The sequence below is a fragment of the Micromonospora rosaria genome (assembly GCF_001567585.1).
GTDB lineage: Bacteria > Actinomycetota > Actinomycetes > Mycobacteriales > Micromonosporaceae > Micromonospora > Micromonospora rosaria.
Genome location: NZ_LRQV01000043.1, coordinates 1 through 48,760 on the forward strand (window position 1 = coordinate 1; position 48,760 = coordinate 48,760).

General features: G+C 75.0%; 41 protein-coding genes and 2 pseudogenes. 30 read left to right on the plus strand and 13 right to left on the minus strand.

Going from position 1 to position 48,760, the window contains the following annotated elements:
- The 14 genes from infB to dapB all read left to right on the plus strand — a co-directional run.
- The coding region (gene infB, locus AWW66_RS13965) for a translation initiation factor IF-2 (RefSeq protein WP_067365362.1) at positions 1–2,049 on the plus strand (2,049 nt) is incomplete at its 5' end.
- A gap of 85 nt (positions 2,050–2,134) precedes the next feature.
- A complete protein-coding gene (locus tag AWW66_RS13970) occupies positions 2,135–3,205 on the plus strand; it encodes a TRM11 family SAM-dependent methyltransferase (protein WP_067365365.1) in 1,071 nt (356 codons plus the stop codon).
- Positions 3,206–3,238: 33 nt separating this feature from the next.
- A complete protein-coding gene (locus AWW66_RS13975; protein WP_067365459.1) occupies positions 3,239–3,532 on the plus strand; it encodes a DUF503 domain-containing protein in 294 nt (97 codons plus the stop codon).
- Between the two features lie 176 nt (positions 3,533–3,708).
- On the plus strand, positions 3,709–4,209 hold the full coding sequence (gene rbfA / locus AWW66_RS13980) for a 30S ribosome-binding factor RbfA (protein ID WP_067365368.1): 501 nt from the start codon (positions 3,709–3,711) through the stop codon (positions 4,207–4,209).
- Between the two features lie 17 nt (positions 4,210–4,226).
- On the plus strand, positions 4,227–5,303 hold the full coding sequence (locus AWW66_RS13985; protein WP_067365462.1) for a DHH family phosphoesterase: 1,077 nt from the start codon (positions 4,227–4,229) through the stop codon (positions 5,301–5,303).
- Between the two features lie 23 nt (positions 5,304–5,326).
- Positions 5,327–5,734: a hypothetical protein gene (locus AWW66_RS13990; RefSeq protein ID WP_067365371.1), complete on the plus strand. Its 408-nt coding sequence runs from the start codon at positions 5,327–5,329 to the stop codon at positions 5,732–5,734.
- Positions 5,734–5,943 carry a DUF6186 family protein gene (locus tag AWW66_RS13995; protein WP_211271944.1) on the plus strand — a complete coding sequence of 70 codons (210 nt, stop codon included), beginning with the start codon at positions 5,734–5,736 and terminating at the stop codon, positions 5,941–5,943. Before AWW66_RS13990 ends, AWW66_RS13995 begins: the two co-directional genes overlap by 1 nt.
- A gap of 496 nt (positions 5,944–6,439) precedes the next feature.
- On the plus strand, positions 6,440–7,756 hold the full coding sequence (locus tag AWW66_RS14000) for an MATE family efflux transporter (protein ID WP_067365376.1): 1,317 nt from the start codon (positions 6,440–6,442) through the stop codon (positions 7,754–7,756).
- Positions 7,757–7,808: 52 nt separating this feature from the next.
- The gene (gene truB, locus AWW66_RS14005) at positions 7,809–8,693 is read left to right on the plus strand and encodes a tRNA pseudouridine(55) synthase TruB (protein WP_067365379.1); all 885 of its coding nucleotides are present in this window, start codon (positions 7,809–7,811) and stop codon (positions 8,691–8,693) included.
- Between the two features lie 110 nt (positions 8,694–8,803).
- Positions 8,804–9,730 (plus strand): bifunctional riboflavin kinase/FAD synthetase, encoded by a 927-nt coding sequence (locus AWW66_RS14010; protein ID WP_067365382.1) that lies wholly within the window; start codon positions 8,804–8,806, stop codon positions 9,728–9,730.
- A 202-nt stretch (positions 9,731–9,932) separates the two neighbouring features.
- Entirely contained in the window at positions 9,933–10,202 is a 270-nt protein-coding gene (gene rpsO, locus AWW66_RS14015) for a 30S ribosomal protein S15 (RefSeq protein ID WP_067365384.1), read from the plus strand.
- Positions 10,203–10,436: 234 nt separating this feature from the next.
- On the plus strand, positions 10,437–12,794 hold the full coding sequence (locus AWW66_RS14020; RefSeq protein WP_067365386.1) for a polyribonucleotide nucleotidyltransferase: 2,358 nt from the start codon (positions 10,437–10,439) through the stop codon (positions 12,792–12,794).
- 95 nt (positions 12,795–12,889) lie between these two features.
- A complete protein-coding gene (locus AWW66_RS14025; RefSeq protein WP_067365388.1) occupies positions 12,890–14,248 on the plus strand; it encodes a M16 family metallopeptidase in 1,359 nt (452 codons plus the stop codon).
- Positions 14,249–14,340: 92 nt separating this feature from the next.
- Positions 14,341–15,111: a 4-hydroxy-tetrahydrodipicolinate reductase gene (dapB, locus tag AWW66_RS14030; RefSeq protein WP_067365389.1), complete on the plus strand. Its 771-nt coding sequence runs from the start codon at positions 14,341–14,343 to the stop codon at positions 15,109–15,111.
- Here the strand turns inward: dapB and AWW66_RS14035 are convergent.
- Together AWW66_RS14035 and AWW66_RS14040 are read right to left on the minus strand one after the other, a co-directional pair.
- The gene (locus AWW66_RS14035; RefSeq protein WP_067365464.1) at positions 15,080–16,090 is read right to left on the minus strand and encodes a sigma-70 family RNA polymerase sigma factor; all 1,011 of its coding nucleotides are present in this window, start codon (positions 16,088–16,090) and stop codon (positions 15,080–15,082) included. The genes dapB and AWW66_RS14035 overlap by 32 nt on opposite strands.
- 93 nt (positions 16,091–16,183) lie before the next feature.
- Complete coding sequence (locus AWW66_RS14040; RefSeq protein WP_067365392.1) at positions 16,184–16,762, minus strand: GNAT family N-acetyltransferase; 579 nt, start codon at positions 16,760–16,762, stop codon at positions 16,184–16,186.
- 29 nt (positions 16,763–16,791) lie between these two features.
- Between AWW66_RS14040 and AWW66_RS14045 the strand changes: the two genes are divergently transcribed.
- Complete coding sequence (locus AWW66_RS14045) at positions 16,792–18,162, plus strand: glycosyltransferase family 87 protein (protein WP_083978480.1); 1,371 nt, start codon at positions 16,792–16,794, stop codon at positions 18,160–18,162.
- On the opposite strand, the gene AWW66_RS14050 is transcribed toward AWW66_RS14045, so the two are convergent.
- Positions 18,061–18,612, minus strand: coding sequence for a GNAT family N-acetyltransferase (locus AWW66_RS14050; RefSeq protein WP_067365395.1), 552 nt, complete (start codon positions 18,610–18,612; stop codon positions 18,061–18,063). The genes AWW66_RS14045 and AWW66_RS14050 overlap by 102 nt on opposite strands.
- 79 nt (positions 18,613–18,691) lie before the next feature.
- Between AWW66_RS14050 and AWW66_RS14055 the strand changes: the two genes are divergently transcribed.
- From AWW66_RS14055 to AWW66_RS14080, 6 genes are all read left to right on the plus strand, one after another.
- Positions 18,692–19,921 (plus strand): winged helix-turn-helix domain-containing protein, encoded by a 1,230-nt coding sequence (locus AWW66_RS14055; protein WP_067365398.1) that lies wholly within the window; start codon positions 18,692–18,694, stop codon positions 19,919–19,921.
- On the plus strand, positions 19,918–20,541 hold the full coding sequence (locus AWW66_RS14060) for a DUF2752 domain-containing protein (protein ID WP_067365401.1): 624 nt from the start codon (positions 19,918–19,920) through the stop codon (positions 20,539–20,541). Before AWW66_RS14055 ends, AWW66_RS14060 begins: the two co-directional genes overlap by 4 nt.
- A gap of 447 nt (positions 20,542–20,988) precedes the next feature.
- Entirely contained in the window at positions 20,989–21,726 is a 738-nt protein-coding gene (gene thyX, locus AWW66_RS14065; RefSeq protein ID WP_067365470.1) for an FAD-dependent thymidylate synthase, read from the plus strand.
- A gap of 54 nt (positions 21,727–21,780) precedes the next feature.
- Positions 21,781–22,707: a 4-hydroxy-tetrahydrodipicolinate synthase gene (gene dapA, locus AWW66_RS14070; protein WP_067365403.1), complete on the plus strand. Its 927-nt coding sequence runs from the start codon at positions 21,781–21,783 to the stop codon at positions 22,705–22,707.
- A gap of 52 nt (positions 22,708–22,759) precedes the next feature.
- On the plus strand, positions 22,760–24,448 hold the full coding sequence (locus tag AWW66_RS14075) for a ribonuclease J (RefSeq protein WP_067365406.1): 1,689 nt from the start codon (positions 22,760–22,762) through the stop codon (positions 24,446–24,448).
- 155 nt (positions 24,449–24,603) lie between these two features.
- Positions 24,604–25,815 (plus strand): S1 family peptidase, encoded by a 1,212-nt coding sequence (locus AWW66_RS14080; RefSeq protein ID WP_067365409.1) that lies wholly within the window; start codon positions 24,604–24,606, stop codon positions 25,813–25,815.
- A 62-nt stretch (positions 25,816–25,877) separates the two neighbouring features.
- Here AWW66_RS14080 and AWW66_RS14085 read toward each other — a convergent pair whose 3' ends face one another.
- Both AWW66_RS14085 and AWW66_RS14090 read right to left on the minus strand, forming a co-directional pair.
- Positions 25,878–27,506, minus strand: coding sequence for a type III secretion system chaperone family protein (locus AWW66_RS14085; RefSeq protein ID WP_067365412.1), 1,629 nt, complete (start codon positions 27,504–27,506; stop codon positions 25,878–25,880).
- Positions 27,503–27,973: a type III secretion system chaperone family protein gene (locus tag AWW66_RS14090; protein WP_067365415.1), complete on the minus strand. Its 471-nt coding sequence runs from the start codon at positions 27,971–27,973 to the stop codon at positions 27,503–27,505. The genes AWW66_RS14085 and AWW66_RS14090 overlap by 4 nt, the downstream gene beginning before the upstream one ends.
- A gap of 119 nt (positions 27,974–28,092) precedes the next feature.
- Here AWW66_RS14090 and AWW66_RS14095 point away from each other — a divergent pair, with 119 nt between their 5' ends.
- Positions 28,093–30,579 (plus strand): FtsK/SpoIIIE family DNA translocase, encoded by a 2,487-nt coding sequence (locus tag AWW66_RS14095; protein WP_067365418.1) that lies wholly within the window; start codon positions 28,093–28,095, stop codon positions 30,577–30,579.
- A gap of 115 nt (positions 30,580–30,694) precedes the next feature.
- Here the strand turns inward: AWW66_RS14095 and AWW66_RS14100 are convergent, their stop codons facing one another.
- Positions 30,695–30,940, minus strand: a complete 246-nt coding sequence (locus tag AWW66_RS14100; protein WP_067365420.1) for a hypothetical protein — start codon at positions 30,938–30,940, stop codon at positions 30,695–30,697.
- A 127-nt stretch (positions 30,941–31,067) separates the two neighbouring features.
- Complete coding sequence (locus AWW66_RS14105) at positions 31,068–31,382, minus strand: DMT family transporter (RefSeq protein WP_067365423.1); 315 nt, start codon at positions 31,380–31,382, stop codon at positions 31,068–31,070.
- Between the two features lie 311 nt (positions 31,383–31,693).
- Between AWW66_RS14105 and AWW66_RS14110 the strand changes: the two genes are divergently transcribed.
- The 7 genes from AWW66_RS14110 to pspM all read left to right on the plus strand — a co-directional run bounded on the left by AWW66_RS14110 (position 31,694) and on the right by pspM (position 37,931).
- Positions 31,694–32,617, plus strand: a complete 924-nt coding sequence (locus AWW66_RS14110) for an ornithine cyclodeaminase family protein (protein ID WP_067365427.1) — start codon at positions 31,694–31,696, stop codon at positions 32,615–32,617.
- A 66-nt stretch (positions 32,618–32,683) separates the two neighbouring features.
- On the plus strand, positions 32,684–34,237 hold the full coding sequence (rimO, locus tag AWW66_RS14115) for a 30S ribosomal protein S12 methylthiotransferase RimO (RefSeq protein WP_067365430.1): 1,554 nt from the start codon (positions 32,684–32,686) through the stop codon (positions 34,235–34,237).
- 68 nt (positions 34,238–34,305) lie between these two features.
- Complete coding sequence (gene pgsA / locus AWW66_RS14120; protein WP_067365473.1) at positions 34,306–34,896, plus strand: CDP-diacylglycerol--glycerol-3-phosphate 3-phosphatidyltransferase; 591 nt, start codon at positions 34,306–34,308, stop codon at positions 34,894–34,896.
- A gap of 29 nt (positions 34,897–34,925) precedes the next feature.
- Positions 34,926–35,444 (plus strand): CinA family protein, encoded by a 519-nt coding sequence (locus AWW66_RS14125; RefSeq protein WP_067365433.1) that lies wholly within the window; start codon positions 34,926–34,928, stop codon positions 35,442–35,444.
- Between the two features lie 167 nt (positions 35,445–35,611).
- Entirely contained in the window at positions 35,612–36,070 is a 459-nt protein-coding gene (locus tag AWW66_RS14130) for a helix-turn-helix domain-containing protein (RefSeq protein ID WP_067365436.1), read from the plus strand.
- A 191-nt stretch (positions 36,071–36,261) separates the two neighbouring features.
- Positions 36,262–37,122 (plus strand): PspA/IM30 family protein, encoded by an 861-nt coding sequence (locus AWW66_RS14135; protein ID WP_067365438.1) that lies wholly within the window; start codon positions 36,262–36,264, stop codon positions 37,120–37,122.
- Positions 37,123–37,142: 20 nt separating this feature from the next.
- Positions 37,143–37,931 (plus strand): phage shock envelope stress response protein PspM, encoded by a 789-nt coding sequence (gene pspM / locus AWW66_RS14140; RefSeq protein WP_067365441.1) that lies wholly within the window; start codon positions 37,143–37,145, stop codon positions 37,929–37,931.
- 121 nt (positions 37,932–38,052) lie between these two features.
- On the opposite strand, the gene AWW66_RS14145 is transcribed toward pspM, so the two are convergent.
- From AWW66_RS14145 to AWW66_RS14160, 4 genes are all read right to left on the minus strand, one after another.
- Positions 38,053–41,817, minus strand: coding sequence for a hypothetical protein (locus AWW66_RS14145; protein WP_067365442.1), 3,765 nt, complete (start codon positions 41,815–41,817; stop codon positions 38,053–38,055).
- Between the two features lie 301 nt (positions 41,818–42,118).
- Positions 42,119–42,910 (minus strand): DNA-formamidopyrimidine glycosylase family protein, encoded by a 792-nt coding sequence (locus AWW66_RS14150; protein ID WP_067365445.1) that lies wholly within the window; start codon positions 42,908–42,910, stop codon positions 42,119–42,121.
- Between the two features lie 27 nt (positions 42,911–42,937).
- Positions 42,938–43,180: a CPCC family cysteine-rich protein gene (locus tag AWW66_RS14155; RefSeq protein ID WP_067365448.1), complete on the minus strand. Its 243-nt coding sequence runs from the start codon at positions 43,178–43,180 to the stop codon at positions 42,938–42,940.
- A 106-nt stretch (positions 43,181–43,286) separates the two neighbouring features.
- Positions 43,287–44,078 carry an SAM hydrolase/SAM-dependent halogenase family protein gene (locus AWW66_RS14160; RefSeq protein WP_067365452.1) on the minus strand — a complete coding sequence of 264 codons (792 nt, stop codon included), beginning with the start codon at positions 44,076–44,078 and terminating at the stop codon, positions 43,287–43,289.
- Positions 44,079–44,212: 134 nt separating this feature from the next.
- On the opposite strand from AWW66_RS14160, the gene AWW66_RS14165 reads away from it, so the two are divergent.
- A complete protein-coding gene (locus AWW66_RS14165; RefSeq protein ID WP_067365455.1) occupies positions 44,213–44,857 on the plus strand; it encodes a hypothetical protein in 645 nt (214 codons plus the stop codon).
- Between the two features lie 141 nt (positions 44,858–44,998).
- Here AWW66_RS14165 and AWW66_RS36435 read toward each other — a convergent pair.
- Both AWW66_RS36435 and AWW66_RS14170 read right to left on the minus strand, forming a co-directional pair.
- Positions 44,999–45,886: pseudogene (locus AWW66_RS36435) on the minus strand (Lhr family helicase); the annotation flags it as partial.
- A gap of 135 nt (positions 45,887–46,021) precedes the next feature.
- Positions 46,022–48,760 (minus strand): annotated as a pseudogene (locus AWW66_RS14170) (Lhr family ATP-dependent helicase); the annotation flags it as partial.

Below are 48,760 nucleotides of genomic sequence, written 5' to 3' on the forward strand. Positions count from 1 at the left end.
GGCGGTTACCGTGGCGGCCCCGGTGGTGGCGGCGGTGCCGGCGCGGGCGGCGGGTTCCGGCCCGGTGCCCCGGCCGGTGGCGGCGGTCGTCCCGGTGGCGGCGGTCGCGGCCGTGGCGGCGGCACCGCGGGTGCCTTCGGGCGTCCGGGTGGTCGGCCGACCCGGGGTCGCAAGTCCAAGAAGCAGCGCAGACAGGAGTTCGACAACCTGTCGGCCCCGACCATGAGCTCGGGTGCCCCCCGGGGTCAGGGTCAGGTCGTCCGGCTCTCCCGTGGCGCCTCGCTGTCGGACTTCGCCGACAAGATCAACGCCAACCCGGGTTCGCTGGTCCAGGAGATGTTCAACCTGGGCGAGATGGTCACCGCGACCCAGTCCTGCTCCGACGACACCCTGCTGCTGCTGGGTGAGCACCTCGGTTTCGACGTGCAGATCGTCAGCCCGGAGGACGAGGACCGCGAGCTGCTCGCGCAGTTCAACATCGACCTCGACGCCGAGGTGGCCGAGGACCGCCTGGTCGACCGTCCGCCGGTCGTGACCGTCATGGGTCACGTCGACCACGGTAAGACCAAGCTGCTCGACGCCATCCGCAAGGCGAACGTGGTGGCCGGCGAGGCCGGTGGGATCACCCAGCACATCGGCGCGTACCAGGTCCACGTCCCGCACGAGGGCGAGGACCGGGCGATCACCTTCATCGACACCCCGGGTCACGAGGCGTTCACCGCCATGCGTGCCCGTGGTGCCCAGGTCACGGACATCGTGATCCTGGTGGTGGCCGCCGACGACGGCGTGATGCCGCAGACCATCGAGGCGCTCAACCACGCCAAGGCGGCCGAGGTGCCGATCGTGGTCGCGGTCAACAAGGTCGACAAGCCGGAGGCGAACCCCGACAAGGTCCGCCAGCAGCTCACCGAGTACGGGCTGGTCGCCGAGGAGTACGGCGGCGACACCATGTTCGTCAACGTGGCCGCGAAGCCGGGCATCGGCATCGAGGACCTCCTCGAGGCCGTCATCCTGACCGCCGACGCGTCGCTGGAGCTGACCGCTCCGATCGACGGGCCGGCACAGGGTGTGGCGATCGAGGCGCACCTCGACAAGGGCCGGGGTGCCGTCGCCACGGTGCTGGTGCAGAAGGGCACCCTGCGGGCGGGCGACTCGATCGTCGCCGGCGGGGCGCACGGCCGGGTCCGGGCGATGCTCGACGAGAACGGCCAGCAGGTCTCCGAGGCCGGTCCGGCCCGTCCGGTCCTGGTGCTCGGTCTGACCACCGTGCCGGGGGCGGGCGACACCTTCCTGGCCGCCGAGGACGACCGCACCGTTCGGCAGATCGCCGAGCAGCGGCAGGCACGGCGGCGGGCGGCGTCCTTCGCCAACTCCCGTGGCCGGGCCACGCTGGAGACGCTCATGGAGCAGCTCAAGGAGGGCGAGAAGACCTCGCTCAACCTGGTGCTCAAGGGCGACGTCTCCGGTTCGGTCGAGGCCCTCGAGGACGCGCTGTTCAACCTGGACATCCCCGAGGAGGTCCAGCTCCGGATCATCCACCGGGGCGTCGGCGCGATCACCGAGAGCGACGTCATGCTGGCGAGCGCCTCGTCCGAGGCGGTCACGATCATCGGCTTCAACGTGCGGGCCGCCAACAAGGTCCGCGAGATCGCCGACCGCGAGGGCGTGGAGATCCGGTACTACACCGTCATCTACCAGGCCATCGAGGAGATCGAGGCGGCGCTCAAGGGCCTGCTCAAGCCGGAGTACGAGGAGGTCGAGCTGGGCAGCGCGGAAATCCGCGACGTGTTCCGCTCGTCCAAGGTCGGCAACATCTCCGGTTGCATCGTCCGGTCCGGGATCATCCGCCGCAACGCCAAGGCGCGGTTGCTGCGGGACGGGGCGGTCGTGGCGGACAACCTCACGATCAGCTCCCTCAAGCGGTTCAAGGACGACGCGACGGAGGTCCGCGAGGGCTTCGAGTGTGGTCTGACCCTGGGTGGTTACAACAACGTCCAGGTCGGCGACGTCATCGAGACCTTCGAGATGCGGGAGAAGCCGCGCGCCTGAGCGCACGGTGAGCACGACCGGTGACGGCCGGGGCCCGGACGGGTCCCGGCCGTCACCGTCCGCGCCGCCTGGGACAATCTCCGGCGTGCCCAGGTACGCGCTGCTCCTCGCCCCCTCCACCAACCGTGTCTACGCCGACGCCGCCGGCCGGCTGGCCCGCGCCGAGCTGGAGATCTTCGCCGGCTCGGGGGTGCTCGACGCCGCCCCGACGCGGGTCGGCACGGACCGTATCGCCGGGGTGGAGTACCTGACCTTCGACGTGCCCGACCCGGGCCTGGGGGAGCGGGACCTGGCCTACCTGGCCAACCTGTCGGCGGCGTACGCGCTCTTCGAGCGGGTGGGAGAGGAGCGGGTGGCCGACGAGCTGCTGCGCCCGGTGTTCCTGCGGCCCCTGGCCCGGTACGACTCCGACCTGATCACCATTCCGAAGTACCCGGGCAAGACCAACGAGCAGTTCACCCGGCTGCTGCTCAACGCCACCCTGCTCGCCTCCGCCTCGGGTCCGGCGATGCTGGACCGCCGGCTGGTGGTGCTCGACCCCCTCTGCGGCCGGGGCACCACCCTCAACCAGGCCCTGATGTACGGCTACGACGGGATCGGGGTGGAGCACGACGGCAAGGACGTCGACTCCTACGCCGCCTTCCTGCGGGCCTGGCTCAAGCGCAAGCGGCTCAAGCACAGCACCGACATGACCTCGCTGCGCCGGGACCGCAAGCTGGTGGCCCGCCGCTTCGAGGCGGTGCTGGCCCCCTCCCGCGAGGCCCACCAGGCCGGGGACACCCAGAAGGTGACCCTGCTGCACACCGACACCCTCCGGGCCCGGGAGGCCCTGCGTCCCCGCTGCGCCGACCTCGTCGTGACCGACGCGCCGTACGGGGTGGCCCACGGCAGCCGCAGCGGGCAGGGGTTGTCCCGCAGCCCGCTGGACCTGCTCACCGCCGCCGTACCGGTCTGGCGGGAGCTGCTGCGGCCCGGTGGGGCCCTGGGGCTGTCCTGGAACACCCACGTGACCCCGCGCCGGGCCGCCGAGGCGGTGCTGACCGGGGCGGGGCTGCGGGTGGTGGACGGGCCGGGGTACCTCGGCCTGTCGCACCGGGTGGACCAGGCGATCGAGCGGGACGTGCTGGTGGCGGTCGCCCCGACCGAAACCGGGTGACCGCAGGGGGTATCCGGCGTACCGTTGCTCGCCGTGTATACCGGAACTGCCTGTTTCGACCTGTTGCTGCCCGGGGACTCCCGGTCCCTGAAGGCCAAGCGGTCCTACGTCCGGCCGATCGTCGCCGCGCTGCGGAAGTTCGAGGTCTCCGCCGCCGAGGTGGGGTCGCTGGAGCTGCACGGCCGGACCCAGATCGGGGTGGCCGTGGTCTCCGCCGAGGCGGCCCACGTGCGGGAGGTGCTCGATTCGTGCGAGCGGCTGGTGGCCGCCCGGCCGGAGGTCGAGCTGCTCTCGGTCCGCCGTCGCCTGCACGGGGCGGAGGAGTGACCCGACGGTCGGGCGGACCCCGGCGGCGGCCGATGTCACCGGGCGGTCGGGCACCGGCGGCGGCGCGCGGGCGGCGCGGTGACGCGGGTAGTGTTCGGGATGTCGGCGGTCGGGCCCGGCGGCGCGGGGCGCCGTCGTCTCCGACCGGTAGCAGGTAGGTCCTGGAGGTGGGGGAGATGACGGATCCGGCCCGGGTACGTCGGCACGCGGAGCGGGTGCGTGAACTGGTCGCGTCGGTGGTGCGCAGCCAGATCAAGGACCCCCGGCTCGGCATGATCACCATCACCGACGCCCGGATCACCGCCGACCTGCGGGACGCGACGGTCTTCTACACGGTGCTCGGTGACGCGGCGGCCCAGTCCGGCACCGCCGCCGCGCTGGAGAGCGCGAAGGGCATGCTGCGCAGCACCGTCGGCAAGGCGCTCGGGCTGCGCCACTCGCCGACCCTCACGTTCGTCCTCGACGACGTGCAGGACCAGGTCAAGCACATCGACGACCTGCTGGCCCAGGCACGCACCGCCGACGCCGAGGTGCAGCGGCTGGCCGCCGGGAAGACGTACGCGGGCGAGGCCCAGCCGTACCGGCTGGACGAGGACGACGAGGACGACGTCGACGGGGCCGACGAGCCCACCGGGTCCGCCGCCGAGGTGCCGCCGCCGGGCGGGGACCGGCGGTGACCGGACCCGCCGGCACGGTGCTGAGCGGTACGGGGTCCGACGCGGGTCCCACCGGGGCCGACTGGGCCGCCGCCGTCGACGCGGTGCGCCAGGTGCCCGCCGACGGCCGGGTGCTGCTGATCTGCCACGTCAACCCGGACGGGGACGCGCTGGGCAGCATGCTCGGGTTCGGGCTGGGGCTGCGCCGCCTCGGCGTACGCCGGTTGCAGGCGACCTTCCCCGGCCCGCCGGAGGTGCCGGAGCCCTTCCACGGCCTGCCCGGCCTGGACCTGCTGGTGCCGGCGACCGAGGCGTACCCCGATCCGGACCTGGTGGTCTGCTTCGACGCGGCGAGCGCGTCGCGCCTCGGCGACCTGGTCGACCGGCTGGACACGGCCGGGACCGCGCTGGTCCTCGACCACCACGCCTCGAACACCCGCTTCGGCGGCATCCACCTGGTGGATCCGGCGGCTGCGGCGACCTCGGTGGTGGTCGAGGGGTTGCTGGACCGGCTCGGGGTGCCGCTGGACGCCGGGATCGCCGAGTGCCTGTACGTCGCGCTGACCACGGACACCGGCTCGTTCCGCTTCGAGGCGACCACCCCGGCGGTGCACGAGATGGCGGCGCGGCTGCTGGCCACCGGCATCCGGCCGGGGGACATCTCCCGGCGGGTCTTCGACCACCGGCCGTTCGGCGCGGTCCGGCTCTTCGGCGAGGTGCTCGGCCGGGCGCGGCTGGAGCCGCCGGCGGCGGGCGGCCGGGGCCTGGTCTGGACCTACGCCACCCTGGACGACCTGGCCCGGCACGGGCAGCGGCCGTACGTGCTGGAGGCGTTGATCGACTCGGTGCGGTGCACCGCCGAGGCGGACGTGAGCTGCGTGGTCAAGCAGGTCGCCGCCGAGGAGTGGGCGGTCTCCCTGCGCAGCAAGGGCGCGGTGGACGTCAGCCGGGTCGCGGTCGCGCTCGGCGGCGGCGGGCACCGGTTCGCGGCGGGCTTCACCGGCCGGGGTACGGCCGACGAGGTGGTGGAGCGGATCCGGGGGCAGCTCGACGACGCCGTGATCGGCGGTGGAGATCAGCAAGAGCAGCGACGGGTGTCGGTCTTCCCGCGTTGAGTGACGGCAGGGAGAATTGGCCGATGGAGCAGCCGCACGATCTCGCCGTCGACGCGTCCCGGGTCTGGGACCGTCCGATCGTCACCGTGCCGGTGCTGATCTGCCTCTCGCTGGTGGGCGGTCAACTGCCCTCGTTCTCCACGGCGGCCAACCTCTACACGCTGGGTACCGGGAGCGCGCTGATCTGGCTCGGGCTCGGCAACCGGGCGGCCCGCCGGCCGGCCCCCCGCCGGTTGCCCTCCGGGGTGCTCTGGTGGCTGCTGCCGGTCGCCCTCTTCGCGGTGCTGGAGGCGGCGACCTTCCTGATGGCCGCCAAGGACGAGTTCCCGACCTTCTCCCGGCTCGCCGATCCGCTGCTGGAGGAGGAGTTGCTCCGGTCGGCGGCCTGGATGCTCTGGCTGGCCACCTTCTGGGGGCTGGTGCGGCGATGATGCGGACGATCGCGATCACCGGCTTCCTGCTCTCCCTGGTGCTCTTCGCGGTGGTCGAGTGGGCGGCCCGGCGGGAGGGCTCCCGGATTCCCTCCATCGGTGACGTCTGTGCCTACCTGATGCGGTACGAGGTGGGGCCGGTGCCGGTGGGGCGGATCGGGCTGCTCGGCTTCTGGTGGTGGGTCGGCTGGCACTTCCTGGCCCGTTGATCGTCAAGTCCTCCGCCCAGAGTGTGGGATCGCCGGGCAGCATGTGGACCTGAACGTTAACTTGGGAAACGGCCTGCGGCGCGCCGTGCGCAGGTCGTGGGCGGTGGCGTCGCATCAGGCGTCGCCTCCCTCCAGGGTCGCAACCGACCCGGGCGCACGCTGCCAGGCGCTGCTCCGGTGATCCCGGACCGCTGCCCGGCGCTCAGCTGAATCGCCCGCCGGCCGCCGGTGCGGTGGCCACACCCTGGAAGGGGACGTTCCATGCCGACCAAGCCCAAGCCCGACACCGCGACCACGGTCACCGACGAGGCCCGCGAGCAGGCCCGCCGCGCCCTGCAGACCTCGATGGACACCCGCCAGTAGTCTCACCCGCGTCACGTCGGTGCCCCGGGCGCCCACGGCGCCGGGGCACCCGCTCGTCGCCCCTGCCCGACCGGTGTGAGTAAGCGCCTGTAAGGGTTGTGGTGCTTACTGGGGGCGTGCCAGGATCTGGCCGATGAGCGAGTCCAGGGTTGTCGCCGCGTCGCCCCGCCGGATCGCCGCACTGGCCTTACCCGCCCTGGTCGTGCTCGCCGCCGAGCCGCTCTACGTCCTGGTCGACACGGCGGTGGTCGGGCACCTCGGCCGGGTGCCGCTGGCCGCCGTCGCCATCGGCGGCACGGTGATGACGCTGATCGCCTGGCTCGGCACGGTGGTGGCGTACGGCACCACCGGGCGGGCGGCCCGCCGCTTCGGGGCGGGGGACCGGGCGGCGGCGGTCGCCGAGGGCGTCCAGGCGTCCTGGCTGGCGCTCGGGGTGGGGTTGCTGGTGGCGCTCGCCATGCAGGTCGTCGGTGACCCGTTGGCGCGGAGCCTGGCCGGCGGCCCCGGTGAGGTGGCCGAGGCGGCCGGGCGGTGGCTGCGGATCGCGTCGCTGGGCGCCCCCGGCCTGCTGCTCGCCGCCGCCGGCAACGGCTGGTTGCGCGGCATCCAGGACACCCGCCGCCCGCTGCTGTTCGTGCTCGGGCCGAACCTGCTCTCCGCCGTGCTCTGCCCGCTGCTGGTCTACCCGCTCGGGCTGGGCCTGATCGGTTCGGCGGTGGCGAACGTGGTGGCGCAGACCATCGGCGGCGGCCTCTTCGCCGCCGCCCTGGTCGCCGAGCGGGTGCCGCTGCGCCCCCGGCCCCGGCTGATCCACCGGCAACTCGTGCTCAGCCGTGACCTGCTCATCCGGGGCGTGGCCTTCCAGGCCAGCTTCCTCTCCGCGACCGCGGTGGCGTCCCGGTTCGGGGCCGCCACGGTCGGCGCCCACCAGATCACCCTGCAACTGTGGTTCTTCACCGCGCTGCTGCTCGACGCGCTGGCCATCGCCGCCCAGGCCCTGGTCGGCGCGGCGCTGGGGGCGGGTGACGCCCCGGCGGCACGGGCCCTGGCCCGCCGCTTCGCGCTGCTCGGCCTCGGCTGCGGGGTGCTCTTCGCGCTGCTGGTCGTCGCCGGCTCCGGGGTGGTCCCGTCCTGGTTCAGCACCGACGCGCAGGTGCACGCGCAGGCCCGGCTGGCCTGGCCGTGGTTCGCCGTGATGCTGCCGCTGGCCGGGGTGGTGTTCGCCCTCGACGGGGTGCTGATCGGTGCCGGGGACGTCCGGTACCTGCGCAACCTGACCGTGGTGGCGGCGGTGGGCGGCTTCCTGCCGGCGATCTGGACGGCGTACGTCTGGGATCTCGGGCTGGGTGGGATCTGGGCCGGGTTGACCCTGTTCGTGGTGCTCCGGCTCGGCGGGCTGCTGCTGCGGCTGCGTTCCGGCGCCTGGGCGGTGGTGGGGGTGGTCCGCTGAGCCCCACCACCGGGTGGGGCGGGCCCGGGGGCTTCTGGCAGGCTTGGTGGTCGTGAGTACCGACGGTCTGATCGTGGTGGACAAGCCCGGCGGCATGACGTCGCACGACGTGGTGGCGCGCATCCGGCGACTGGCCCGGACCCGCCGGGTGGGGCACGGCGGGACGCTGGACCCGATGGCCACCGGTGTCCTGGTGATCGGGGTCGGCCGGGCCACCCGGCTGCTGACGTACGTGATCGGGGCGGGCAAGAGCTACACCGCCACGGTCCGGCTCGGCCAGAGCACCGTCACCGACGACGCCGAGGGCGAGGTGACCGCCAGCACGCCGGCCGACGCGGTGACCGACGAGGCGGTCCGCGCCGCGCTGGCCGACCTGACCGGCGAGATCGACCAGGTACCGAGCGCGGTCAGCGCCATCAAGATCAACGGCCAGCGGTCGTACCACCGCGTCCGGCAGGGCGAGAGCGTCGACCTGCCCGCCCGGCGGGTCACCGTGTCCCGGCTCGACCTGCTCGCCGTGCGTCGGGAGACACCGGGGGTGGTGGACGTCGACGTGGCGGTGACCTGCTCCTCCGGCACGTACGTGCGCGCGCTGGCCCGTGACGCCGGGCGGGCGCTGGCCGTCGGCGGCCACCTGACCGCGCTGCGCCGTACCGCGGTCGGCGGGTTCGCCCTCGACGAGGCCGCCACCCTCGACGAGCTGGAGCAGCGCGCCCCCGAGGTGGTCAACCTCCCGCTCCCGGCGGCGGCCGACCGGTTCTTCACGCGCCGGGACGCCACCGCCGACGAGGCGCGGATCCTCTCCCACGGCGGGCCGCTCGCCCCGGCCGGCATCGCCGGGCCGTACGCCGTCTTCGATCCGGCCGGTGGGGTGGTCGCTATCGTCAGCGAGCGGGACGGGCGGGCCCGCGCGGAGATCGTGCTCGCGCCGGCCTGACACCGGCCCGGGAGACCGGCGGGGGCGCCGGCTCGGGACGTGGGGCGGCGGGACGCGGTAGGAGCGGTAGGCGAGGCCGCCGGAGCGCCGGCGCGGAGAGGGACGGGATCATGCAGCGGTGGCGGGGGTACGACGCGACGCCGGGCGGCTGGGGGCGGTCGGTGGTGACCATCGGCGTCTTCGACGGTGTGCACCGGGGGCACCAGGCGACCATCGGGCACGCGGTGGCCCGCGCCCGGGAACTCGGCGTGCAGTCGGTGGTGGTGACGTTCGACCCGCACCCGGCCGAGGTGGTGCGCCCCGGGTCGCACCCGGCCGTGCTGACCGAGCCGGCCCGCAAGGCGGAACTGATCGAGGCCCTCGGCGTCGACGCGCTCTGCGTGGTGCCGTTCACCCCGGAGTTCTCCCGGCTCTCCGCCGAGGCGTTCGTGCACGACATCCTGGTCGCGAACCTGCACGCCACCCTGGTCGTGGTGGGTGCCAACTTCCGCTTCGGGCACCGCGCCGCCGGTGACGTGGCGCTGCTGGAACGTCTCGGCCGGACCTTCGGCTTCGGGGTGGAGGGCGGCCCGCTGGTCGCCGAGGGGGGCACGGTCTTCTCGTCCACGTACATCCGGTCCTGCATCGACGCCGGGGACATGGCCGCCGCCGCGGCGGCGCTGGGCCGCCCGCACCGGCTGGAGGGGGTGGTGGTCCGGGGCGACCAGCGCGGCCGGGAGCTGGGCTTCCCCACCGCCAACCTGCTCTGTCACGGGTACGCGGCGGTGCCGGCGGACGGGGTGTACGCCGCCCGGCTGGTCCGGCGCGGGCATCCCGACCTGGCCGCGGCCGTGTCGGTCGGCACCAACCCGACCTTCTCCGGCCGGGAGCGTCGGGTGGAGGCGTACGCGCTCGACTTCTCCGGTGACCTCTACGGCGAGCGGGTGGCCCTGGACTTCGTCGCCCGGCTGCGCGGTCAGGTGCGGTACGACGCGGTCGAGCCGCTGCTGGCGCAGATGGGCGAGGACGTGACGCAGGTCCGCGAGCTTCTCCTCTGACATCCCGGCGGACCTTCACCGGGCGGTTCGACGGTGAGCTGGTACTCTGGCGGGGACGTCGGCTGACCGACGATGGGCCTCGCGTGCCTGCACGACGCCGCGGGTGCGAGGTTCAGTCCGTCCGGTGTTCCCGCTCAACCGGGGCGACGGACTTCACGTGGCGAACCCGACTCACGTGACGAACCCAGAGAACAGGGAGAAAATGGCGCTCGACCAGGAGAGCAAGGCCAAGATCCGGGCGGAGTACGCGACCGCCGAGGGTGACACCGGTTCGCCCGAGGTGCAGGTGGCTGTCCTCACCAAGCGGATCGCCGAGCTGACCGAGCACCTGAAGGTGCACAAGCACGACCACCACAGCCGCCGTGGGCTGCTGCTGCTGGTGGGCCGGCGTCGCCGGCTGCTCAACTACGTCCAGAAGAAGGACATCAACCGCTACCGGTCGCTCATCGAGCGACTCGGCCTGCGCCGGTGACGTGACGGGGGAGCGGCCGACCGGCCGCTCCCCCGTGCGGCGTCACCACCGAAGAACCGGGCCACGCGACCAACCCGAGAAGGGGAGCCGCTCAGCGCACCGGTCTCCGGTAGTGGCCTCCGGGCGGCCCGGCTCGACAGCCGGCCCGTCCGGGCGCTTCGATCGAAGACCGGCCGTCTGAACCAGCTCCTCACGCGTCGCGGGGCCCCCGATGCGAAGGAGTAAGTCCAGAACATGACCGAGACCAACCTCGGCACCGAACACCGCACCGCCGTGATCGACAACGGGTCCTTCGGCACCCGTGAGGTCACCTTCTCCACCGGTCGGCTGGCCCGCCAGGCCGCCGGCTCCGTCATCGCCCAGCTCGGCGAGACGGTCGTGCTCTCCGCCACCACCGCCGGCAAGCAGCCGAAGGAGCAGTTCGACTTCTTCCCGCTGACCGTGGACGTGGAGGAGCGGATGTACGCCGCGGGCCGGATCCCCGGCTCGTTCTTCCGCCGCGAGGGCCGGCCCAGCGAGGACGCGATCCTCACCTGCCGGCTGATCGACCGGCCGCTGCGCCCGTCGTTCGTCAAGGGCCTGCGCAACGAGGTCCAGGTCGTCGAGACCGTCCTCGCGCTCGACCCGCAGCACCCGTACGACGTGGTGGCGATCAACGCCGCCTCGATGTCGACCAAGCTCTCCGGCCTGCCGTTCTCCGGCCCGATCGGGGCGACCCGGATGGCGCACGTGGACGGCCAGTGGGTCGCCTTCCCGACCCACGAGGAGCTGGCCCGGGCCACCTTCGACATGGTGGTCGCCGGTCGTGCCCTGCCGGACGGCGACGTCGCGATCATGATGGTCGAGGCCGAGGCCACCGAGCACACCGTGGCGCTGGTCGCCGGCGGCGCGCCCGCCCCGACCGAGGAGGTCGTGGCCAGCGGCCTGGAGGCCGCCAAGCCGGCCATCCGCGAGCTGTGCCGCGCGCAGAGCGAGCTGGCCGAGGTGGCCGCCAAGCCGGTCGCCGAGTTCCCGGTCTTCCTGGAGTACTCCGACGACGCCTACGACGCGGTGGCCGAGCTGGTCCGCGCCGAGGTCGCCGAGGCGCTGAAGATCGCCGGCAAGGCCGACCGTGAGGAGGCCCTGGACCGGGTCAAGGCCCGCGTCGGCGAGGAGCTGGCCCCGCGTTTCGAGGGCCGGGAGAAGGAGCTGTCGGCGGCGTTCCGGTCGCTGACCAAGTCCGAGGTCCGTAACCGGGTACTGCGCGAGCAGGTCCGCATCGACGGCCGGGGCCCGCGGGACATCCGCCCGCTGACCGCCGAGGTCGGCGTGCTGCCCCGGGTGCACGGCTCGGCGCTGTTCGAGCGCGGCGAGACCCAGATCCTGGGCGTCACCACGCTGAACATGCTGCGCATGGAGCAGTCGCTGGACACCCTCTCCCCGGAGAAGTCCAAGCGCTACATGCACAACTACAACTTCCCGCCGTACTCCACCGGTGAGACCGGTCGGGTCGGCTCGCCGAAGCGGCGGGAGATCGGCCACGGCGCGCTCGCCGAGCGGGCGCTGATCCCGGTGCTGCCGTCGCGGGAGGAGTTCCCGTACGCGATCCGGCAGGTCTCCGAGGCGCTCGGCTCGAACGGCTCCACCTCGATGGGGTCGGTCTGCGCCTCCACCCTGGGTCTGCTCTCGGCGGGTGTGCCGCTGAAGGCCCCGGTCGCCGGCATCGCCATGGGCCTGATCTCCGACGAGGTCGAGGGCAAGACCGAGTACGTGACGCTGACCGACATCCTCGGCGCCGAGGACGCCTTCGGCGACATGGACTTCAAGGTCGCCGGCACCCGGGACTTCGTCACCGCGCTCCAGCTCGACACCAAGCTCGACGGCATCCCGTCGGACGTGCTGGCCGCCGCGCTCCAGCAGGCGCACGAGGCCCGGCAGACCATCCTCGACGTGATGCAGGCGGCGATCGAGGCCCCGGCCACCATGTCGGACTACGCGCCGCGGGTCACCACGGTGAAGATCCCGGTCGACAAGATCGGCATGGTGATCGGCCCGAAGGGCCAGACCATCAACGCCATCCAGGACGAGACCGGCGCCGAGATCTCCATCGAGGACGACGGCACGATCTACGTCGGCGCGACCAACGGCCCGTCGGCGCAGGCGGCGGTGGAGCGGATCAACGCGATCGCCAACCCGACGCTGCCGAAGCTCGGGGACAAGTTCCTCGGCACGGTGGTCAAGACGGCCGCGTTCGGCGCGTTCGTCTCGCTGCTGCCGGGCCGCGACGGCCTGCTGCACATCTCCAAGGTGGGCGACGGCAAGCGGGTCGAGAAGGTCGAGGACTTCCTCAACGTCGGCGACAAGGTCGAGGTGGAGATCGCCGACATCGACCAGCGCGGCAAGATCTACCTGGACAAGGTCCGCCCGGAGGGCGCCGAGGCGCCGGCCGCCGGTGAGGCCCCCGGTGGCGAGCGTCCGGCCAGCCGGGACCGGGGCGACCGGGCCCCGCGCGACCGGGGTGACCGCGACCGGGGCGGGCGTGGCCCGGAGCGGGGCGAGGGTGGCGAGGGCGGCGGCGAGTCGCGCCCGCGTCGCCGGACCCGGCACAGCTAGTACCACCGACCGGCCGGGTGGGCGCCACAGGCGTCCACCCGGCCGGTTTCGTGACATCGCACCCCCACCCCTCGTCGACCCGAGAGCAGGTTTCCGTGAGTCGGGCCCCGCGTTCGTCCTCTCCTGCGGATCGCCGGGAGGTGACCCCCCGGGCGGCCACCCGGACGCTCAGCGAGGACCCGTTGGGCGGTACGGTCCGCCGTACCGTGCTGCCCAGCGGGCTGCGGGTGCTCACCGAGGCGATCCCGACCACGCGCAGCGTGTCGTTCGGCGTCTGGGTGGCGGTCGGCTCCCGCGACGAGACCGGCACGCAGTCGGGTGCCGCGCACTTCCTGGAGCACCTGCTCTTCAAGGGCACCCACAAGCGGACCGCCCTGGACATCTCGGCGCAGATCGAGGCGGTGGGGGGCGAGACGAACGCCTTCACCACCAAGGAGTACACCTGCTACTACGCCCGGGTGCTGGATGAGGACCTGCCACTGGCCATCGACGTCATGTGCGACCTGGTCGCCGACTCGGTGCTGGCCGCCGCCGACGTGGAGACCGAGCGCGGCGTCATCCTCGAAGAGATCGCCATGCACGACGACGAGCCGGGTGACGAGGTGCACGACCTCTTCGTCCGGGCGGTCTACGGCGACCACCCGCTCGGCCGGCTGATTTCCGGCACCGAGGAGACGGTCACCCCGATGACCCGCCGGCAGATCCACCACTTCTACCGTCGCCGGTACACCCCGCCGCAGATCGTCGTCGCCGCCGCCGGCAACCTGGACCACGCCGCCGTGCTCCGGCTGGTCCGCCAGGCGCTGCGGGGCACCCCGCTGGACACCGAGCGCGCCGCGCCCGCACCGCCCCGGCCGCGCACCCCCGGGGTACGCACCCGGCCGGCCGCCACCGTGGTCGAGCCGAAGGAGACCGAGCAGGCGCACGTCATCCTGGGCTGCCCCGGCATCGACCGCCTCGACGAGCGCCGGTTCGCCCTCGGGGTGCTCAACAACGTGCTCGGCGGCGGGATGTCCAGCCGGCTGTTCCAGGAGATCCGGGAACGGCGCGGCCTGGCCTACTCGGTCTACTCGTACGCCAGCCAGTACGCCGACAGCGGCCTCTTCGCCGTCTACGCCGGCTGCGCCCCCGGCAAGCTCGACGAGGTGCTCACGTTGACCCGGGCGGAGCTGGGCCGGGTCGCCGCCGACGGGCTCACCGAGGCCGAGGTGGCCCGGGGCAAGGGCATGAGCAAGGGCTCGTTCGTGCTCGGGCTGGAGGACACCGGCTCCCGGATGAGCCGGCTGGCCAAGGGGGAACTGCTCTACGGCACCCTGATGCCGGTCGACGAGCTGCTGGCCCGGGTCGACGCGGTGACCGTGGACGAGGTGAACGCCCTCGCCGCCGAACTGCTCGCCCGGCCGATGTCGCTGGCCGTGGTCGGCCCGTTCGGCGCGGACGACTTCACCGGCTGACCCGGCTGACTCCTCGTGGCCCGGTGACCCGGCGCGTGGGACCGGGCGGTCCTGACGGTGCCCGACGCCCGGGTTGGGATAGGTTGTGGCCCGTGACTGACGAGCAGGTGAAGGGCCCGGACGCGATCCGGGTCGGTGTGCTGGGTGCCCGGGGCCGGATGGGTGTCGAGGTGTGCAAAGCGGTCGACGCGGCCGACGACCTCGATCTCGTGGTCGAGGTCGACCAGGGGGACGACTTCGCCGCCGTCGCCGACTCCGGTGCCCGGGTGGTCGTCGACTTCACCACCCCGGACGTCGTCATGGACAACCTGCGCTGGTGCGTCGACCGGGGGATCAGCGTCGTCGTCGGCACCAGCGGCTTCACCGCGCAGCGGCTGGAGCAGGTCCGGGGCTGGCTGGCCGACCGCCCCGGCGTGGGCGTGGTGATCGCCCCCAACTTCGGCCTCGGCGCGGTGCTGATGATGCAGTTCGCCGCGAAGGCCGCCCGGTACTTCGAGTCCGTCGAGATCATCGAGCAGCACCACCCGCGCAAGCTCGACGCCCCCAGCGGCACCGCCACCCACACCGCCCGGCTGATCGGTCAGGCCCGCGCCGAGGCCGGGCTCGCCCCGCCGCCGGACGCCACCACCGACGAGCTGCCCGGCGCCCGGGGCGCCCAGGTCGACGGGGTACGGGTGCACGCGGTCCGCTCCCTCGGGCTGGTCGCCCACCAGGAGGTGCTCTTCGGCACCCTCGGCGAGACGCTGACCATCCGGCACGACTCGTACGACCGGGTCTCGTTCATGCCGGGGGTGCTGCTGGCCGTCCGCGCGGTCGTCGACCGTCCCGGCCTCACCGTCGGCCTGGACGCCCTGCTCGACTGAGCCGGCCCGGGGCCGCGCGGGAGAGGCGGGCCGGCAGGCCGAACCGGCCGGGCAGCCGGGGATCGAGGAAGTAGTGGATCCCGGCGACCGTCCCGCCGGCGAGCGCCAGCACCTGGACGGAGAACGGCCTCCACCCGCCGGCCGGGTCGGGACGGTACTGCGCGAAGGCCGGGGCGCCGTTGGCCGCCACCGGGACCAGCCGGGACCCGGCGCAGCCGGCCCCCGGCCCACGCATCCAGGCGGCGATGTCGGCCCGCCCGCGCAGCCACATCCGGTACGGCGGTATGGTGTGCACCGCGTCCTCCCGCAGCAGCGCCACCAGCGCGTCGATGTCGTACCGCTCGAAGCTGCGGACGTACCGGTCGAGCAGGTCGTGGTGGGCGGGGTCCAGGTCGGCCGGGGGCGCCATCGGGCCGCCGGCGCCGACCCCGGTGCGGCGGGTGGTGGCGCGGGCCCGTTGCAGGGCGCTGGTCACCGCCGGCACGGAGGTGCCCAGCAGGTCGGCGACCTCCTCGGCGGTCCAGCGCAGCACGTCGCGGAGGATGAGCACGGCCCGCTGCCGGGGCGGCAGGAGCTGCAGGGCGGTGAGGAACGCCAGCCGGACCGACTCCCGTGCCACGGCCGCCTCGGCGGGGTCGGCCGCGTCGGCGAGCACCGACCCGTCCGGGGCCGGCGACACCCACCGCCCGGGCACCGGCTCGCCCATCGCCGCCGCGACCGGCGCCGAGGGGTCGCCGACGTCCATCGGCAGGGCCCGCCGCCCGTTGCCGCGCAGCAGGTCCACGCAGACGTTGTGGGCGATCCGGTACAGCCAGGTCCGAGGGCTGGACCGGCCGTCGAAGGAGTCGCCGTGCCGCCAGGCCCGCAGCAGGGTCTCCTGCACCGCGTCCTCGGCGTCGAAGACCGAGCCGAGCATGCGGTAGCAGTACCCGGTCAGCTCCCGCCGGTGCCCGGCCAGCCCCGCCGCCCAGGGCTCCACCTCGCCCACCCCCCGGTGTCGTCTCCGTCCGTCCGGGCCACCGTAGGCCAGGGGGGTGACAGAACGACGGGCCCCGCGCCGGGCGGGGCCGCCTCACGCCGGCTCGGCCGCCGGGGGCACCGTCACGTGCAGCCGGACCTGGGGCACGAGCATGTCGTCGACGTCCAGCGCGCGGGCCGCCCCGTCCAGCTCCCAGCCCGCGCTGGTGAGGAACTTCCGGGTCGGCTCGTCGCCGTCGAAGGCCCAGGCCACCGCGCGGTCGAGGCCGTCGGCCCGCCACCCGTCGACCATCGCCGCGAGCAGCCGGCTGCCGTGCCCCCGCCGCCCCCAGCGGGGCTCGACCAGCAGGTCGGTCACGGCCGCGACGCCGTCGCCGAGCCCCTCGGCCGGCTCGTTCGGGGCCAGCGCCTCGGCGTCGGCCGGGCCGGAGGCGGCAAACCCCACCAGATAGGATTGCTCGGCCTGTTCGACGGCGACCAGCACCCGGTGCGCGTCGGAGGGCGGCTGGAGCACCGCCGCGCTCCACCGCCGGGCGAGATACTCCTCGTCCAGGTTGTCCAGCACGTGCCGGGGCAGGATCCGGCGGTACGCGACCCGCCAGGTCGCGAGCTGGATGCGTGCGATCTCACCGGCGTCGTCACCACGCGCCGGGCGGACGTACCCGAGAGCCATGGCACGTGAGCCTACGCAGGGCGAGGAGGGTGACGGTGGCGCAGGGTCCCGGTCAGGCGCGGGCGGGGCGGTCCGGCCGGACGGTCGGGCAGGTGCTCGCGGTGCTGCTCCTGGCCGTCGTGGTGGCCTGGTTCCTCTCCGTGGCCGCCGTCCGGCACGGCTTCTTCGACCTCAACGTGTACTACGGGGCGCTCACCTTCTGGGTGCACGACGGCGGCGAGATCTACGACTTCCTCAAGCCCGGCACCCAGTACGGCTTCACCTACCCGCCGTTCGCCGCGCTGGTCATGCTCCCGATGGCGTACCTGTCGTGGCACGCGGCGATCGTGGTCAGCGTCACCGCCAGCGTGGCGGTCAGCGCGGTGGTGATCTGGTGGCTGCTCGACCCGGTCGCCCGCCGCAGCGGCTGGACCCGCTGGTTCACCCTCGCCGTGGCGCTCTGCCTGGCGGCGGCCTTCGAGCCGATGCGGGAGACGGTCAACTTCGGCCAGGTCAACATGCTGCTGCTCTTCCTGGTCGCGGTGGACCTGCTGCGCCTGCTGCCGGCCGGCAGCCGCTGGGCGGGGGTGGGCATCGGCCTAGCCACCGCGATCAAGCTGACCCCCGGGATCTTCCTCGTCCACCTGCTGGTCACCCGGCAGCGGCGGGCCGCGTTGACCGCGACCGGCACCGCCGCCGGCACCACGCTGCTCGCCGCCGCGCTCTTCCCGAACGCCTCCCGGGAGTTCTGGACCAGCGCGCTGTGGAACACCGGCCGGGTGGGGGAGCTGGCGTTCGTCTCCAACCAGTCGCTGCGCGGGGTGGTGGCCCGGCTCTCCCCGGACCACCCGAGCACCCTGGCCTGGGTGGCCCTGGTGCTGGTCACCCTGGCGGTCTGGGCGTGGCGCATCCGGGCCGCCGCGGCGGCCGGCGACCACGCCACCGGGTTCGCCCTGACCGGCGTGGTGATGTGCCTGGTCAGCCCGGTGACCTGGGTGCACCACCTGGTCTGGCTGCTGCCCGGGTTGATCCTGCTGGTCGACAACGGCATGGCCGCGCCCGCCCGCAGCCCCCGGCGCCGCCTGCTGCTGGTCGCCGCCGCCCTCGGGTACCTCCTGCTGATCAGCCGGATCGTCTGGGCCTGGGAGGGGGACTCCGGCGGCCTGGACGGCTTCCTGGGCAGTAACACCTACGTCTGGATCAGCCTGGCCCTGCTGGTGTTCCTGCCGATCCGGCGTGGCGGCGTCCCGGCCGGTGACGCCCCGACCGGCCCGCCGCCGTCCGCCGGGTCGGCCGGCCCGCCCCCGGCCGGGCCCGGGTCAGCCGCCGACCGCTCCGGCGTAACGCAGCTCGACCAGCCCGACCGGGGTACGCCCACCGGCCAGCGGCACCGGGTAGGTGGCGCGCTCCCCGTCGGGTGACAACCCGGCCCGCGCGCAGAACCGGCGGGCCCGCTGGTTGGCCGCCAGCACCCAGAGCCGGTACTCGGTCCAGCCCCGGTCGGCCAGCCCGGCCCGCGCCGCCGCGAGCAGCGTGCCGGCCGTACCGTCGCCCCAGCGGGCCGGCTCGACGAAGAGCGAGACCACCTCGCCGTACGCCGGGTCCAGGTCGTCCCGGTCCTGGTTGTTGCGGTACGGGCCGAACGAGGTGAAGCCGACCACCCGGCCACCCGCCTCGGCGAGGAGTGTGGTGAACGGGTGCTCCGGCGCGGCGGTGCCGAGGTCCCGCCGCCGCTGGGCCCAGGCGGCGACGTTGAGCCGGGCCAGCACCTCCTCGGGCATGATCCCGGCGTACCCGGACCGCCAGCCGTGCACGTGCACCCGGGCGACCGCCTCGGCGTCGTCGGGCCCCTCACGGCGGATCGTCACCATGGCACCGTTGTATGCCCCGGTACGCCCCGAGTCCAGGTTCCCCGTGTCGTGTCGTACCCGTGTCTTAGGGTTCCTGGCGATGGCCGTACCGGAAACGCTCTCCCTCGCCCAGGCCCGCCGGGTGGCGCTCGCCGCCCAGGGCTTCGCCGACCCGGCGCCCACCGCCGTGCCCACCCGCCGGCACCTGCGCCGGGTGCTCGACCGGGTCGGGCTGATCCAGATGGACTCGGTCAACGTCCTGCAACGGGCGCACTACCTGCCGCTGTACAGCCGCCTCGGGGCCTACCCGACCGTGCTGCTGGACGCCGCCGCCTACCGCCGCCCCCGGGAGCTGTTCGAGTACTGGGGGCACGAGGCCTCCCTGGTGCCGGTGGCGCTGCACCCGGCGCTGCGCTGGCGGATGGCGCGGGCACATGACGAGGCCTGGGGCGGGATGCGGCGCATCGCCCAGGAGCAGCCCGGACTGGTCGCCTGGGTCCGCGACGAGGTGGCCGCGCGGGGCCCGCTCACCGCCGCCGAGATCGAGCACGACGCGCCCCGGGAGACCGGCAACTGGGGCTGGAACTGGTCGGCGGTCAAGCGCGCCCTGGAGTACCTGTTCTGGGCCGGGGAGGTCACCGCCGCCGAGCGCACCACCTCCTTCGCCCGCCGGTACGACCTGCCCGAGCGGGTGCTGCCGGCGACGGTGCTGGCCGCGCCCACCCCGACCGACGCGGACGCCCACCGGGCCCTGGTCGCGATCGCCGCCCGCAGCCTCGGCGTGGCCGCCGAGCCGGAGCTGCGTGACTACTTCCGGCTGCCGCTGGCCGGTGCCCGGCGGGCGGTCGCCGAGCTGGTCGAGGCGGGCGAGTTGACGCCGGTGCGGGTGCCCGGCTGGCGGCACCAGGCGTATCTGCACACCCAGGCCCGGCTGCCCCGCTGGGTGCGGGGGAACACCCTGGTCAGCCCCTTCGACCCGCTGATCTGGGAGCGGGGGCGCACGGAACGCCTCTTCGGCCTCACCTACCGGATCGAGATCTACGTCCCGGCGGCGCAGCGGGTGCACGGCTACTACGTCCTGCCGTTCCTCCAGGGTGAGCGGTTCACCGCCCGGGTCGACCTCAAGGCCGACCGTAAGGCCCGGGTGCTGCTAATGCCGGCCGCCTGGATCGAGCCCGGCGCGGACCCGGGCGAGACGGCCGTCGCGCTGGCGGCCGAGCTGCGCCGGCTCGCCGGGTGGCTGGGCCTCGACACGGTGGCCCCGCCCGCCGCCGGTGACCTCGCCGGTCCGCTGGCCGCCGCGTTGGCGAGCCGCTCCGGTGTACCGTGAGCGGCGTGACGAGCGTTGACGGAGCCACCGCCCAGCCCGGCCCCGCGAGCACCCCCACCGAGCCGTCCGGCCCCGCCGAGGCCGGTCCTGCCGCAGCCGGCGCGTCGGTGCCGGTGCCGCCGTACCCGGGTGCTCCGCCCGTCCCGCCCGTGCCGCCGCACCTGGTCGCCGAGCCGGACCGGCTGACCCGCTTCGTGACCCGGCTCTACGCGCGCTCGCCGCGCTGGGTGGTGCCGCTGGCGGCGGTCGGCTGTGTCGCCGCCGGCATCGGCTACACGCTGCTCAGCGACCCGACCCGGTCCGCCCCCGACGCGGTCCCGTCCTGCCTGCTCAAGCTGACCACCGGGCTGGACTGTCCCGGCTGCGGCGGCACCCGCGCGCTCTGGTACGTGCTGCACGCCGACATCCCCGCCGCCGCCCGCCACCACTTCCTCTTCGTCTTCGCCCTGCCCTTCCTGGCGTACCTCTTCGTCGCCTGGGCCGGCCGGGAGGCGTTCGGCTGGCGCCTGCCCGAGCTGCGGATCAGCCCGAAGATGATCGGTGGCTTCCTCGGCGTCTGGCTGGCCTTCTCCGTCGCCCGCAACCTGCCCTGGGCCCCGTTCACCAGCCTCTACGTCTGACCGACCGGGCGGGGCCGGCTCGGCTGCCGGGCCCTGCCGGGCTGGCCGCCGCCCCGGGAGCGAACCGTCTCGGCGGTCCTGTCGAGCTGCCCCACCGGTGGGACCACGATCCCGTCGCCACGCCCCCGCTTCCTGCGTGCTCCGTCCACCCGCCTGCGCCCCACCCGCCTGCGCCCCACCCGCCTGCGCGCCCAACACCACCTGCTCTCGCCTGCGCCCCGCAAGCGCCGGCGTCCCACCCGCTGGGGCTGCCGTCGGCCTGCCCGGCCTCGTGCCCCGTTCGTGTGCCCCGTTCAAGAGGGCAGCTCGAAAGGGGGCGGGCGGTGGCACCGCCGCCGCGCCGGGCGGGTGCGGCACCGGGTCGGGCATCGGGTGGGGCATGTCTCGGGCGGTATGCCGGAGTTGGGCGGACAGCCGGCGGCCACTACAGTCGCAGGAATGCCGGACATGGTGCAGCCGCAGGTCAAGCTCATCGCGTGGACCCACTTCGAGGCCCCGGACGACGTTGGGTGGTCGACCGACGCGGAGGGTGGCCAGGCCCTGGCCGAGTTCGCCGGGCGGGCCTGCTACCAGAGCTGGAAGAAGCCGAACCCCGCCACCGCCACCAACGCCGGCTACCTGGCGCACATCCTGGAGGTCGGCCACCTGTCGGTGCTGGAGCACGGCTCGGTGACCTTCTACTTCACCGGCGTCTCCCGCTCCTTCACCCACGAGCTGATCCGGCACCGGCACTTCTCGTACTCGCAGCTCTCCCAGCGGTACGTGCCGGAGCGGGACGCGGCGATGGTCGAGCCCGCGGTGATCGCCGAGGACCCCGAGCTGCACAAGAAGTTCGTCGAGGCCGCCGAGGCCAGCGTGCGGGCGTACACCGACCTGCTGGAGGGGCTCGAACAGCGCTTCGCCGACGAGCCCAACCCGACCCTGCGGCGCAAGCAGGCCCGGCAGGCGGCGCGGGCGGTGCTGCCCAACGCCACCGAGACCCGGATCGTGGTCACCGGCAACTACCGGGCCTGGCGGCACTTCATCGCGATGCGCGCCACCGAGCACGCCGACGTGGAGATCCGCGAGCTGGCGGTGGAGTGCCTGCGCCAGCTCCAGCGGGTCGCCCCGAACGTCTTCGACGACTTCGTCGTCTCCACGCTGCCCGACGGCACCGAGGTGGCGGCCACCCCGCACGCCGGGTGAGTCCTGTGCCCTTCCCCAGCGGGCCCCGGGCGGCCGTCCGCTAGGTTGGAGGGTATGACCCACGACCACCCTGTCGCGCCCGCCCGGGGCGCGTCGCGCCCCTTCGGGCGACTGCTCACGGCCATGGTGACCCCGTTCACGGCCGACGGCTCTCTGGACGCCGACGGGGCCGCCCGGCTGGCCCACCACCTCGTCGACGAGCAGGGCGCCGACGCCGTGGTGGTCAACGGCACCACCGGTGAGTCCCCCACCACCACCGACGCGGAGAAGGAGCGCCTGATCCGCGTTGTCGTCGAGGCGGTCGGCGACCGCGCCCGGGTCGTCGCCGGGGTCGGTACCAACGACACCCGGCACACCATCGAGCTGGCCACCACCGCCGAGAAGGCCGGCGCGCACGGCCTGCTGGTGGTGACCCCGTACTACAACAAGCCGCCGCAGGCGGGGCTGCTGCGGCACTTCACCGCCGTCGCCGACGCCACCGGGCTGCCGGTGATGCTCTACGACATCCCGCACCGCGCCGGCGTGCCGATCGAGACCGAGACGCTGGTCCGCCTCGCCGAGCACGGCCGGATCGTGGCGGTGAAGGACGCCAAGGGCGACCTGATGGCCACCTCCTGGGTGACCAGCCGCACCGAGCTGGCCTACTACAGCGGTGAGGACGCGCTGACCCTGCCCGCCCTGGCGATCGGCTGCGTCGGGATGGTCGGCACCTCGACCCACTTCACCGGCGCGCTGACCCAGCGGATGATCCAGGCCCACGAGGCCGGTGACACGGCCACCGCGCTCGCCCTGCACCGGCGGCTGCTGCCGCTGTACACCGGGATCTTCCGTACCCAGGGCACGATCCTGGTCAAGGCCGGGCTGGCGGCGAAGGGGCTGCCCGCCGGGCCGGTGCGCCCCCCGCTGGTGGAGGCCACCCCGGCGGAGGTCGCCCAGCTCCGGGCCGACTGCGCGGCGGCGGACCTGGCACTACCCGAATGATCGAACGACGAGACGGGCGTCCGGTGACGGCGCCGCAGAATGAGGTGGACGCGTGACCGAGGCGCACATCGAGACGGAACTGCCCCCGCCGCTGCCGGAGGGCGGCCTGCGGATCACCCCGCTCGGCGGGCTCGGCGCCATCGGTCGCAACATGACCGTCTTCGAGTACGACGGCAAGCTGCTGATCGTCGACTGCGGGGTGCTCTTCCCCGACGTGGAGCAGCCCGGCGTCGACCTGATCCTGCCCGACTTCGGCCCGATCCTGGACCGGCTGGCGGACGTGCAGGCCATCGTGCTCACCCACGGTCACGAGGACCACATCGGCGCGGTGCCGTACCTGCTCGCCCACAAGCCGGACATCCCGCTGGTCGGCTCCCAGTTCACCCTGGCCCTGGTCGAGGCGAAGCTCGCCGAGCGGCGGATCCAGCCGTACACGCTGACCGTGCGGGAGGGGGGCCGGGAACGGCTGGGGCCCTTCGAGTGCGAGTTCTTCGCGGTCAACCACTCCATCCCGGACGCCCTGGCGGTGGCCATCCGGACCCCGGCCGGTCTGGTGCTGCACACCGGTGACTTCAAGATGGACCAGCTTCCGCTGGACGGCCGGATCACCGACCTGGCCGGCTTCGCCCGGCTCGGCGCCGAGGGCGTCGACCTGCTGCTGTCGGACTCGACGAACGCGGAGATCCCCGGCTTCGTCACGCCCGAGCGGGAGATCGGCCCGGTCCTGGACTCGATCTTCGCGAAGGCCAAGGGGCGGATCATCGTCGCCTCGTTCGCCTCGCACGTGCACCGGGTGCAGCAGGTCTTCGACTCGGCGCTGGAGCACGGCCGCAAGGTCGCCCTGATCGGCCGGTCGATGGTCCGCAACATGGGCATCGCCCGTGACCTCGGCCTGCTCAACATCCCGGCCGGCCTGGTCGTCGGGATCGAGGAGGCCACCGCGCTGCCGCCCGAGCAGATCGTGCTGATGTCCACCGGCAGCCAGGGCGAGCCGATGAGCGCGCTGGGCCGGATGGCCAGCGGGGACCACCGGCACATCACCATCGCCCCCGGTGACACGGTCGTGCTCGCCTCCTCCCTGGTGCCCGGCAACGAGACCTCGGTGTACCGGGTCATCAACCGGCTGGCCCGCGCCGGCGCGGTGGTGGTGCACAAGGACGTGGCGAAGGTGCACGTCTCCGGCCACGCCCCCGCCGGCGAGCTGCTGTACCTGCTCAACGTGGTCCGGCCGAGCAACCTGATGCCGGTGCACGGCGAGTGGCGGCACCTGCGCGCGCACGCCCGCCTGGGCATCGAGTCCGGGGTCGCCCCGGACCGGGTGGTGCTCTGCGAGGACGGCGACGTGGTCGACCTGGTCGAGGGGCGTGCCAGCCTGGTCGGGCACGTCAAGAGCCGGTACGTCTACGTCGACGGTCTCGCCGTGGGTGACGTCAGCGAGTCCCTGCTCACCGAGCGGCGCATCCTCGGTGACGGCGGGTTCATCGCCGCGACCGTGGTGGTCGACTCGGTCACCGGCAAGGTGGTCGGCGGGCCGACCGTCTCGGCGAAGGGCTTCTCCGAGGACCCGGAGGCGTTCAACCCGGTGGTGCCGCTGATCACCGAGGCGCTGAACCGGGCGGCGGCGGACGGCATCACCGACCCGCACCAGCTCCAGCAGATCGTCCGGCGCACGGTGGGCCGCTGGGTCAACGACGCGTACCGGCGGCGGCCGATGATCGTCCCCAACGTCGTCGAGGTCTGACCCGACCCGTTCCCCGGGAGTACGGCCCGCCGGCCGCCGACGGTTCAATTCGGCGACACGGGACATCGTGTCGCCGGTCGATTCAACCGTGGGCGGCCGGTGGCCGTACTCCGGTCCGGCTGGCGTACCCGCGCCGGCCGGGAGGAGCGTGGCGGATGGACCGCAGACGGATGACAGCCATCGGCGTGGTGGTCGCGGCGGTGACAGCGGCGACGGCGATCACCCTGCCGTCCTTCGCCGGGGACAGCCCGGCCCCGGCGGACGGGCCGACGGCGGCGGCCGCACCGGTGACGCCGGAGGTGGTCGACGCGCTACGGCGGGACCTGGGGCTGACCCGGGAGCAGGCGGTCCGGCGGCTGGACCGGGAACGGTGGGCGGCCGGCGTGGTCACCCGGCTGCGCGCCGACCTCGGCGCGGCGTACGGGGGCAGTTGGCTCGGCGCGGACGGCAGCACGCTGAACGTCGCGGTCGCCGACCGGGCCGGGGCCGAGCGGGTACGGGCCGCCGGGGCGGTGCCGACGCTCGTCTCCCGGGGCGTGGCGCAGCTCGACCGGCTCAAGTCCACCCTGGACCGGTCCGGCCCGGCCGCCCCCGACGCGGTCTCCGGCTGGTACGTGGACGTCGCCACCAACTCGGTGGTGGTGCTCGCCCAGCCGGGCCGGGAGGCGGCCGGCTGGCGGTTCGTCGACCGCAGCGGGGTACCCCGGCAGGCGGTCCGGGTGGACGCAGGCGTCGAGGCGCCCCGGCTGCTCTTCGACGTGCGGGGCGGGGACGCGTACCTCAACGGCACCGGGCGCTGCTCGGTCGGCTTCTCGGTGGTCGGCGGGTTCGTCACCGCCGGGCACTGCGGCCGGCCCGGCGACCGTACCCAGGGGGCGAACCAGGTCGCGCAGGGCGTCTTCCGCGCCTCGTCCTTCCCCGGTGACGACTGGGCGTTCGTGCAGGTCAACAGCGACTGGACGCCGCAGCCGGTGGTGCACGACTTCAACGGCGGCGTGGTGCCGGTGACCGGCTCCCGGGAGGCCCCGGTCGGCGCGTCGATCTGCCGGTCCGGCTCCACCACCGGCGCCCGGTGCGGGGTGATCCAGGCGAAGAACACCACAGTGAACTATCCGGAGGGGACGGTCACCGGCCTGACCCGGACTGACGTCTGCGCCGAGCCGGGCGACTCGGGCGGCTCGTGGATCTCCGGCAACCAGGCGCAGGGCGTGACGTCCGGCGGCTCCGGTGACTGCCGGACCGGCGGGCTGACCTTCTTCCAGCCGGTCAACGAGATCCTCGCCGCCAACGGGCTGACCCTGGTCACCGCCGGTACCGTCGCGCAGCAGCCGGCCCGGCGCGGCGTCCTCGGCCGCTTCTTCTCCTGACCGCCGCGCCCTGACCGCCGCGCCCGGCCGGACGCAACGGACACCGCGTCGGGCGGCGGCGGTCAGGGGAGGGCGGCGACCGCGTCGGCGTACGCGACGCCGGTGGCGACTGCGGCGTCCACCAGGACGGCCACCTGCACCGGGGCCACCCCGTACCCGAGGTCGGTGGTGACGTCGCCAGCGAGCACCAGCTCACCGTTGCCCAGGTCGTGCACGTACGCCCGGGGCAGCAGCCGGTCGTGGTTCCAGGCGTTGCAGAACGCGTACGCCTCGGCGCGGCGCTCCGCGGGCAGGCGGCGTTCGGCGGCGACCCGGGCCTGGAGGACGTCCCCCCGGTCACCGACCCGGCTGAACTGGATCACCGCCGGACCCCATTGGCCCAGCACCGTGCCGGTGGCGTCGACGGCGTACCCGTCCCCGCGCCCGTCCAGCACGCCGGTGATCAGGGACAGGCTCAGCGGCACCGGCTCCTCGTCGACGGGTGGCCGAAAGTCCGGGCCGTCCGGCTGCCCCGTGTCGGGCCCGGTGTCCGCCGGCTCCGCCGGGTCGTCGGGCGGCAGCGGCACCGGCGGGCCCGCCGGGCGTTCCGCCAGCCAGGCCGCGATCCGCCCGGACTGGTGGCCGGTGCCGTTGCGGGCGTCGAAGCTGCCGGCCAGGGCGGTGGCGGTGGCCAGCAGGTCCCCGCCGAGGGTGCCGACGTCGAGGTCGGCGGCCGGGCGGCTGCCGTACCCGGGGCGGTGGATCGTCCGCCCGCCCAGCCCCGCCTCGACCGCCACCGCGCAGACCAGCGCCCCGGCGGCGGCGACCTCCATCGCCCGGCGGTCGTCGGGTGCCCGGTCCAGCCGGGCCACCTGCTCGGCGAGGATCTCCAGCCCTCGGGCCGGGTTCCCGCTCAGCGCGCAGAACCGCAGGTGCGCGGCGAGGTACCCGAACCCGGCCCGGCCCCGCCGGTGCCGCCGGTACGCCCGCACGTGCGCCGCCGCGGCCCGCCGGGTCGCGCCCAGCCGCAGCCAGGGCAGCAGCCCCACGGCCAGCGCGCCCGTCGGCTGGTCGGCGCAGCTCGCCCCGGCCGCGAGGACCGGTTCCAGTTCGGCCACCGCGCCGGCCGGGTCACCCCAGCCGGCGAGCAGGTCGGCCCGGCGTACCGGCAGGCAGTCGGGGCAGCCCGCGGCGGGGTCGGTCCCGGCGGCGTCCCGCCACCGCGCGTACCAGTGCCGGGCGTCCGGCTCGTCGCCGAGCTGGTCGGCGACGCGGCAGCGCAGCTCGGCGACCACCGGCCCGCCGTCCCCGGGTGACCGGGCGGCCAGTTCGTCCAGCATGGACCGGGCCTGGTCCAGGGCCACCCGGGGGGTGCCGAGCAGCGCCTCGACCGCGTACCGCTGGTACCGGCGCAGCGCGTCGACGGTCGCCGGCGACCCGGACCCGGTGCGGTCGAGCAGGTCGAGGCAGCGGCGGACCGGCTCGAACAGCCGCCACCCCTCGTCGCGGTGCAGGTACGTCTCGATCAGCTCGAACCGGGCCCGCAGCGCGAACCCGGGGTCGCCGGTCGCCTCCGCGCGCCGCGCCACCCGCTCCAGCGCGTCGGCCCGCTCGGGGCCGTCCGGCAGGTCCCGGGCGTCGGCCAGCGCCTCGGCGAGGGGCTGGTCGCCCCGGCCGGTCGCCCGGTCCCGCCGGGCCGCCGGCCCGGTCACGCCGGCACCCCGCCGGGGAGGTGGCCGACGGCGGCGGCGAGCCGGCGACCGGCCGAGACGCCCCGGTCGAGCAGCCGGTCGAGCTGGTGCGGGGTCACCCCCCGTTCCAGGTCGGTGACCACCTCGCCGTGGACGCGGGCCCGGCCGCCGTCGTCGACGTGCACGAACGCCTTGGGCCAGAGCTGGTCGTGGTTCCACGTGTTGCAGAACGCGTGCAGCGCCGGCACCCGTTCGATGTCGAAGGTCGGCGCGGCCACGGTCCGGACCTGGAGGACCTCCCCGGCGGCGCCCAGGCGGAGGAACCAGATCAGGCTGTCGTCCCAGCGGCCGTACGGGTCGCCGCCGGGACCGGTGTGGATGGGGTACCCCCGGTGGGCCAGGACGGCGGCGACGAGGTCGCCGGTCAACGGGCGCAAGGCCGACGGGTGCCCGGCGAGGGGATCGTCGGAGAAGACCGGCGACACCATCCGACCGCCCTTCCTGGAGAGAGGCGAATATCACGGTCGACGGCGTGGTCCGGGTTGCGACGCGCGGACACGACCCGGAAAAGCGGCGGTCCACCGGCCCGCGCCGTTACGGTGACCCTATGGCGGGCCGTCCCTCTCAGGCGAGCCGGCGGCGCGGCGCGTCGCCGCGCGGTACCACGAACAGCGGTACCACGAACAACCGTGCCCGCCAACCGGCGAAGAAGGCGGCCAAGGCGCCGGTCCGGCGCAAGGCCGCCGCGCGTCCGGGCCCGGCGCAGCTCGCCGGCCGCGCCATCGGCGCGACCTGGATGGGGGTGGCGCACGGGGTGGGCTGGGCGGTCCGGGCCGCCGGGCGGCAGGCCGCCTCCGCGCGGGACCTCGACCCGGAGCACCGGCGCGACGGGGCCGGCCTGCTGGTCTTCGGGCTGGCCCTGCTCAGCGCGGTGGCGATCTGGTTCTCCGGCGCCGGCCCGGTGGGCGCGCGGCTGGCCGACACCGTCCGGCTCTTCCTCGGCGCGATCTCCATCGTGGTCCCGGTGCTGCTCTCCATCGGTGCCTGGCGGCTGATGCGCGAGCCGGCCGACCCGGAGCACCGGGGGCGCGGCCTGATCGGCTGGGGCTCGATGCTGGTGGCGTTCGCGGCGCTGCTGCACATCGGACAGAACCCGGTGGACCAGACCCAGCGCGACTACGCGGGCGGGCTGGTCGGCGCGGGCATCGGCGACCTGCTGGAGCGGGCGGTCACCGCCTGGGTGGCGGTGCCGCTGCTGCTCCTGCTGCTGGTCTTCGGCCTGCTGGTGGTCACCGCGACCCCGATCAACAAGATCCCCGAGCGGCTCGGGCTGCTCGCCGGCGCGGTGACGGGTCAGCCGCCCGCCGACGCCGCCGAGGAGGAGGCCGAGGAGCCGCCCGCCAAGCCGGCCCGCCGCCGCCCGGCCAGGCGCGCCGCGCCCGCGCCGGTGCCCGACCCGGACGACTTCGACTCCGCCGACGGCGACGTCGACCTCCAGCAGACCATCGTGCTGCCGCGCAAGCCCCCGGCGAAGGTGCCGGCCAGCCGCAAGCCGGTCGAGCCCCCGGAGCACTCGCCGGCCCCGACCCGGGCCGAGCAGCTCGCCCTCACCGGCCTGGCCGGCGACTACACGCTGCCGCCGGCGAACATCCTCGCCACCGGGACGGCGCCGAAGACCCGCAGCAAGGCCAACGACGAGGTGATCACCGCGCTGCGCGGGGTCTTCGAGCAGTTCGGAGTGGACGCCGACGTCACCGGCTTCACCCGGGGCCCGACCGTCACCCGGTACGAGGTGGAGCTGGGGCACGGGGTCAAGGTGGAGCGGATCACCCAGCTCTCCCGCAACATCGCGTACGCGGTGAAGTCGCCGGACGTGCGGATCCTCAGCCCGATCCCGGGCAAGAGCGCGGTCGGGGTGGAGATCCCCAACACCGACCCGGAGAACGTCGCCCTCGGTGACGTGCTGCGCTCCCGAGCCGCGACCAGCGACCACCACCCGATGGTGGTCGCCCTCGGCAAGGACATCGAGGGCGGCTACGTGGTGGCGAACCTCGCCAAGATGCCGCACATCCTGATCGCCGGCGCGACCGGGGCCGGCAAGTCGTCCTGCCTGAACTCGCTGCTGGTGTCGATCCTGACCCGGGCCACCCCGGACGAGGTGCGGCTGCTGCTGATCGACCCGAAGCGGGTCGAGATGACCGGGTACGAGGGCATCCCGCACCTGGTCACCCCGATCGTGACCAACGCCAAGAAGGCGGCCGACTCGCTGGAGTGGGTCGTCCGCGAGATGGACATGCGCTACGACGACCTCGCCGCCAACGGGGTACGCCACATCGACGACTTCAACCGCAAGGTCCGCAACGGGGAGATCAAGGCCCCGCCGGGCAGCGAGCGGGAGATCCGGCCGTACCCGTACCTGCTGGTGATCGTGGACGAGCTGGCCGACCTGATGATGGTCGCCCCCCGCGACGTGGAGGACTCGGTGGTCCGGATCACCCAGCTCGCCCGCGCCGCCGGCATCCACCTGGTGCTCGCCACCCAGCGGCCCTCGGTCGACGTGGTGACCGGTCTGATCAAGGCGAACGTGCCGTCCCGGCTGGCGTTCGCCACCTCGTCGCTGGCGGACTCCCGGGTCATCCTCGACCAGCCGGGCGCGGAGAAGCTGCTCGGCCGGGGTGACGGCCTCTTCCTGCCGATGGGCGCGTCGAAGCCGATCCGGATCCAGGGCGCCTGGGTCACCGAACGCGAGATCACCGACGTGGTGAAGTTCTGCAAGGACCAGCGCGAGCCGGAGTTCCGCCCGGACGTGCTCGCCCCGGCGCAGGACGGCAAGAAGAAGATCGACGAGGAGATCGGCGACGACCTGGACCTGCTGGTGCAGGCGGTCGAGCTGGTGGTCACCTCGCAGTTCGGCTCGACCTCGATGCTCCAGCGCAAGCTGCGGGTCGGCTTCGCCAAGGCGGGCCGGCTGATGGACCTGATGGAGACCCGGGGCGTGGTCGGCCCGTCCGAGGGCTCCAAGGCGCGCGACGTGCTGGTCAAGCCGGACGAGTTGGAGGAGGTCCTGGCCGGGCTGCGGGGCGACGGGGAGTAGGTCGGCCCCCGGCGACCGGCACCAGCCGGCCGCCCGGTTCCGGCACCGGCCCCGGACAGCGCCAGGGCCCGCCGGTGTATCCGGCGGGCCCTCGGTGTCGTCGGCGCGGGGGCGGTCAGGCGCCCATGACCACCATGTTGATCAGGGTTCCGAGGACGATGGCGGCGACGCCGGCCGCCGCGGCGTACCAGCCCAGCGGCTTGTCGCCCTGGACCGCGCCGACCACGCCGAGCGCCACGGCGATCACGCCGAGGATGAGCGGGGAGAACAGGACCGCGAGACCGGCGAAGACGAAGCCGAGGATGGTGCAGATCCGGGCGGCGTTGCTGCGCGGGCGGGCGGTGCTGTGCATCTGGGCCATCGTTGCCTCCGGTGGGACGTGCCTTCCTGGTCGCCCCTGTGTCTACCCACTGTGTCCGGCCGCTACGCATCGACCTCGGTCGGCTCGTGAGACACCTCGGTCGGCTCCGTGAAGGACCTCGGTCGGCTCAGTGGAACAGTTTCAGCCCGATCACCCCGGCCACCACCAGCAGCAGGCTGAGCAGTCGGAGCAGGTTGGCCGGCTCGCCCAGGGCCACCATGCCGACCAGCGCGGTGCCGACCGCGCCGATGCCGACCCAGACCGCGTACCCGGTGCCGACGGGGATCTCCCGCAGCGCGTACGCGAGTCCGACCATGCTGAGCGGGGCCGTGACGAGGAAGACGAGCGAGGGCACCAGCCGGGTGAACCCGGCGCTGCGGCCCAGGGCGATCGCCCAGGCGGTTTCCAACAGTCCGGAGATCACCAATACGATCCAGGCCATGACGTCACCCCTGCGGGAACGGGCCCGACCACCGGGGTCGGGACGAGTCGGTCGCCGCGCCGCACGCGCGGCGGGTGCGCCACCACGCGGCGTCGGTGCTCGCGCGGTGGTGCGGTGTCGCGCGGGGCGTCTTGCATGACCGGGTACGCCCACGACTCGTCCGGAGTGGCCTCGGCGAGCCGGGCCTCCGGGGCCGACCCTAGCACCGCCGGTGACCGCCGGACCGGCCCCGGAGGCCGCCCTCGCGACGGTGGTGAGATGAACCACCGGAATCTTGACCTGAAGTCAACTTCAGGTTGAAGGATGTCGGCATGACTCTGCTCATCTCCGACGCCGAGGTCGCCGCCACGCTGGACGCGGCGACGACCGTCGCGGCGATGCGGGACGCCCTGCTGGCGGCCCACGCCGGGCACCTGGTCGCCCCGCCCCGCGCCGCCGCCCCGCTGGCCGGCGGTCGGCTGGTGCTCACCGCCGGGCAGCTCGTCGGCGAGTGGTACGGCTACCGGTCGTACGACACGTTCGGGCACCCGGGGACGGAGCAGCTCGTCGTGCTGCACGACGCCCGGACCGGGGCGGTCCGGGCGGTCGCGGTCGGCGAGGAGCTGGGCTCACGGCGTACCGGTGGGCTGGGCGGGGTCGCCGTCGACGCGCTGGCCCGCCCCGACGCGGCCACCGTGGGCGTGCTCGGCTCCGGGCGGCAGGCGTGGACCCAGCTCTGGGCCACCGCCGCCGTCCGCGACCTGCGCGAGGTGACCGTCCACAGCCCGAACCCGGCCCACCGGACGGCCTTCGCCGCGCGGGTCCACGCCGAGCTGGGCGTACCGGCCCGGCCGGTGGACTCGGCGTCGGCCGCGGTCCGGGACCGGGACGTGGTGCTGGTCGCCACCACCAGCGTCACGCCGGTGCTCGCCGCCGCCGACCTCGCCCCCGGCACCCACCTCAACGTGGTCGGCTTCAAGCAGCTCGACCGGCACGAGTTCGGCACCGACCTGCTGGACGCGGCCGAGGTGCTGGTCACCGACTCACCGGCCCAGGCGGGCGCGTACCTGCCGCCGATGCTCGCCGCCCTCCCGCCGTACGCCGGTCGGCTGCGTGACCTGGGCGCGGTGCTGGCCGGGGCGGTCCCCGGCCGGACCGGCGCGGACCAGGTCTCGGTCTTCTGCTCCACCGGTCTCGCCGGCACCGAGGTCTTCCTGCTCGACCGGATGGTCCGGGTCGGGGTCGCCCCGGCCTGACCGCCCGGCCGCCGCCCACCGGCCCCCGCCATTGGTGGGGGGCGTCGGCGCGCCCGGTACCCTCGGATGGTGTCTGACACCACCTCCCCCTCCGCCGCCCAGGGCCGCCGCGTCGCCCTGCTGACCCTGGGCTGTGCCCGCAACGAGGTCGACTCGGAGGAGCTGGCCGCCCGGCTGCATGCCGACGGCTGGCAGGTCACCACCGACGGCGAGGGCGCCGACGTGGTGGTCGTCAACACCTGCGGCTTCGTGGAGAAGGCGAAGCAGGACTCGATCCAGACCCTGCTGGCCGCCGCCGACACCGGCGCCAAGGTGGTGGCCGCCGGCTGCATGGCCGAGCGGTACGGCCGGGAGCTGGCCGACAGCCTCCCCGAGGCGCAGGCGGTGCTCAGCTTCGACGACTACCCGGACATCGCCGCCCGGCTCGACGCGGTGGTCGCCGGGGAGGCGCTCGACGCGCACACCCCGCGCGACCGGCGGGAGCTGCTGCCGCTGACCCCGGTGGCCCGGCGCGACGCCGCGGTCGTGCTGCCCGGCCACGGCAGCCCGGCCCGGCCCACCCCGGCAGCCGCGACCGGAGCCCCCGCGACCGCAGCGGCCACGACCGACCCCGTCGAGGCCGACGAGCGCACCCCCGCGCACCTGCGCCAGGTGCTGCGCCGCCGGCTGGACACCGGGCCGGTGGCCTCGCTGAAGCTGGCCAGCGGCTGCGACCGCCGGTGCGCGTTCTGCGCCATCCCGGCGTTCCGGGGAGCCTTCGTCTCCCGGACCCCGGACGAGCTGCTCGCCGAGGCGGAGTGGCTGGCCAAGACCGGCGTCCGGGAGCTGGTCCTGGTCAGCGAGAACTCGACGTCGTACGGCAAGGACCTGGGCGACCCCCGGGCGCTGGAGAAGCTGCTGCCGCAGCTCGCCGCCGTCGACGGCGTCGTCCGGGTCCGGGTGAGCTACCTCCAGCCCGCCGAGACCCGGCCGGGCCTGGTCGAGGCGATCGCCACCACCCCCGGGGTGGCCCCCTACTTCGACCTGTCGTTCCAGCACTCCAGCGAGCCCGTGCTGCGTCGGATGCGCCGGTTCGGCTCCACCGACCGGTTCCTGGAGCTGCTCGCCACCGCCCGCTCCCTGGCCCCCGAGGCCGGGGCGCGGAGCAACTTCATCGTCGGCTTCCCCGGCGAGACCAAGGCCGACGTCACCGAGCTGGTCCGCTTCCTGACCGAGGCGCGGCTCGACGCCATCGGCGTCTTCGACTACAGCGACGAGGACGGCACCGAGGCCGCCGGACTCACCGGCAAGGTCTCCGCCGCCACCGTCAAGCGCCGCTACGACAAGATCGCCGCACTGGCCGACGAACTCTGCTCGCAGCGCGCCGAGGAGCGCCTCGGCAGCCGCGTCGACGTGCTCGTCGACAGCGTGGCCGACGGGGTCGTCGAGGGGCGGGCGGCGCACCAGGCACCCGAGGTGGACGGCTCCACCACCCTGGTCGCCCCGCCCGGTGGTGGCGTCGACCTGGCCGCGCTGCGCCCGGGCGACCTGGTCCGGGCCACGGTCACCGGCACCGAAGGGGTGGACCTGGTGGCCGTACCGGATGAGATGATCTCGGCGGCGCCCGGCGCAGCCCGGTGACGGCGCGCTCGGACGAGGCGGGGGAGTGGCGTGGTGCGGTACCGGAACCGGCGCGGCGGGAGGCCACGGTGACCGGGGCGACGGAGTCCACCCCGGTGGTCGCCCCCGTACCGGTGTTCAACCTCGCCAACGCGCTGACCGCCCTGCGGCTGGCGCTGGTACCGGTCTTCATGGTGCTGGTGGTCGTCTCCGAGATGAGCCGACCGGGCTGGCAGATCGTGGCCTGCCTGACCTTCGTCTTCGCCTCCCTCACCGACTTCGTGGACGGCTGGATCGCGCGCCGGTTCGCGCTGATCACCTCCGTCGGGAAGGTCGCCGACCCGATCGCCGACAAGGCGCTGACCGGCGCGGCCCTGCTGCTGCTCTCCTGGTACGGCGACCTGCCGTGGTGGGTGACCGGGGTGATCCTCGCCCGTGAGCTGGGCATCACCGCGCTGCGCTTCTGGGTGATCCGGCACGGCGTGATCGCGGCCAGCCGGGGCGGCAAGCTCAAGACGGCCCTGCAGACCGCGGCGATCGTCTGGTACCTCTGGCCGATGCCGGCGGGGCTCGCCGCCGTCGGCGGGTGGATCATGGCGGCGGCGGTCCTGGTCACCGTGGTGACCGGTTTCGACTACATCGCCCGGGCGGTGCGGCTGCGCCGTCCGGCGGGCGGTTAGCCGCCGCCGGTGAGGGAAGGGTGAGAGCCATGGACACCGACGCCCACGGACACCGACCGGTCGGCAGCCCGGCCGCCGGCGCGGTGCACCGGCTCGCCCAGCGGCACGAGACGCTGGCCACGGTCGAGTCGCTCACCGGCGGGCTGCTCGCCACCGGGATCGTCGAGATCGCCGGGGTCAGCGCCGTCTACCGGGGCGGCCTGGTGGTGTACGACACCGAGCTGAAGGCGCAGCTCGCCGGGGTGCCGGCGGAGCTGCTGGCCGCGCGGGGGCCGGTCGATCCGGACGTCGCGGTCGCGCTGGCCGAGGGTGGCCGGCAGCGGTGCGGCGCGGACTGGGCGGTGGCGACCACCGGGGTCGCCGGCCCGGAGCCGCAGGACGGCAAGCCGGTCGGCCTGGTGTACGTCGCGGTGGCCGGGCCGGGCGGTCCGACGGTCCGGAAACTCGGTCTCGACGGTGGCCGGGAACACATCCGCGCGGCGGCGGTGATCGAGGCGCTGCGCCTGCTCACGGAGCGGATCGACGCGCTCGCCACGGCCGCCCGGTGACCCCTGCGCCGGCCCGGCTCGCGGGATCGACGTCCGGGGGAGGATGTCAGCGGGCGTGGCAACCGGGTACGGTTGCGGGAAGGCCCGGCGGTCTGTCGGTGTCGGTGCGGTGACGCCGTGTCGACATGTGTCGTCCATCGGGCGGGTGTCCCTCAGGGGGAGGTGCGATGGTCCTGCTACGCCGTGTGATCGGGGATGCGCTACGGGCGCGCCGGCAGGGGCAGCACCGCACCCTGCGTGAGGTCTCCTCGGCCGCCAACGTCAGCCTCGGCTACCTCTCCGAGATCGAGCGCGGGCAGAAGGAGCCCTCCAGCGAGCTGCTGGCCGCCATCTGCGACGCGCTCGGTGCCCGCCTCTCCGAGCTGCTGCGCGAGGTGAGCGACACCGTCGCCCTCGCCGAGCAGCTGCCCGGGGTGCTGGTGCCGGTCCAGGACGGGCCGGCGACCCCCGACGAGCAGCCCGCGATGGCCGCGTCGGCGGTGCGCAAGGCCACCAACCGGGGCGTGCGCCAGGTCACCACCGACGGCACCGTCTCGGTGGCCGTGCGGCAGGAGTCGCCGTTGAAGGCGACCCTGCGCAGCAGCCGGGTCCGTGGGGGCGACCGGGACGTGGTCTGCGCCGCCTGACCCAGGGCGTAGCCGCGGTTGTTTGCGCCGCGTAGGGTTGCCGACAAGCGCTGGCCTGGCCGGCGTCCCTGGCGTACCCGTGACCGGGTGGCGCGCGCCTGGGACGATGTGAGGCAGGGCCGCGCTGCCGCCGCTCCGGCTCCGCCGGTACGGCGGAGGCGGAGCGATGCTACTGAGGGGACACGGCGAAGATGGCTAACCCGTTCGTCAAGGGTTGGAAGTACCTGATGGCACTCTTCGGGGCCAAGATCGACGAACACGCGGATCCCAAGGTGCAGATCCAGCAGGCCATCGAAGAGGCCCAGCGTCAGCACCAGGCGCTCGTCCAGCAGGCCGCGGCGGTCATCGGCAACCAGCGCCAGCTCGAGATGAAGCTGTCCCGGCAGATGTCGGACGTCGAGCGGTTGCAGGCCAACGCCCGGCAGGCGCTGGTTCTGGCCGACCAGGCCCGCGCCAAGGGCGACGAGACCCAGGCCGGCCAGTACGAGCAGACCGCGCAGACCCTGGCCAGCCAGCTGGTCTCGGCCGAGCAGTCCGCCGAGGACCTGAAGACCCTGCACGACCAGGCGCTGGCCGCCGCCGCCCAGGCCCGCCGCGCCGTGGAGAACAACTCGATGATCCTCCAGCAGAAGCTGGCCGAGCGCAGCAAGCTGCTCAGCCAGCTCGAGCAGGCCAAGATGCAGGAGACGGTGGCCGCCTCGCTGGAGTCGATGTCCTCGCTGGCCGCCCCGGCCAACACCCCCTCGCTGGACGAGGTGCGTGACCGCATCGAGCAGCGCTACGCGACCGCGATGGGCCGGGCCGAGCTGGCCGGGAACTCCGTCGAGGGTCGGATGATGGAGATCCAGAAGTCGACCATCGACATGGCGGGCTCGGCGCGGCTGGAGCAGATCCGGTCCAGCCTCGCCGGCGAGCAGCTCAGCAACCGGCCGGAGCAGGCCGGCCAGCAGGCCGCCCCGACCGGTGACCCGGCCGCCGTCGCCCGCCTCGACGAGCTGCGGGCCAACATGGCGCGGGACCGGAACACCGGGGACAGCAGCGCCGCGAGCTGACCACGGGGCGAGGAGGCAGGGTGAGCGACGAGCGAGCACGGTACTTCCGGAAGCTGAGCCGGCTCCGGCGTTCGGCCCGGCGGTGGAGCGTCACCGCCGGCGGGCTCGGCGGCGCCGCCGCCGTGCTCACCCCGTACGCCGGGATCGGGCTGGCCGACGCGGCCTGGGCCGGCGCCGCCGGGGGCGCGCTGGCGCTGGCCGTCTGGCGCTGGATCGACCTGCGGGCGCTGGCCGCCCAGCCGGCGCCCCCGGAGATCGACCCGGCGGAGGCCGCCGCCCGGTCCCGGGCCCGGCTGGTCGCCGCCGTCGAACGGCTGCCCGTCGGTCCCGGGGTGGTGGCCGAGGTACGCCGGGTCCGGTCCCGGATGGCCCTGCGCGGCACCGCCGCCGCGCCCCTGTGGGCCCGCCTGGACCAGGCCGCGCTGGCCCTGGCCGGGATGTCCGCCCGGCTGACCGGGCTGGCCGCGCCGGCCGTGCTCCAGGCGGCCGAGGCCGACCGGTCGTTGCGTGAGCTGGCCGGCCGGGTGGCGAGCGTGGAGCGGGCGCTGCGGCTGGCTCCCCGTGAGCCCCGGTCGCCGCTGGCCGACGCCCACGCGGCCCTGATCGAGCAGCTCGACAGCGGCGTGGCCGCCTACGAGCAGCTCGTCGTCGCGGCGGCCGGGTACCTCGCCGAGGACTCCCGGCCCAGCGGCGAGCACGTCGCCGCCTCCCGCCTGGTCGAGGCCACCGACCTGCTGCACGGGGTGGCCTCGGCCCTGGCCGAGCTGCGCAGCACGTCGGGGCCGCTGCGCACGCCGACCACCAACTGACCCGCGCCGGCCCGCCCGCCCCGCGTCCTCGACGTCGGGAGCGGGCGGGCCGGCTCCGGCGCAAACTGCTCCGGCGGGCCGGCTCAGGGCGGCGGTTTCTGCCGGACCGGCTCCGGCCGGCTCAGGGCGGGGTGCTGACCGGCACCGGGCCGGTGAACGCGGAACTGCCCACGACGTTGTACGACCGGACCCGGTAGAAGTAGGTCACCCCCCGGGTCAGGCCGCTGTTGGTGAAGCCGCGCCCGGTGACGGTGAAGGTGGCGAGTTCCCGGGTGAACCGGGCGTCGGTGGCCCGCTGCACGACGAACCCGGAGCCGGGCCCGCTGGGCGTGGCGCAGGCCCAGGTCAGGATCACCGTGGCGGTGTCCGGCGCGGGCGCGCTGGCGGTGCCGGCGACGGTGTGCGGCACGCCGGGCGCCGGGGGCGTGGAGACCGTCGACACCGTCGACCAGGGTGAGGCGGCCCCGAGGTACGTGGTGCGGACCCGGTAGTAGTACGTGGTGTCCGGGGCGACGGCCTGGTCCAGGTGGTTCTCCCCGACCCCGATCGCGGTGGTGCCGGGGCCGCTGGTGAAGGTGGGGTTGGTGGCCCGCTGCACGTCGACGCCGGTGGCGAACGACCGGTTGGCCCAGCGCAGGGTGACCCGCAGCGGTGCGGCGGTGGGGACCGCCGTGACCAGCCCGGTCGGCGCGGCCATCCGGACCGCCGCCGGGACGCTGTTCGACCAGCCCGAACAGCTCGCCGCGTTCTCCGCCCGGATGCGGTAGTGGTAGGTGACCCCGGGGGTGACCGTGGCGTCGGTGTACCGGGTCGCGGTCGCGGCCACGGTCAGCGCGGTGACCCCCTCGGTGAAGGAGGGGTCGGTGGCCCGCTGCAACTGGTGGCTGGTGGCCGCCGGGTGGCTGCCGTTGCCGGTCCAGGCCAGCGCGATCGCCGGCAGCACGGTCGCGGTACCCGGGACCGGGGTGGCGGTGAGCCCCGAGGGCGCCCGGGGCGAGACCCGCAGCACCAGCGGTCGGCTGGCGCCCTGGTCCCGGTACCCGCCGAGCTGGCTGTGCCAGCGGTACTCCCAGCCCAGGTTGACCACCTGGTTGACCACCAGCGCCGGTCGGCCGTCGACCGGACTGAGGTGGGTGCCGTCGGTACGCGCCCCGGCCGGGCGCGACGGGTCGAGCAGCCGGACGCTGTCGCCGAGCTTGAACGGCAGCGGCGGGGCGACCGGCCGGACCGCCACGATCACGTCCTCCCGGGGGTTGACCCGGACGGTCTCCTTCCAGCCCAGCTCCCCGCCGTGCGGCGGGCGGACCGTGCCGTCCCAGCCGACCCGGTTGACGACCTGCACGTCACAGCCGCCGAGGTGCAGCGGCTGGGTCACCCGGCCGGTGCCCACGATCCGCCAGAACTGGGTGCCGTCGCCGGGCGCGCCGACCGGGGTCGCCGGGTCGCTGGCGAAGAGGACCTCGGTGGCCGGGTCGGCGGGGCCCAGCGGCAGGATCACCGGGGTCAGCGGCCCGGCCTGCGGGTGCCCGACGGCGAGCCGCCCGGTGAGCCGGCCGTGCCGGGCCTCGAAGACCGGCTGCACGCCCTTGACGGCCAGCGGCAGGGTGACCGGCTCGGCCCCGCCGGCCGGGGTGAAGCTGACCGTGGTGGCGTGCACCGGTACCCGGGTCTCCCGGGCGGTACGGGTGTCGAACGCCCGGTCGTACGCCGGCTGGGGCACGATCGGCGGGCGCTGGCTGGCCGCGTACGCGCCGGGCAGCCGGGCGGTCAACCGGGCCAGGTCGTACGGCCGGTCCGGCTCCCCCTGCACCCGGAACTGGAGCAGGGTACGGGTGTTCGGCCCGTACCCGGGCAGGGTCGGCGGTGGCCCGCCGACCTCGGAGCGGTCCGGCCCGCCGGTGTGGTGGTCGTACCGGGGGTCGTGGCAGGGCAGCGGGGCCGGGCAGTCGTTGTAGAGGATCAGCGTGCCGCCCGGCGCGACGCCGGAGAAGTCCACCACCACGTCGGCGCGCTCCCCGGGGGCGAGCAGCAGGGCGTGACCGTCCACGTTGAGCACCGTCGGGTCCTGCCGGTCGTACCGGTACCCGACCGGCCGGGCGGGCAGCACGACCGGGGTGGGCAGCAGCCCACCCTCGTTACCGATCTGGATCAGGTCCGGCCCGGCGGCGCGCGGATCGGGCACGCCACCGTCGCGCCCGTCCGTCGGCCAGAAGGACGGCCGGCCGGGGGCCCGGACCGCGTCCACCATCGGCACCTCACCGGCGTCGGCGTCGGCGAGGCTCCCGTCGGGCCGCCACATCGGCCCGTCCGAGGCGGCCCGGTAGAGCTGGAGGTTCAGGCTGCGGTCCGCGCAGGCGTTGAGGATCCGCAACCGGTACGCCGCCGGCCGCACCACCAGGTACGGGTAGGCACAGCCGTTGATCACCGGGGTGTCGCCGTACGCCTCGGGCACCGCCGATGGGTGCGGCACCCCCGGCGTCAGCGGCGGCTCGTCGGGCGCGTCGACCGGGTCGTGGTGCGGATTCGCCACCGGCGCCGGTCCGCCGCCCGTGCCGCGCCCGGCCTCGGCGGTGCCGGCCTCAGGACCAGCGGCGGCGGTGCCGGTGGAGGGTGCGCCGGTGTCGACGACGCCGGTCGAGGCGGCGGCGGTGCCGGTGGAAGGTGCGGCGGCGCCCGTGGCGGGTGCGGTGGCGGTGCCGGTGGAGGTGGCCTGCTCGGCGCTGCGGGACCAGGGACCGTAGTCCCACCGGCCGGTCGGGTTGCGCCCGCAGGGGTGCTCCGGGTTCTGCCGGGGCTGGTAGACGTGCGGGTGCCAGAGGTCGCCCCGGGACCCCCACCGGTCCCGGTCCCAGGTCGGATCCTCGGCGGCGAGTTGGGCGTCGTCCGGTACGAAGGTCTTGTCCTGGACGACCAGCGGTAGCTGCTCGGCGGGGAGCACCCCGTCGGCGACCAGCGCCTCCTCGGCCGGGTCGGTGAGCAGGTACGGCGCGAGTTGCCCGGCGTACACGGTGAGCCGGGACAGGCCCAGGGTGTTGTCGTGCAGCCACATCAGCCGGCCGCTCTGCTCGTTCGGGAAGTACAGGGTGGTCGCCCCCGCGCCCGGCGGCGGCATGTCCGGCACGGGGGTCAACCCCACCCCGGTCGGGTACGGGGTGATCTCCCCGGCCGGCGTGATCCAGTGCAGCGGATTGCCGGCGCTGATCCAGCCGGTCTGCGCGCCGTGCAGGTGCGGTACCGCCCGGTTCTGCGGGTACGGCGCGGGGCCGTCCAGCGGGCCGACCCCCGCCCCGTCGACGGACGGGTCCACCGGGAGGAACAGCTCGCCGGCCCGCCCGGTGGGCAACTGGTTGATGAACTTGATCCGTACCGGCCGGCCGCGCCGGGCGGCGATCAGCGGCCCGTGCAGGTACGGCCGGTCCGGTGGGCTGACCGTGTTGTGGCCGGTCGGGTCGGTGCCCAGGTTGAGCTGCCGGTACCCGCGCAGCCGGGTGGTGGGCAGGTCCCGGTGCAGCCGCTGCCGGTACTCCTGCACCCCGATCTCGTAGTAGTCGCAGCCCGGGTAGCTGATGGTGTCGGGCACCGCCACCGGCAGGTGACCGCCGAGCGCGTTGCGGCCGTCCGGGCCGGGCAGCGGCAGCGCGTCGACGAACTTGCGGATGCCGGTCCCCGGTACCGGCCGGCCGGTCGGCGTCAGGGCCGGCCGGGGACTGGTGGCGAAGTTCGGCACCGGACCGAAGAGCCGGGGTACGGCGGCCGGGTCGAGGCTGCTGGCCGGGGCGGCGGCAACCGTCTCGGCGGTCCGTGCGGTCGGCACCGGATGGGGTGCCGGACCGCCCCGGACGGTGCGGTGGAGCCAGGTGGACCGGATTCTGCGGAACATGGCCATGGCGCTCCCGGGTCGCGGCACCCGCGGCCGGACCGCCTGCGAGCGGCCGGCCCGGCGCGGTGGACTGCTGGCGAGAGGTAGTCGTTCGACAACAGGATGCGACCAATCGATGATCGGGAGGAACCACCCATTCGTCCGAATTTCCTCCCCACCCCGCCCCGCGCCCCCTCTCCCACCCCCGCGATCGTGCAGTTCCGGCCCGGGCATATGCCGCAGATGCCGCGTCACGCGGGCGCGACGTGCACGATCGCGGGGTGGGGCGAGGTGGGGTGGGGCGAGGGGGAGGGGCAGGGGTGGGCGGTTAGGGGGTGGGTTGGCAGGTGGGGCACCAGTAGGTGACGCGGTCGTCGAGGTCCCGCTTGTCGATGGCGGTGCCGCAGCGGCGGCAGGGCTGGGCGCGCCGGCCGTACACGTAGCTGGTCTGGCCCCGGTGCAGGGAGCCCGTGGTGCTCTGGGTCCACCGGCCCCGGTTCGCGGCGAGCAGGCGCTGGGCCAGGGTGACCGTGCCGGCGAGGTCCGGTACCGCGCCGACCGGCGTCCACGGGGAGAGGCCGCGCAGGAACAGCACCTCGCACTTGTAGAGGTTGCCCACCCCGGCCAGGTTCCGCTGGTCCAGCAGTGCCTCGCCGATGGTGACCTCCGGCCGGGCGGCCAGCCGGCGGACCGCCTCGGCCGGGTCCCAGTCCGCGCCGAGCAGGTCCGGGCCGAGGTGGCCGACGAGGGTCGCCTCGGCGTCGGTCGGGACCAGGGCCACCTCGTGCAGGTGGTACCCGACCGCCACCGCCGCCGGGCTGCGCAGCACCACCCGGATCAGGTGCGCCGGGCGGGCCGTCCAGCGCTCCCCCGGGGCGTACGCCCGCCAGGTGCCCTCCATCCGCAGGTGCGAGTGCAGGGTACGGCGGGACCCGCCGTCGGGCCCGGCCAGCCGCAGCAGCAGGTGCTTGCCCCGGCTGGCCGACTCGCGCACGGTCCACCCGGCCAGGTCGACGGTGGCCAGGCCGGGCACTCGGAAGTCGCTGCCGGTCAGCCGGGCCCCGGCCAGCGCCCGGTGCAGGACGCGGGCGGTGTTCCAGACGGTGTCACCCTCGGGCACCCCACCATCCTGCCCCGCCGGGTCGGGTCAGGGGCGTTCCTCCGGGCGTGGCGGGCGGACCATGTCCTGGTACCGGGGGTGGCTGGCGCCGTAGACGGCGTAGTTGAGGCGCGCGTGCGACAGGCTCAGGTCACCGTTGGGGCCGCCCCGCACCACGTCCGCGTCGGCGTCCGCCTGGCCGTCGTCGGTCCAGAAGCAGACCGGGCAGGTGCCACCGCCGGTCAGACAGGCGCAACAGGGACAGACCGCCGGAACCCATTGATCACCCACCGGGGCAGCATTCCACACCGCCGAACCGGACAGGAGCACGGGAGCGTACCGATTCCGCCACTCGGTGCTGTCGTTTTCCGGTCTTGCCGCCGGTCCGTCCGCCCGCTCAGCGCGCTCGTCCGGCGACCGTCAGCAGATCGCCGGGGCGGACCGTCAGCAGGTCCACCGCCCGTCCACCGTTCACCGCGACCGCGACCCGACCGGCCGAGTCCACGTGGACCACCAGGGCACCCGGGGCCGCGTCGCCGAAGGTACGGCCGCGTACCGCCGGGTGACCGGCGACGGTGAGCTGGTCGGGGAGCGGGTCGAGCAGCGCCGCCGGGGCGGCCAGTTGCACGTTGCCGAAGTGGTCCACGGTGGACACCTCGGCGGTCAGCGCGCCGTCGACCACCCGTACCGTCGGGGTGGGCAGCCGGACCAGGCTCTCCGGGTCGACCGCCGGGCCGGCCCCGGCCAGCGCGGACCCGGTGGCCAGCCGGGCCGCCACCGGGGCGAAGACGTCACGCCCGTGGAAGGTGCGGGACACCTCGGGGGCCAGCCAGTCCGGGGCGGTCAGCTCGACCGCCGCCCGGATCCCGCCCAGCGCCTCGGCCGCCTCGACCAGCAGGCCGTTGTCCGGGCCGACCAGCAATCCACCGGGGGTGGCCAGCCCGACGCCGCGCCGGGTCCCGCCGACGCCGGGATCGACCACCGCCACGTGCACCCCCCACGGCAGGTACGGCACGGTCTGGGCGAGCACCGCCGCGCCCCGGCGGACGTCGGCCGGCGGGACCAGATGGGTCACGTCGATCACCCGCGCCTGCGGGGCGTACCGGGCGATCATCCCGTGGCACGCGGCCACGAAACCGTCCGCGAGGCCGTAGTCGGTGGTCAACGAGATCCAGCAGGGCTCCGCCATGCCGGTAGGCTAGCCGCCCGGAATCCGCGTCGCCGGGAGGTCCGGCGTGGACCGGACGCGGTGACGGTTGTGCGACACCCGCGCTGGCCGACCGGCCGGTGCCGGGCCCGCCCCGGCGGGGGCAGACTGCCGGGGTGACCCGTCGCATTCGGACCGTCCCCGCCGTCGCGGCGCTCGTCGCGTTGCTCGCCGCGACCGTCGCCTGCGCGGACTCCCGGGGCCGCCCCGAGGCCGGCCCGACGCCGCCCGCCCCGTCCGCTCCGGCCCCCTCCGGGCCACCGGTCGGTACCGCCCCGGCTCCCACCGCGCCACCGGCCACCGGCGTCCCGTCCGGCGGTGTCCCGGTACCCGCGCCCACCGGCACCGCGCCGACCACCGCGCCGGCTGCACCGCCGGCCGCGCCGCCGGAGCCCGAGAGGTCGACGGAACGCCGCCCGAGCACCCTGCCCCCGGTGCAGCTTCCGCCCCGGCCCAGCGCGGCGCCGGGCGCGCGGGAGGTCGTCGCGGCGTTCCGGGCGGCCGGGCTGCGGGTGCCCAACCCCCGGGACCGTTCCGTCGACTGTGGACCGGACGGGGACGGGCTGGGCTGCTCCGAGCTGATCGCCACCGACGCGGTGACGGTGTACGTCTTCCCGGACGAGACGAGCGCCGGGGACATGGCCGACGTCTGGAGCGGGGCCTCGTACCGGCGGGGCAGCGTGGTGCTGAACTACCTGGAGGCGCGGACCCCGGCCGCCGACCGGCCGAAGTACGAGCGCGTCCTGGCCGGACTGCGCTGACCCGATCCCCTGCGCTGATCCGACTTCCTGCGCTGATCCGCGTCCCGGCCGGCCCGCCGGGTGCACCGCGCCGGGTGGCCCGGGTCACCGGGGCGGCGGCCCGAGGCGACCGGCCGAGGGGAGGCCCGGCCGGACCGGGGGTCAGCCGCGCAGCCGTAGCCCGCGGGGGGTGGCCCGGAACCCGGCGGCCGTGAGCGCGTCGCGCAGCGGCGAGGAGCGCACCGACCCCCCGTCGGCCCGTTCCACCGACAGCGCCCCCAGCGCCCCGGCGTGCACCGCGTCGGCCAGCGCCTTGCCCGCCGCCGCCAGCGCCTCCGGGTCGTCGGTGAAGGAGAGCAGGGTCCGGCCACCCCGCTCGACGTAGAGCGCCAAATCGCCGCCGACCAGCACCACCAAGGCCCCCGCCTTGCGGCCGGCGCGGTGGCCGGTGGCCGGGGCGGCGTCGTCGCCGGAGTCGAGGACCCGGTCCGGCCAGGGCAGCGCCGCGCCGTACGGGTTGGCCGGGTCGGTCGCCGCCAGGACCAGGGCGGGGCCGCCGCGCGCCCGGCCGTCGAGGGTCTCGGCCACCGCGCGGATCCGGTCCACCGCCCCCGGTACGGCGAACTGGGCCGCGCCCAGCCCCTCCACGAAGTACCCGCGCCGGGCCGCGCCGCGCTCCTCCAGGGCGGACAGCACCGGGTACACCGCCGCGAACCCGCCGGGCACCTGCTCGGCCACGACCGCGCCCCGGGTGACGATGCCGTGCCGGTCCAGCAGCAGGTCGGCCAGGGCGGCGGCCCGCCGGGTCGGATCGGTGTCCCGCTCCGGCAGCCGGGACCAGCGCCCGGCCACGGTCGGCGGCCCGCCCCGGGTGGGCAGCGCCACCCGACCGGGCCGCCGGTACCGGGTGCGCGGGGCGGTCGGGCGGGCCCGGTGGGCGCCCCCGCCGCCGAGTCGGGCCCGCAGCGGGGCCAGGGTGTCGTTGGTGAGGTACCCGGCCCAGACCAGGTCCCACAGGGCGGCGACCAGCGCCGCGTCGTCGGTGACCCCGGCCATGGCCGCCCCGCTGGCGGCCCCGGCCATAGCCGCCCTGTCGGTGTCACCGACCCTGGCCGCCCTGTCGGTGTCACCGGCTTTGGCCGCCCTGTCGGTGTCACCGACCAGGCCTGCCCTGCCGCTGGCGGCGACCCGGTCGGCCAGTGTGCGGAAGAACAGCGCCTGCCCGTCGGCGAGGGCGTCGAGCACCGCGTCGTGCAGCGGAGTCCGGGCCAGCGCCTCGTCCGGTGGGGGGAGCAGCAGCGGCGCGGCGTCGGCGTACGCCAGGGTGACCCAGCCGTCCCCACCGCTGATCGCCCCGGCACCGGCCCAGACCACCTCCCCGCTGGCGCACAGCTCGTCGAGCTGGCCGGGGGAGTAGTCGGCGACCCGGGCCGGCAGGACCAGCCGTTCCAGGGCGGAGGCGGGCACCGCCACCCCCTGCACCTGCTCCACCGCCGCCGCCAGCGCCTCCACCCCGCGCGCCGCGGCGCCCACCTGCTGCCAGCGGGGCAGGAAGCTGGCCAGCACGGCCGGCGGCACCGGCTCGATCTCCCGGCGCAGCGCGGCCAGGGAGCGTCGCCGCAGCAGCCGCAGCACCTCCGCGTCGCACCACTGGGTGCCCACGCCGTCGGGGGTGAACTCGCCGGAGACCACCCGCCCGGTGGCGGCCAGCCGGCGCAGCGCCTGCTCCACCACGAAGACCCCGAGCCCGAACCGGGCGGCACAGGTGGCGGCGGCGAACGGCCCGTGCGTGCGGGCGTACCGGGCGACCAGGTCGCCGAGCGGGTCGGGCACCGGTTCGAGGTACGCCTCGGCGACCCCGACCGGCAGCGCCACGCCGAGGGCGTCGCGGAACCGGGCGGCGTCCTCGACGACGATCCAGCGGTCCTGGCCGGCGACCCGGATCCGCAGTACCCGGCGGGCCGCCGCCAGCTCGGCGGGCCAGGCGGCGGGCACCCCGCGCTCGGCCAGCTCGGCGTCGGAGAGGTCACCGACCACCCGGAGCAGCTCCACCACGTCCTCGGCGTCGCGCGGCCGGCGCTGGTCGGTCAGCCAGCGCAGCTGCCGATCGCTCTCGGCGAGCACCGCCGGGTCGAGCAGCTCCCGCAGGTCGACCCGGCCCAGCAGCTCGCCGAGCAGGGCCGAGTCCAGCGCCAGGGCGGCGGCCCGCCGTTCGGCGAGGGGGGCGTCACCCTCGTAGAGGAACACCCCGACGTACCCGAACAGCAGCGAGCGGGCGAACGGTGAGGGCCGCTCGGTGGACACCTCCACCAGGCGCACCCGGCGGCCGGCCAGGTCCCGCATGAGCTGGGCGAGGGCGGGCTGGTCGAAGACGTCCTGGAGACACTCCCGGGCGGCCTCCAGGGTGACCGGGAAGTCGGCGTACTCCCGGGCGACGTCGAGCAGTTGGGCGGCGCGTTGCCGCTGCTGCCAGAGCGGCTGGCGGCGGCGCGGGTCCCGGCGGGGCAGCAGCAGCGACCGGGCGGCGCACTCCCGGAACCGGGCGGCGAAGAGCGCGGAGGTGCCGACGGACTCCTCGACGAGCTGGGCGATCTCGTCGGGGTCGAAGGCGACCACGTCGGCGCCGGGCGGCTCGTCGGCGGTGTCCGGCAGCCGGATGACGATGCCGTCGTCGGAGGGGAGCACCTGGGCGTCCACCCCGTACCGCTCGGCGAGCCGGCGGCCGATGGCCAGCGCCCAGGGCGCGTTGACCCGCGCGCCGAGCAGGCTGTGCACGGCCAGCCGCCAGTCGCCCAGCTCGTCGCGGAACCGCTCCACCACGACCGTCCGGTCGTCCGGCAGGGAGCGGGTGGCGGCCTGCTGTTCCCGCAGGTACGCCAGCAGGTTGCCGGCGGCCCAGTCGTTCAGCCCGCCGGCGCGCAGCGCAGCCACCGCCGTGGCGTCGTCCTGCCGCAGCAGGGCCCGGACCCGGGCCCCGATGGCCCGGCCCAGCTCCACCGGCCGGCCGGCGTTGTCGCCCTTCCAGAACGGCATCCGGGCGGCCTGGCCGGGGGCCGGCGAGACGAGCACCCGGTCCGGGGTGATCTCCTCGATCCGCCAGGAGGAGGAGCCGAGCAGGAAGACGTCGCCGACCCGGGACTCGTAGACCATCTCCTCGTCCAGCTCGCCGACCCGGGCCGCGCGTTCCGCCCCGGCCAGGAAGACCCCGAACAGCCCCCGGTCGGGGATGGTGCCGCCGCTGGTCACCGCGAGCCGCTGGGCACCCGGCCGGCCGGTCAGCGTGTCGGTGACCCGGTCCCAGACCAGCCGGGGCCGCAGCTCGGCGAAGGCGGTCGACGGGTACCGCCCGGAGAGCATGTCGAGGACGGCGTGCAGCGCCGAGTCGGGCAGGTCGGCGTAGGACGCCGCCCGGCGGACCAGGGCGGCCAGGTCACCGACCGACCACGGGTCGAGGGCCACCATCGCCACGATCTGCTGGGCGAGCACGTCGAGCGGGTTGCGCGGCGGGTGCAGCTCCTCGATGGCGCCGGCGGCCATCCGTTCCGCGACCACGGTGCAGGAGAGCAGGTCGCCCCGGTGCTTGGGGAAGACCACCCCCCGGGAGACCGCGCCGACCTGGTGCCCGGCCCGGCCGACCCGTTGCAGCCCGGCGGCCACGCTGGGCGGGGCCTCGATCTGCACCACCAGGTCGACCGCGCCCATGTCGATGCCGAGCTCCAGGCTGGAGGTGGCCACCACGGCGGGCAACCGGCCGGCCTTGAGCGCCTCCTCGATCTGCCGGCGCTCCTCCCGCGAGACGCTGCCGTGGTGGGCGCGGGCGATCACGGGGGCCGCCCCGGTCGCGGCCCCGGACTGGGCCATCACCTCCGCCGGCGCCCGCCCACCACCGGCCGCCGGCCCGGCCGCTGCCGGCCTGCCGCTGGC

Bases quoted from the DNA above. Each gene is read 5' to 3' on its own strand.
- rbfA (WP_067365368.1), top strand. From the start codon at position 3,709: ATGACGGATCCGGCCCGGGTACGTCGGCACGCGGAGCGGGTGCGTGAA.
- AWW66_RS13990 (WP_067365371.1), top strand. From the start codon at position 5,327: ATGGAGCAGCCGCACGATCTCGCCGTCGACGCGTCCCGGGTCTGGGAC.
- AWW66_RS13995 (WP_211271944.1), top strand. From the start codon at position 5,734: ATGCGGACGATCGCGATCACCGGCTTCCTGCTCTCCCTGGTGCTCTTC.
- AWW66_RS14000 (WP_067365376.1), top strand. From the start codon at position 6,440: ATGAGCGAGTCCAGGGTTGTCGCCGCGTCGCCCCGCCGGATCGCCGCA.
- AWW66_RS14010 (WP_067365382.1), top strand. From the start codon at position 8,804: ATGCAGCGGTGGCGGGGGTACGACGCGACGCCGGGCGGCTGGGGGCGG.
- rpsO (WP_067365384.1), top strand. From the start codon at position 9,933: ATGGCGCTCGACCAGGAGAGCAAGGCCAAGATCCGGGCGGAGTACGCG.
- AWW66_RS14020 (WP_067365386.1), top strand. From the start codon at position 10,437: ATGACCGAGACCAACCTCGGCACCGAACACCGCACCGCCGTGATCGAC.
- AWW66_RS14040 (WP_067365392.1), bottom strand. From the start codon at position 16,762: ATGGCTCTCGGGTACGTCCGCCCGGCGCGTGGTGACGACGCCGGTGAG.
- AWW66_RS14050 (WP_067365395.1), bottom strand. From the start codon at position 18,612: ATGGTGACGATCCGCCGTGAGGGGCCCGACGACGCCGAGGCGGTCGCC.
- AWW66_RS14055 (WP_067365398.1), top strand. From the start codon at position 18,692: ATGGCCGTACCGGAAACGCTCTCCCTCGCCCAGGCCCGCCGGGTGGCG.
- thyX (WP_067365470.1), top strand. From the start codon at position 20,989: ATGGTGCAGCCGCAGGTCAAGCTCATCGCGTGGACCCACTTCGAGGCC.
- dapA (WP_067365403.1), top strand. From the start codon at position 21,781: ATGACCCACGACCACCCTGTCGCGCCCGCCCGGGGCGCGTCGCGCCCC.
- AWW66_RS14080 (WP_067365409.1), top strand. From the start codon at position 24,604: ATGGACCGCAGACGGATGACAGCCATCGGCGTGGTGGTCGCGGCGGTG.
- AWW66_RS14090 (WP_067365415.1), bottom strand. From the start codon at position 27,973: ATGGTGTCGCCGGTCTTCTCCGACGATCCCCTCGCCGGGCACCCGTCG.
- AWW66_RS14095 (WP_067365418.1), top strand. From the start codon at position 28,093: ATGGCGGGCCGTCCCTCTCAGGCGAGCCGGCGGCGCGGCGCGTCGCCG.
- AWW66_RS14100 (WP_067365420.1), bottom strand. From the start codon at position 30,940: ATGGCCCAGATGCACAGCACCGCCCGCCCGCGCAGCAACGCCGCCCGG.
- AWW66_RS14105 (WP_067365423.1), bottom strand. From the start codon at position 31,382: ATGGCCTGGATCGTATTGGTGATCTCCGGACTGTTGGAAACCGCCTGG.
- AWW66_RS14110 (WP_067365427.1), top strand. From the start codon at position 31,694: ATGACTCTGCTCATCTCCGACGCCGAGGTCGCCGCCACGCTGGACGCG.
- rimO (WP_067365430.1), top strand. From the start codon at position 32,684: ATGGTGTCTGACACCACCTCCCCCTCCGCCGCCCAGGGCCGCCGCGTC.
- AWW66_RS14125 (WP_067365433.1), top strand. From the start codon at position 34,926: ATGGACACCGACGCCCACGGACACCGACCGGTCGGCAGCCCGGCCGCC.
- AWW66_RS14130 (WP_067365436.1), top strand. From the start codon at position 35,612: ATGGTCCTGCTACGCCGTGTGATCGGGGATGCGCTACGGGCGCGCCGG.
- AWW66_RS14135 (WP_067365438.1), top strand. From the start codon at position 36,262: ATGGCTAACCCGTTCGTCAAGGGTTGGAAGTACCTGATGGCACTCTTC.
- AWW66_RS14145 (WP_067365442.1), bottom strand. From the start codon at position 41,817: ATGGCCATGTTCCGCAGAATCCGGTCCACCTGGCTCCACCGCACCGTC.
- AWW66_RS14160 (WP_067365452.1), bottom strand. From the start codon at position 44,078: ATGGCGGAGCCCTGCTGGATCTCGTTGACCACCGACTACGGCCTCGCG.